Source organism: Arthrobacter sp. ISL-69, assembly GCF_018613775.1.
GTDB lineage: Bacteria > Actinomycetota > Actinomycetes > Actinomycetales > Micrococcaceae > Arthrobacter.
The window spans coordinates 1-55,971 of record NZ_JAGGPO010000001.1 but is presented as its reverse complement, the minus strand read 5'-3'; the positions used below and the strand labels follow the sequence as shown (position 1 = coordinate 55,971).

The window sequence follows — 55,971 nt, the reverse complement described above, 5'->3', positions numbered from 1 at the left end:
TTGAAGGTGACGTTGACCCCTCCGGCAACAGGGATCTGCTGGCCGGTGTGGCGCTCCGGGGCGCCGGAATAATAGGCGAGGACATCGCGGACATTTCCTGCCTCCCAGCGGGCGTTTCCGATGGTATGGCCGGCGTTGACCACTTCGAGCTGGGCGAGGTTCTCAAGGTCGGCATCCACTGCAGCGGCGAAGCGGCGCAGCAGCATCGCCCGGTCGGCGGGTGAGACGTGGCGCCACGTTTCAAAAGCCGCCGCGGCCTTTTCGATTGCCCGGTCCGTTTCCTCCAATGTGGCGAGCGGGACGGTTTCTATGATCTCTTCGGTGGCCGGGTTCAGGACATCAAACGTGCTGGTGGACATCGACTGCATTCTCCATTCGTTCTTTGCGGTACTTGCGGGCTGTTTCAACAAATCCCGTGAAAAGCCGCAGGTCGTCCGGGTTCTGTTCGGGGTGGAACTGCACTCCCAGCACCCATCCGCCTGTTGTCGTCTCGAGTGCCTGTACGGTTCCGTCCTGCGCTGCCGCCGTCACCCGCAGGCCGTCCGCGATCCTGTCCATGGCCTGGTGGTGGTAGCAGGGGGCGCTGGCGTTTGGCCCGAGCAGGCTCTCGCTGATGCTTCCGGGTGTTGTGGTGAAGTCGACGTTCCCGAACACACCCGGTGCCGGCTGGTACTGCGCCGCCTGCGGATTGACGTCCGGGACGTGTTGGACCAGCGTTCCTCCCAAAGCGACGTTGAGGATTTGGGCGCCGCGGCAGATGGAAAACAGCGGAAGTCCGGCGGCCAGCGCCGCCCTGGTCAGGGCGATGTCGTGGGCGTCCCGCGCGGGTTGGGCGCGGGTCAGTTCATGGGGCTCGGCGCCATACTGTTCCGGGTCCACGTCCGATCCGCCCGCGATGATGAGCCCGTCCAGGAGCTCGATCACTGTGGCGTCCGTGCCGACGGGTGGCAGGAGGACAGGTGTGCCGCCGGCGGCGACTACTGCCTGTAGGTACGTGCCCGGCAGGATGGCCGCGTCGGCCTGCCAGACGCCCCAGGCTGCCTGTTGGTAGTAGGTGGTGAGGCCGATGCGCGGCCGGTAGGAATCAGAGACGTTCAAAGCCACGCTTGTGCTCCCAATCCGTGACGGCACTGTCGAACGCTTTCAGTTCGACGTCGGCGGCGTGCACGTAGTGATCCACCACTTCGTCTCCGAAGGACTTGCGGGCGATTTCGCTGTTGACGAGCAGCGCCCGCGAGTCCCGAAGCGCCGTCGGGATCCGGTCGGCAGTGGACTGGTAGGCATTCCCGACCATGATGGGCTGGAGGGGCAACTCGTTCTCGATGCCGTGGATGGCTGCCGCAATAAGTGCTGCCGCGGCCAGGTAGGGGTTGACGTCGCCGCCGCCTACTCGGTTTTCCACCCGGAGGCCGGGTCCGCGCCCGACGATGCGCAGCGCGCAACTGCGGTTGTCCAGTCCCCATGCAATCGCCGTTGGTGCGAAGCTGCCCTCGACGAAGCGCTTGTACGAGTTGATGTTGGGCGCCAGGAAGTACGAGAGTTCCTTCATGGCGGCCAGCTGACCTGCGACGAAGTGTTCCATGACGGGGCTGAAGCCATGCTCGCCGTCACCGGCAAGCACCGGGTTGCCGTCCAGGTCCGTCAGGCTGAAGTGGATGTGGCAGGAACTGCCCTCGCGCTCGTTGTACTTGGCCATGAAGGTGATGCTTTTTCCGTGCTTTCCTGCGATCTCCTTGGCGCCGTTCTTGTAGAACGCGTGGCTGTCGCAGGCTTGGAGTGCGTCTGAATACCTGAAGGTGATTTCCTGTTGGCCGTGGTTGCATTCGCCCTTTGAGGATTCGACGACGAGCCCGGCGCTTTCCATGCTGTTTCGGATGTCGCGGATGACCGGTTCGAGACCGGCCGTGGCAAGCAGGGAGTAGTCGACGTTGTAGCGGGTTGAGGGCTTCAGCCCGACGTACTGCTTGTCCCATGCTTCGGCATAGCTGTCGTCGAACATGATGAACTCGAGTTCCGTGCCGATATGGGCACGGTATCCGAGCGTCTCGAGGCGTTCGATCTGGGCACGAAGTATCTGCCGCGGGGACTGGGTGACGGGGCGGCCGTCGAGCCAGAGGATGTCGCACTGGACCATCGCGGTGCCCTCCAGCCACGGCACAAGCCGGAGCGTGCTGACGTCGGGTCGCATGACCATGTCCCCGTAGCCGTTGGCCCAGGAAGACATGGCGTATCCATCAACCGTGTTCATTTCCACGTCGACGGATAGGAGGTAGTTGCAGCCTTCGGCGCCATGTCCGAGGACATCCTCGAGGAAGGACCTTGCGCCGCAGCGCTTGCCCTGCAGCCGGCCCAAGGAGTCGGTGATGGCGACGACGACGGTGTCGATTTCACCCGTGGCAACCTTCTGCTTCAGCTCCTCGACGGTCAGCTGTGCCTGGGAGTCTTTCCCTGCGATTTGATTGGTCATTTGATTTCCGTAACTTCGATCTGGGTGTTGGACGTGATAGGTGCTCTCCGCCGAACTGGGCCGGAGAGGGCGTTTCAGTTGCTGAGTTCGGCTTCGGCTGCCGCGAGCTGTGCAAATTCCTCTTCGGGCGCCCCTGCCACAATCCGATGGCGGCTGTAGAACCAGTAGTAAAGGAGGGCGGCGGCGAACACTGCGGCGGTGATGGATGCTGCCATGACGTCGACGACGAACGTGGCAACGACCGCAACAGCAGCGAGAAGCAGGGCCACGGATGTGGTGACGGCACCTCCAGGGGTCCGGTATCCCCGGGAAAGGCCGGGTTCCTTTACCCGCAGGACTATGTGCGAAAGGTTCAGCAGCACGTAGGAGACGGTCGCTCCGAACACCGCGATATTGATGAGCAGGGCACCGTTGCCGGTGGTGGCAGCAAGGAGGAATCCGAGGGCGCCGGGCACGATGAGCGCCCAGTACGGGGTCCGCCTCTTGCCCGTCAATGACAACCACTTGGGAAGGTACCCTGCGCGGGACAGGGCGAAGAGCTGCCGGGAGTAGGCGTAGATGATGGAGAAGAAGCTGGCCACCAGCCCGGCCAGCCCTGCATAGTTCACAAAGTCAGCAAGGACTGTGTTACCCCCGTAGGCCAGGCGGAGCGCTTCCGGAAGCGGGTTGTTCGAGGCACCCATCGCCTCTGACCCGGCTGCGCCGGGAACCAGGACGAGCATCAGTGCTCCGAAGACCACGAGAATCACAACGGCAACGATGATGCCCCGGGGCATGTCCTTCTTGGGGTTCGCTGTCTCTTCAGCAGCCAGCGGGACACCTTCGACTGCCAGGAAAAACCAGATGGCGTACACGAGGGCTCCGACTGCACCTCCGATGCCCATGGGAAGGAAGGCGCTGGAGGTCGGGGAACCGTCCGGCACGACATCGAAGAGGTTTGCCGCGTTGAAATGCGGTACCAGGCCGATGACCACGGCAGCCAAAGCGATGACGGCGATTGTGGTGATCGCAAAGATCAGTTTCAGCGCTTCGCCGACTCCGCGGAGATGGATTCCGACGAAGAGAGCGAAGGTGATGAGATAGACCGGCCAGGAGTTGGTGAGGCCGAACAGGCCCAGGGCTTCGACATAGCCGCCGATGAAGGTGGCGATGGCGGCGGGCGCGACAGCGTATTCGATCAGGACGGCCATCCCGGTGGCAAAGCCGCCCAGCGGGCCAAGAGCCCTACGCGCAAATCCGTAGCCTGCGCCGGTGGTCGGCAGTGCGGACGACAGTTCGGCCAATCCGAACACCATGCAGGTGTACATGATGCCCATCAGAATGAATGCGATGAGGAGACCGCCCCAGCCGCCCTGGGCCAGGCCCAGGTTCCAGCCGGCGAAATCTCCGGAGATGACATAGGCAACACCGAGGCCCGCCAGTAGGACCCACCCAGCCGCTCCACGTTTGAGTTGACGGTGATGGAGGTAGCCCTCGTCGTCGTTGACGGGCTGCTCCAAGGGACGTGATGACATGCGATTTCCCTTCTTCCAAGGGTCTCATTGGTCTGTAATTAGTCCAAAAGTCCCCTGTCAGTGTGGTGCAAGTCACCCGCAAGAGTCAAGGGGATCGCGATTTTCCTCGAAAAGCGAACCGGTTTCGGCTCAAGCAGCGGTGAGTAAAAGGCATTTTATTAGACCGCGCTAGGATGGTCTCATGGAAGAGGCATCGCTTGAGGTCCCCACTACGCTCTTACGGCCGGTCCGGCACGGAAACGCCTTTGAAGAAACCATCGAACGGCTGCTCCAGAACATCAAGCTGGGGCTCTTCGGCGTCGGTGATAAGTTGCCCGCCGAGCGGGAGTTGTCGGATTTGCTGGGCGTGTCACGGGCGACGCTGCGCGACGCCTTAGCGGAGCTTCAAAAGGCAGGCTATGTGGAAATCCGCCGCGGCAGGTCTGGCGGAACCTACGTATCGGCACGAAGGCTCGTGGAACTTAGAGGCGCCGCAGATCTGGACCCTGCGGAAGTCAACGACGTTCTGACCTACCGCGCCGTGCTGGAACCGGCCGCCGCGTCCCTCGCCGCCAAGGCCGTGCTGTCTCCAAGGCAGCGGCGTCATCTGCTGGATACGTTGGCCGATGTGGCAGCGGCTCCGGTAGAGCTGTACAGGCCGAAGGACGCGCGGTTTCACGTGGCCATCGCGGAATTGTGTGGATCGCCAAGCCTCGTTGCGGCCGTTGCAGACGCCCGTGCACGGGTTAGCGACCTTCTAGACCGCATCCCGTTCCTGGAGCCCAACCTTGAGCATTCCAACCGGCAGCACCAGGAAATTGTTGACGCTATTCTCCGCGGCGACGCGGATGGCGCCTACCAGGTTACCCTCGATCACCTGCAGGGAACGGCGTCGTTGCTCCATGGATTCCTGGTCTCGCCGGAGAACTCTTCAGTCGCGGCATCCGACGTTCCCTGACCTGCATCTTGGCACCAGCCGTACCTCCGCTGCGACGCGGCGCGGTGCTGAAAACTCTGGCCGGGTGAGCGCCACCCGGCCAACTGCATTTAGCTGACGTCAGCGGCCCGGACAACAGCCGGGAACGCGCGACGGCGGGACTCACCATCGGGTGAGTCCCGCCGTCGGGCGTTGGCGTGCGTATCCCAGAGGGAAATGGTCAGCAGCGCACCTTCGTGGCATGGCCCCTGGTGAGAACCAGCGCGAGGGCGATCATGCCGACGCCGAGCAGCAGGTGCAGTCCGTTGTCGAAGGCGTTCAGCGGGACGAAGTTCGCGGCCGATTCCTGGTCGAACACCAGGCCGTAGGCGAACAGGACCAGGTACACGATTCCGCCGTAGAGGAGGAAGGAGCGGGCGCCGGTGGCGCTGCGGGCCAGGAGCAGGCCTGCTGCGCCGAAGAGGAGCTGGACGATGTTGTGCGGCACTGAGACCTGGAAGAGGCCAAGCAGCATGGCTTCGGAGTGGTGGCCCGCAAACTGCAGCTCGTCGTAGGGCCGAGATGTTTTCCCGCAGGTGGGCGATGGCTTCACCGTCGCGGACCAGGACCGACTCCCAAAACCAGCAGCGCTTCGCGGACCACGGTGCGGCTGACCTTCATGTAGGTATGGCACACGGGCCTGCTGCCGGGATCGCCGCCCTCGCATACCCTGAAAGTTGAAGTACTCCGAGCGCTTCCTAAGTCGGACCTCGCGCTCTACGGTTACCTCATGGCTCGAATGACACCGCAGGAAGCGACGGCTGTGAACGTACTGCTGGGATACTTTGCAGGTAGGCCCGAGCTGCCGCCACGGGAAATTGTGCGGTCACTCGAAATACTGGCAAATCGGGCGCACAATCGGTTGCAGGCTGGCTGGGACGAAGTAGCGGTGCGACGCCAGTGGCCGTACGCATACGAGGATGAGGTCCGAGAACAAGAGAGCTCGGGCCAGCCCCCGGAAGACCAGGACTAGGGCTCGGGATCCTCGTCAGGAATTTCCCGCGCCGCGGTATTCTCGGCCATTGTGCGGTAGGCCTTGGCTGTTGTTGTTCTCAAGGTGGGTGACTGCTACACACGAAAGACCGCGGCCGCCTACCGGAATGCCGTCGAACCCAATGTAGTCCCGCCGTCGTAGTTCGAGTCGTTCCTGCTGGCCTGGCGAGGGAATCCTGGCGTTTTCGCGCCGGTACATCTGGCGCAGGCGGCGGCAAAATTCTGCAGGCTGGTGGACCCGCCTTGGACCATGGATAGAAATGGTCGCCGTGTTCTGCGGTCCGGGAACAACGTCGCCGGAACCCCTCCTCCCATCTCACACTGGCGGCATCCGCCCGAGCCAGACCCTGGCGGCGCTGTTGACGGGTGAACCGCCTCACCGGGCTGGTGCAGGGGCCGCTTCGCCTATCTGGAAATCGTCGTCGACCGAATTGGCGGAAGAAGCGCAGGGGGAATGCGCCGAGGAACGCTCGGGCCACAGGACTAGGGCGATGGCGGCGGACCCGAGGATCAAGCCGGCGAGGGTGGCGGGAGTGAACGGTTCCGCGAACAGGAAAGCCCCGGCCACGGCTGTGGTCGGGGCGACCAGGAAGAGGAGGGCATTGAGCGTGGTGATGCCGATCCGGCGGAGGAGGAACCAGTACAGGGAGTAGGCGATGAGGGTGGGGACGATCGCGGTCACCAGGGTGGAGATCCAGAAGTCAGGGGTGGCCGGTGGGGCCAGGGCTCCGGCGAGGGACGCGAGCAGGGCGACCGCGGCGAGGGTGACGGCGGAATGCATGGACAGGGTGGCAAAGACGCCGAGGCGTGCCGAGGTGCGGCGCTCCAGGAATGTGGCCGTGACGAGGCTCGCGAGGGCGACGAGCGGGAGCAGATAGGCGGGGCCTGGAGACGCGGCTACGAATGCGTCCGAAGCTACGATCAGGGCGACGCCACTGGCGCCGAACACCAGGCCGAGCCATTGGAGGGCACGCACGCGCAGCCCGAGGAGCGGGCCGACGAGGGTGGCGATGACAAGAGGTTGGATGGCATCGATGAGCGCGCACGTCCCCGCCGAGACGCCGGCAGCGATCGCCAGGTAGATAGGCACGACGTAGCCGAATTGGGCGAAGAAGCCGATGACGAGATGGGGGCGGATGTCGCGCCAGGCCGGCAGGTCCGCGCGGGGAAGGACTGAGCCGCGGGGAGGTCTCCCCGGACGGTTTTTCGAACCGATGCCGTCCGGCCGGCGATGGGTGATGTTGACTCGGAGGGCGCTTCCGGCCAGGGCGAGTGCCAGGATCACCACGACAATGAGGAACCGCCAAAAGACGACCGTGAGCGCCGGGACGCCGGTGGTGCCGATCTTGGCTACGAGAAAACCGGAACTCCAACTGAGAACGAACGCGACGGAAGCTCCGATCAAAACAATGCGCTGAGGTATACCGTTCTGTTTACTCATGCTAATTAGTATACAGAACGGTATAGTGGATGCATGATGACCGAAGATCGCCGTGAGGTGATGCCCCGAGACGCGAATGAGCTGCCCAAGTACACGAAGGGAGCGGAACGGGTTCTGCGCGCCGCGTCCGAACTGTTCTATCGGGAAGGAATCCACGCGGTGGGGGTGGACACGATCGCGGCGGCGGCTGGCGTAACCAAGAAAACCCTGTACGACCAGTTCGGTTCGAAAGAGGCGCTGGCGGTGGCTTACCTCCGACGGCGGGACGCCCGGTGGCGCGAGTACCTCGAATATGGACTCGCGCAGGTACCCGCAGGCGGCACCGAGCGGATCCTCGCGATCTTCGACATCTCCGGGCGGTGGGCAGTCGACAACAGCGACAAAGGGTGTTGCGCGATCAACGCGAGGGCCGAGACGGATGACCCGGAGAGCCCCATCGCGGCGGAAGCTATCCGCCAAAAGAAATGGTTGAGAGACCTACTCGAGCAACTGTGCAGGGAAGCATCCGTTGCTGATCCTGCCCAGACAGCCGACTCGTTGATGCTTCTGTACGAGGGCGGGCTCGTGACAATGGGAATGGGCACCTTCCCGCAGCCCTTCGCGGTGGGGCGAGACGCAGCAGCGCGATTGCTCGCCACCAGCTAGTCTCCTGGCGTCTCAGATCCCAGGTAACTGCGCGCGGAGACCGGCGTCGACTGCGGCGGCGAGGAGTGTAAACCAGGCGGCGCCGTGTCAGGCCGGACGCGTGTCGCTGAACTGACCGCAAAGTCAGGCGCCAGTTGATGCCTCACTCCTGCGTTCCGCCCGCTCCCAGTGCTTTCGGAGCAATTCGGCCAGTCGCTCAGGCTCGATCCGGTGTGGCGGGTCGAAGTGGTGGCGCTTGGCGAACACCTCCAGGTGGAAGTCCGGGAAGAAGACCCTTGCCAGCCGGCCGGCGATCTCGCCGTAGTCGTCCGGGTTGCTCAGGCCGCCGAGGGCGAAGAACACCGGCTGGGGAAACGCGGCCAAACGTGCCCTGTCCAGGTCATAGCTCTTGAAGTTCCGCAGGAACGCCCTGATACCCGCGGGCCGCTTTGCCATCCACGGCGGCGGGGGACCCGGAGGCGGTGACGGAAGCACGACGTCGGGCTTAACTCCCAGCCTCGTGAAGGCGGGCATGAACTGCTCCGGGGGAAGGGCTTCCAGCTGCTCGTACTTCTTCCAGAGCTCCGCGTGCGCAGGGCTCCAGTCCCAGTTCCCGGCCCAGGCAGGCTCCAGCAGCGCCAGGCTCAGCAGACGTCCGGGATGTTTGGCAGCGAACGCCAGCGCCGCCGCGCCGCCGCCCGAATAGCCCACAAGATGGAACCTCTCCCATCCCCGGGCGTCAGCTTCGCGGAGCACGCCGTCGATCTCTGTGTCCAGGCTCCAGCCCGGCGGCGGCTCATCGTCTGCGTAGAGCTCCAAGTCTTTGGCGACGGCCTCTACATCCAGGCCCAGGGCGCCAATCAGAGCTTCGTACGCAGGCTGGGCGGGGAGCACACTCCCGGGAAGAAGGATGGCCCGTATCCGATCCATAAACGAACCATACGCCCGAGGTGGCCTACCGGCTACCGGCCGCTACGTCGTGAGGGGAAGGCCAGCACCAGGGAGCTCCTCAGCCGACGGCCGCCACCACAACCGCAATCCCCGCCTCACGGAACTTCGCCATGTCGCCGACATTCGCGGTGGCCCCGGTGGGGACGGTCGGCGTCGACACCACCGACGGTCCCGGCCGCACCTGGTGGAGGTGCTGCTTTCGTTTGTCGGCGCGGAAAGTACGACGGCGGCAGCGGTCGTGGGCGCGGCGGTCGCCTAAACGGGCGTATTGGCCGGGCCGATCAGGATCGACTCCGAGGTCTGATGACCAGCCCGACGACGGCTGCCAGCGCGAGGGCGGACAGGATGGTCGCCGACCAGAACCCGGCCCGTCCGCCGGTCAGGAAGTCGCCGGGGACAGCGAACGCCGCGTAGGTCGACGCCACGATGGCCAGTCCAACGGCGCCGCCAAGTTGCTGCATTGTCTGGAAAAGCCCAGAGGCGGACCCCGCGTGCTCGGGTTCGACGTTGCGCAGCGCGAGCGTCGTGAGCGGCATGAACGTCATGCCGGCTGAGATTCCCGTCAAGAGCAGGGCAGCCATGACGATCACGAAGGGGGTGTCCGGACTCAGTTGCGTGAGCGGCAGGAACGCGACCACCCGAAGTGCGGTGCCGAGGATGACGAGGCGGACGGCCCCGAAGCGCTCGACCAGCCGCGGGACGATCCGCGACATCGCGAAGATGCTCAGGGGCATCGGCAGGAACGCCAGCCCCGTCAGCAGTGGCGTGAGGTGCAGATCATTTTCGAGGTACTGGACCATGAGGAAGAACATCGCCAGCATCCCGCCATAGGTGGCCGCCATCGCCGCCAGCGCCGCCACCCGGCTCGGGCTGCGGAGCAGCTGCGGGCGGAGCAGGGGGTGGGCCACTCTCCGCTCGGTGAAGGCGAGCACGGTGATCAGCGCCGCGCCGACCACCAGCCCGCCGATCGTGCGGGGACTGGACCAGCCGTCGTCGCCCGCCTGGATGAGGGCCCACACGATGGCGACTGCGCCGCCCGTTGCGGTCACCGCTCCGAGAATATCGAAGCGCCCGGGTCTCCGGGGGGTTTCGGCGACGAGGCGCGGCACGGCAAGCAGGACGACGACGCCGATCGGCACGTTGATGAAGAGGGTCCACCGCCAGTTGGCGATGTCGGTGAGCAGGCCGCCCAGAATGAGCCCGAGCGCGCCGCCCATCGAGGCGACGGCGGAGAACAATGCTAGGGCCCGGTTCCGCGCGCCGTCGTCCCGCGCGCTCGTGGTGATGAGCGCGAGCACGCTCGGTGCGGCGAACGCGGCACCGAGGCCTTGGAGTGCGCGTGCGATGACGAGGAGAAGGGGTGAGGTGGCCAGGCCGCCGAGCAGCGAGAAGACCGTGAAGACCGCCACGCCCACCAGGAACGTGCGGCGACGGCCGAAGACGTCTCCGATCCGTCCGCCGAGCAGCAGGAGGCCGCCGAAGGCAACGGCGTAGCCGTTCAAGACCCAGCTGAGCTGGGCGCGGGTGAAATCGAGGTCGGTGGCGATGTGGGGGAGTGCGACGTTGACCACTGTCGCATCGAGGACAAGCATGAGTTGGGCAAGCATGACCAGCCAGAGGCCAATGCTGCCGGCGCGGCGGCCGGATGGCGCGGTCCCGGCGGGCGCCCGTGTGGCGATTGTGGATGTCATGGGGTGGTGTCCTGTTCTAGCCGATGGGCTGACGTACACTAAGAGGAGAGATGCTCCGGTTAGAACTATACGGAGACACTCTCCGTTTGGCAATCATGTTTTGAAAGGTGTTTCTGTGCGCGCTGACGCCCAACGCAACCGCGATCGGATCGTGGAGGTTGCACGTGCGCTTTTCCGCGCCAAAGGCTTCGACGCCGTTTCGATGGACGAGGTCGCCAAAGGGGCCGAGGTGGGCCCCGGCACGCTGTACCGGCACTTCCCGACCAAAGAGTCCCTTTACGACGCGGTCCTTGAGGCCTGGGCGGGGAAGGTCAACGCGGCAGTCGACAGGGCGCTTTCGCTCGACGCCTCCGCGCGGGAGCGGCTGTTGACCTGGCTGACTGATTATGCGGCGATGCTGACAGAACACAAGGGTGCAGCCGCGCGGATCACTGCTGCGCTGGGCGATCCCGGGTCTCCATTCGCAGCAAAATGCACGACGTACGTCAATGCGAATCAGCGCCTGATTGACGGGTTGGACTCGGCCCTGCGCCCCGGCGTCGAGGCAATGCAAATCAGTCGGCTTGTTGGCGGCATGGCCGCAGTGGCAGATAACAGCGAGCTTCCCGCCGACTCAGTGGCATCGATGCTTGCGATTGTCGCTGACGGACTGCTCGCTCCCTGACACGCCCAGTGCCGACAGGCACTATCCAGCTTGAGCAGGTTCAAGCAAGATAGCCGCATGAAAAAACTTATGATGGCCAGCTTCGCAGCGGCAATGATGGCGTTTGGCGGAATCACCTTAGCGGCCCCGGGCAATGCGGCGGACCCCCAGTCCTCCCATGTTGCGGGGCAAATCATGGTTAAATTCCATGATGATCGCGCGGCATCCGCCGTACTACGCCAGCATGGGCTCAGCGAGGGCCCTGGCATCGGCGGCACCGGCGCCCAGCTCATCAAAGTTCCGGCTGGCAAGGAATTCCAGCTCATCGAAGCTTTAAGCCGGAACCCGGCGGTTGAGTACGCCGAGCCGGATGAGGTGGTTACTGCCGCGTCCGATGACCAGTATTTCCCGCAACAGTACGCCCTGCAGAACGTCGGCCAGTCTCTTACGAACACCGCCGGCACGCTGCTAGCGGCCAACGGCACAGAGGATGCCGATGTGGACGCCGTTGAAGCATGGGGCGTCACGACCGGCGGGGGCACCAAGGTGGCCATTCTCGATACGGGTGTGGCAAACGTCCACGACGACATCGCACCGCAGGTTGTTGGATACGCGAACTTCGTCAGTGCGGACACCAAAGAGGATCCCAAAGCAAACCCTGAAGATAAGTACGGTCACGGCACCCACGTCGCCGGCATCGTTGCCGCCAAGTTCAACAACAAGATTGGTGTTGCCGGTGTGTGCCCGGACTGCAGCATCCTGGATGTCAAAGTGCTCAATGACACCGGGTCCGGTTCCAGTTCAGTCATTGCCAACGGCATCAGCTGGGCCGCCGACAATGGCGCCAAGGTCATCAATATGAGCCTTGGACAGCGCGTCTCTTCACGCACTCTCGAAGCTGCCGTCAATTACGCCTGGAATAAGGGTGTAGTAATAGTTGCCGCGGCAGGCAACGCCGGTACCCAGGCCAAGATCTACCCGGGTGCCTATCCCAACGTCATTGCCGTGGCTGCAACGGACAACAAGGACAACAAAGCATCCTTCTCAACCTATGGAAAGTGGGTGGATGTCGCCGCACCGGGTGTCAACGTGTACTCGACCTTCCCGAACCACGAGTTCGTCCTGGGTACGCAGAACGGCCGGTCCATGGGTTATGACGTCGCCAGCGGCACCTCGATGGCCTCGCCTGTTGTCGCCGGCGTGGCCGCGCTTGTCTGGAGAACACCTGCCGGCACCGAAAACAAATTGGTCCGCGCAAGAATCGAATCAACCGCCGACCCGATTCTCGGCACCGGCACCGACTGGGCACATGGCCGCGTGAACGCATGCAAGGCCGTCGCTGGCACCTGCCCTTAGCTGTCGCGCGGTTGCGGTCAGGACTGGAGAGACTGCATCACGGACAGGTGCCCGGCGCGTGCAGCGATGAGGCATTTGGCCAGGTAGAAGGGCCGGTTCGCGTGCCTGACGTACTGTGTCAGCACGAGGACCGGATCCGGGGCCCGCAGGTCCAGCAGCTTGGCGCGGCTGGGGCCCACCTGGCTCAGGCTGATCTGGCATTCGCCGGGTCCGAGAACCCGGCCGAAGCGGTTGTTCAGGCCGGCAAGAAGGGTGCTGCCGCCGTCGTCGTCGATTTCCAACGGCGCCGCGGCAGCTTTGCCCAGCCTCACGGGCTGGGCTGAGACGTTCTCCTGCAGGTGGGCGACGGGCTCGCCGTCGCGGATCAGGACGGACTCCCAGAGCCAGACGTCGCTGCCGGGTTCGACGCCGACGCCGGGCGCGGCGAATTCGGAGGCCGGCTGGCGCACCACCTGGGTCCGCTTGATTTCCACCTGCTTGCCGGGGCCGCCGAGGACTTCTTCGAAGGGCCGGATGCGTTCGATGCCGATGCGGGGGAGCGTGTCGGAGACGAACCGGCCGACGCCGCGCCGGGCACGGATGAGGCCGTCCTCCTCGAGCAGCATGAGGGCCTCGCGGACCACTGTGCGGCTGACCTTCATGTCGGTGCCGAGCTCGGTCTCGCTGGGAAGCATCGACCCGGGCTGCAGCAGGTTGTTGCGGATGGCTTCGGCAATCCGTGAGTAGACGGCAACGCGGAGCGGCGAACCGGGCTGGGCCGTAATCGGCTGGGACAAGAACCGGGCGGCGTCGTCGTGCACGTTATGCCTCGCTTAGTGGGTCTGGGGATTCCCAGCCTACGACAAGTGTGACTTGTTTGTTGGACAAGTGCGGCTTCGGGAGGTTCCTGGGCTCCAATGCTGTGCCTCATGCGTTTTTGCTGGAACCGCGACGATTCCCGGTGTCCTTACTTGGTGACCAATGTGGCCGGTGATGAGACTTGCTGCGTTGTGCCCGGCAGGGGCTGCTTTTACGGCAGAAATCGCTCGCCGTGGGGTGCCGGATAGTGGGCGAAAGACCTGCCTCTTGCCTGGAGGGTCACGGAAACTGGCTCGCTGAATCCCGCCTCCGGCGAACACTCCATGAGGGCCTGCGGCAACGTAGCATCAGAGTAAGCGGCAGCCAGGAGTGTGGCGAAAATGTTTGAGCGATTTACGGACCGGGCCCGACGTGCCGTGGTCCTTGCCCAAGAAGAGGCACGCACGCTGAACCACAATTACATCGGTACCGAACACATCCTCTTGGGTCTGATCCAGGAGGGTGAGGGCGTTGCCGCCAAAGCTCTTGGGTCCTTGGGTATTTCGCTCGACGGCGTACGCGAGCAGGTGCAGGAGATTCTCGGCCCGGGCCAGCAGGCGCCGTCCGGCCACATCCCCTTCACTCCGCGGGCCAAGAAGGTGCTGGAGCTCTCGCTCCGCGAGGCCCTGCAGTTGGGCCATAACTACATCGGCACGGAGCACATCCTGCTGGGGCTCGTCCGCGAGGGTGAAGGCGTGGCCGCCCAGGTGTTGGTCAGGCTCGGCGTAGACCTGAAAGGTGTCCGCCAGCAGGTGATCCAGCTGCTGTCCGCCCACCAGGGTGAAACCACCGGCGCCGGCCCCGGCCAGGACCGGGCTGAAGCGGCTCCCGCCGGATCCGTTGTCCTGGACCAGTTCGGCCGCAACCTGACGCAGGCCGCGCGCGAGAACACACTGGATCCCGTTATCGGGCGCGAGCAGGAGATCGAACGCGTCATGCAGGTCCTGTCCCGGCGCACCAAGAACAACCCCGTGCTGGTCGGTGAACCCGGCGTCGGCAAGACCGCCGTCGTCGAGGGCCTTGCCCAGGCGATCGTCCGTGGCGATGTCCCGGAGACTCTCAGGGACAAGCAGATCTATACCCTGGATCTGGGCTCCGTGGTGGCCGGCTCAAAGTACCGCGGTGACTTCGAAGAGCGGCTGAAGAAGGTCCTCAAGGAGATCCGCACCCGCGGGGACATTCTTTTGTTCATTGACGAGATCCACACCCTGGTGGGCGCCGGTGCCGCCGAGGGTGCGATCGATGCGGCCTCGATCCTGAAGCCGTTGCTGGCGCGCGGTGAGCTCCAGACCATCGGTGCCACCACCCTTGACGACTACCGCAAGCACATCGAGAAGGACGCCGCGCTGGAGCGCCGCTTCCAGCCTATCCAGGTCAAGGAGCCTTCGGTTGCGCACGCGATCGAGATCCTCAAGGGCCTGCGTGACCGCTACGAGGCGCACCACCGCGTCACCATCACCGACGGCGCGCTGGTCGCCGCGGCGAACCTCTCGGAGCGTTACATCTCGGACCGCTTCCTGCCGGACAAGGCCATCGACCTCATCGACGAAGCCGGCGCACGCCTGCGCATCCGCCGCATGACCGCTCCGCCGGAGCTGAAGGCCATGGCTGAGATGATCGCCGACGTCAGGACGGCGAAGGAGTCCGCGATTGACGCGCAGGACTACGAAGGCGCCGCTTCGCTGCGCGACAAGGAGCAGAAGCTCATTGCCGAGCGGGCAGAGAAGGAACGCCACTGGAAGACCGGCGGCATGGACGACATCTCCGAGGTGGATGAGGATCTCATCGCCGAGGTGCTGGCGAACTCCACCGGCATCCCGGTGTTCAAGCTGACCGAGGAGGAATCCTCGCGCCTGCTGAAGATGGAAGACGAGCTGCACCAGCGCGTCGTGGGCCAGAATGAGGCGATTAGGTCGATTTCGCGGGCTATCCGCCGCACCCGTGCAGGCCTGAAGGACCCCAAGCGTCCGGGTGGCTCGTTCATCTTCGCCGGCCCCACCGGCGTCGGCAAGACCGAACTCGCCAAGGCCCTCGCGGAGTTCCTCTTCGCCGACGAAGAGGCCCTGATCACCCTGGACATGTCCGAGTACTCCGAGAAGCACACGGTATCGCGGCTCTTCGGTGCCCCTCCGGGCTACGTCGGTTACGACGAGGGCGGACAGCTGACCGAAAAAGTCCGGCGCCGTCCGTTCTCCGTGGTCCTGTTCGACGAAGTGGAGAAGGCCCATCCGGACCTCTTCAACTCGCTGCTGCAGATCCTGGAAGACGGCCGCCTGACCGATAGCCATGGCCGGGTGGTGGACTTCAAGAACACCGTGATCATCATGACCACCAACCTTGGAACGCGGGACATTTCCAAGAGCGTTGCCACGGGCTTCCAGTCCGGCACGGACACGCAGACCGGCTACAACCGGATGCGCGCCCGGGTCACAGAGGAGCTCAAGCAGCACTTCCGCCCCGAGTTCCTGAACCGTGTTGATGACGTTGTGGTGTTCCCGCAGCTGACCCAGGACGAGATCATCGAGATCGTGGACATGTTCGTGGCCCGCCTGGAGAAGCGCCTCAAGGACAAGGACATGGGCATCGAGCTCACCACCGCGGCCAAGGTGCTCCTCGCAACCCGCGGGTACGACCCCGCCATGGGTGCCCGGCCGCTGCGCCGCACCATCCAGCGCGAAATCGAAAACCAGCTCTCCGAGAAGATCCTCTTCGGCGAAATCCACGAGGGCGACATCGTTGTGGTGGACGTGGATGGCGAAGGCGACGACGCCAAGTTCACCTTCGCCGGAAACACCAAACCCCGGATCCCCGACGCACTGCCCGCCGCGAGCTAAACCAGAAAACCAAGGCTGACCACCGGAGTAACCAAGCAGAAAGAAGGCAGACGTCGGGTAATGTAACGGACTGGTAACGTAGAACCAATGCGGTATCAGTCTGGTCAAACACGAGTCACGCAGCTGGATGGCCTCAGAGGGGTTGCCGCCCTTGTGGTTGTTGCCTGCCATGTAGTATCCACACTCCCGGGAATCGGGGGTGTATTTAGCAACCGGTCCGTGGGACTCAACACTGCGGAGATGTGGGCGGTCTTCTCGCCGCTGCACGTCCTCTGGAATGGCACTCCGGCTGTCCACGTCTTTTTTATGCTCTCAGGCTTCGTCTTGGTCCTGCCATTCACCAGACCAGGGGCGGTCACCAGGTGGGCCCCTTACTACGCCAAGCGTTTGCTCCGCCTTTACCCTCCGGCCTGGGCATCCCTGGCCGTGGCCGTGGCGTTGATTACAATCGTTCCCCGGTCTGCGTCGCCGGAGCAGAGCCCCTGGGCGGACATGTACGTGGTCGACCCAAGCATGGGTCAGGTCTTGAAGGATGCCTTGCTCCTGCTGAACGCCAGCACCATCAACACTCCGCTTTGGTCCCTCAAATGGGAAGTCGCGTTCTCCCTCTTGCTCCCGGCCTACGTCGTCATCGCCCTCCGCTGGAGAAACTTCTGGCACGTGAAAATCGGCATCGCACTTCTGCTGGCCGTGCTTGGAGCTGTGCAGGACCTGGAGTGGATGTCATATCTCCCGATCTTCGCCATAGGGGCCGTATTCGGCGCTGAACGTGAGCGGATAACTGAGTTGACCCAATTCTGGCCCCGCTCCGTGTGGTTCCTCGTGGCCGCCGCTGGCCTGTTCCTGGCCAACGCGGAATGGATCAGCCCCGATCAGCCGATTGTCGGTGTCCGGGCCGTTGTCACAGTGGGTGCGGCACTGATTGTCTTGCTGTTCGTGCAGTGCAGGTCGGCCAAGCGGCTCGGGGATACGGCCGTCGCGCAATGGCTCGGACGTGTTTCCTTCAGCCTTTACCTGCTGCACCTTCCGATCATTCTTGCCGGCGTCACATTGCTGAGATCAGTCTCGCTTCCTCTGGCGCTCGCCGTATCGGTGGCCGTCTCGTTCGTGGCGGCCGAGCTGTTCCACCGTTACGTGGAACAACCGGCCCACCGGCTATCGATAGCCGCCGGGCGTGCTGTGGGGCGCCGGATCAGCCGGGACGCCTGCATGGACAGCCCGGATGGCCCACCCGTCCGGACCCTGGCAGAGGCGACTTCGGGGCACCGCCGGTTAGGAGCCCTGCAGGCTCAACCACTAGAGGTTTCGACAGGCTCAACCATCGGTCCGCCGGGCACCGCCGCCACCTCAACCGCAACCCCGGCCTCCCGGAACTTCGCCAGCTCACCCGCGTCGGCGCCGTCGTCAGTCACCAGCGTCCACGGCAGGGCGAGCCTTGCCCAGGCGTGGAAGGGGCGCACGCCGAGCTTGGACGAATCCGCCAGGACGTAGACGTTGTTGCCGCGCCGGGCCATGAGCTCCTTGAGCCGGGTCTGGGCGTGGTCGGCCTCGCAGATGCCGTCCTCGGCCGTCACCGCGTCGGCGCTGAGGAACACGCGGTCAAAGCTCATCCGCTCCAGGGCTGCTTCGGCCAGCGGGCCCACGAAGCTCTGGCTCAGGTTCCGCAGCCGCCCGCCCAGGCAGTCCACCTCGATGCCCTCGGAGTCTGCCAGCTCCTGCATGGTGTTGATGCCCGGGGTGGTTACGGATAGCCGGTCAAAGTTGCGCAGCTCGTGCGCCAGGGCGCCCACGGTCGATCCGGCGTCGAGCAGTATGTTCTCGCCGGTCCGGATAACCGCAGCCGCCCAGCGGGCAATGGCGTGCTTCTGCTCGAAGGCTTCGCCAGTGCGCTGCCGCAGCGATGCCTCAGGGTGCGCGCCCAGGGCCATGGCGCCGCCGTAGGTGCGGGCCAGCCGGCCCTGCCCGTTCAGCAGCGCCAGGTCGCGGCGGATTGTGGAGGCCGTGACCTCGAACCGGGCGGAGAGTTCCTCCACCGAAGCCAGACCGGTGGTGACCGCCAGGTGGTAGATCTCCTCGCGCCTGGCATTTGCGCTCAGCATTCCCGGTCTCCTTCCCGTGGGCGTGGTACCCATGCTAGTTCCGGCCCGGCGTAACTGCCCGCAGCATTGCCCTGTCCGCCTACACGGCCACACTGGGCCGGGTGGCCATCTCGGCCGCCTGGTGCAGCGCCTCCACCATGCTGCGCGAATCGGCGATCGCCTTGCCGGCAATATCAAAGGCGGTGCCATGGTCCACGGAGGTCCGGATCACCGGCAGGCCCACCGTGATGTTCACGCCGGCCTCGATGCCCAGCACTTTCACCGGGCCGTGCCCCTGGTCGTGGTACATCGCCACCACCAGGTCGTAGTCACCGCGGCCGGCCAGGAAGAACAGGGTGTCCGCAGGCAGCGGCCCGGTCACGTCGATGCCGGACTCGCGGGCCGCCCGGACGCCGGGCTCGATCTTCTCCGCTTCCTCACCCTGGCCGAACAGCCCGCCCTCGCCGGCGTGCGGGTTGATGGCGCACACGCCGATCTTCGGCTGCGGGATGCCGGCCCGGATCAGGGCCTCGTGGCCGCGGCGGATGGTGCGTTCCACCAGCGCCGGGTTGATCTTCCGCACGGCGTCCATCAGTCCGATGTGCGTGGTCACGTGGATGACCTTGATCTTGGGCGTGGAGAGCATCATGGACACTTCCTCCGTCCCGGTCAGCTCCGCCAGCAGTTCGGTGTGCCCGGGGAAGATGTGGCCGGCGGCATGCAGCGCCTCCTTGTTCAGCGGCGCCGTGCAGATGGCCTGCACCGTTCCGCCCATGGCCAGTTCGCTGGCCACCCGGATGTACTCATACGCGGCATGGCCCGCCACCGGGGAAAGTTCGCCCCAGGCGAGGTCCTCCGGCAGCAGCGCCAGGTCGATCACGTTCACCCGGCCCGGGCTGAACACCGCGTCCTGCACCGTGGCCACCGGCTGGATGTCCGCCTGGATCCCCAGGATGTCCGCGGCCTGCCGGAGGCGCAGTGCGTCCCCGATGACCACGGGCCGGCACTCGGCGTTTATCTGCGGGTCCAGGGCGGCGGCCACCACCACCTCGGGCCCAACACCGGCGCCGTCGCCCATGGTGACGGCGACATACGGGAGTTCCGCGGGATCAACGATGTTCATGGAAGGTCCTTTTCCGGGCAGGGACGGCTGGGACGCCGTCGGCAGAGGGGAGTTCATTGTGGGGGGATTCCCCGTCAGGGAAGCTGATGCGCGGTAGCCGGCCAGTGCGGCCAGGATGGTGCGGAGGCTGTTGGCGTCGCCGAAGCTGCCCGGCCGCGTGACCACGGGGCTTCCGCCCGGAGCCAGCGACAGGACGGCGCCGTGTTCGATCTCGCCCAGCACGCTCAGCCGCTGCACGCCCAGCGCATCAAGCACCGAACGGGCGGTTTCCCCGCCCGTGAGCATCAGCGGCCGGCCGGCGGCGAGGGGAGCCACCGCCCGGGCCAGTGCGGCGGCGATATTTGACGACACCGCGGGATCCACCGTGGAAGCATCCGCGGTCACCGCCGCGGGACCTGCTGCCAGCGCCTCCTGCAGCGGAGCGGGATCGGCCGTTCCGGCCAGGAGGTCCGCGGGGGAGAGGCTAATCACGGCCACGCCGTCGCCGGCCAGCGCCTGCAGCTGCTCCCGTGCCGGGCCGGACGCCGAGCCCACCACCAGCAGCGGAAATCTTCCGGAACCGGGCTGGCCGTTTGGGGAACGTACGACGGCGGCACCGCCCTGGGGTGCCCGGCCTGCGGTCCGCGCCAGCGCGGCTCCCAAAGCGGAAGCACCGGCGAACCGGATGCCGGGAAGGCTGAGGGCAGCGGCGACGATGGCATCCAGATCCGCGGGAGTCTCGGCGTCGCAGATCACCACCGGATAGGGGTGTCCGGCGGTGGCTGTATTCAGCGCGGTGTGGAGTCCTGTATTGCCGCTGCGGACGGCGGCCAGGTCCACCGCCGCCGTCGGCAGCGGGGCGAGGGCTGCGGCTATGGTGGCGGGCGGAGCCGAGGATTCAGCATGCCACAGCGTGGTCTGATGCAGCGGCACTCCGCGGTGGTGCACCGTCCCGTTGACGGTGCTGCGGCCCAAGGGAGGGAGGGCGGGCGCCAGGATGACGGGGCCGGCTGCAGCCAGAACCGCGAGCTGGGACGCCAGGGGACCGCGGAGCAGGGAGTCGATCTTGAGGAACACCGTGGGGGAGCCCTCTCCGGCGGGGAGTGAGTCCAGGATCTGACGCAGCCGCCCGGCTGCCTCGTCAGCAGGGAACCTGCGGTTGTCCGTATCCAGCACCAGGGGGCCGGCGCCCGGCCAGGGGTTCCGGAGCGCGAAACCCAGCTCCTCCGCAAGGTGCGGCAACAGGCGGACGAGCGGGGCGCCGTCGTCGGACGCTGTTTCGAGGTACGGGCCGGACTGCGCGCTCTGCGCAGAGTGAGTGAGCGGCCCGCCGGATTCAGCCAGAAAGGCCGCCGCCGTTTCGGCGGCACCGGAGAGGTCGTCAGCAATGGCGATGATGCGCTGCATTGCTGCCTCCTTTGGCATCGGCGGATCCGGGTTCGGTGCAGCCGTTTGACGGTGAAGCCGTTTGGAAGCGGCCTGCACAAAACACGCTAACGCACTTGCGTGGTTTGCGCAATCGTGGCATTGTGATGGGAGTAACACCCCTGGCGCTCGTATCAGCAGGATGCAACGCCTCGGCCGGCAGGAGCCGGCCCTCACATGGAGGTCAAAGATGACTCGATCGGACAGCGTTGCCGGCGGCAGCGGATTCCTCGGCGAAGTAGCCCAGCGTTCACTCTCCCGGCGTTCCCTCCTCCGGTGGAGCGCCCTCGCCGGAGCCGGTGCTGTACTGGCTCCCGCCGTCACTGCCTGCGTGGGTCCGTCCGCCCCCGGCGGCGGCGCCACCGGAACCGGCACCCTCACCCTTGGACTCAACCGCTCGCTGGTCAGCCTGGACAACAAGCTCAACCAGTTCGACGCCGCCGTCACCGTCCAGCGCGCCGTCCGCCAGGCCCTGACCGAGATCGGCGATGACCTCAAGCCGCGCAATGTCCTGGCCGAAAGCTTCGAACTGACCAGCCCCACGCAGTGGACCGTCAAGCTCCGCAACGACATCAAGTACTCGGACGGCACCAAGGTTGCCGTGGAGGACGTGGCCAAGGCCCTGGAGATGTACAGCCAGGTCAACGGCTCCTTCCTGGCACCCCAGTTCCCGGAATGGCCCACCGTGAACAAGAAGGACGAACTGACCTTCACCCTGGACACCAAGGCCCCGCTGCCCGTGCTCAGCACGCTGATGTCCAACATCCTCATCACCCCGGCCGCCGCCAACAAGCCCGAAGAGCTCCAGGAGGGTGTGGGCACTGGACCCTACAAAGTGGCCTCCGCGGACCGCGGCACCGGCACCTACAAGCTGGTGGTCAACGAGAACTACTGGGGTGAGAAGCCGAACATCACCGAGGTCAATGTCCGGTTCATGTCCGAGGAATCCAGCCGCGTGGTGGCCCTCCGCTCCGGCGAGGTGGACGTCATCGACTCCATTACCCCCGATTCCGTGGCCCAGCTGAAGACCGTTGACGGCATCAAGATTGAATCGGTCACCGGCACCCGCTACAACCAGCTCTTCTACAACTTCCGCAAGCCCGCGAACAGCCCCATGTCGGATCCGAAGGTCCGCGAGGCGCTCTCCTACGGCTTCGACCACCAGAGCGTGGTGGACGGCATCCTGGGCGGCACCGTCACCTCGGCCAAGGGCGTTGTCCCGCAGACCCTGGCTGGCTCGGTGGAAACCGGCGAGTACAAGTTCGATCCCGCCAAGGCCAAGTCCATGCTCGCGGACCTTGGCGTCTCCAACCTGGCCGTCAAGGTCATCTGGGAGACCGGGGAATTCGCCGGCGACGTGTCCATCATGGAAGCCCTCGTGGAAATGATGAAGGAGATCGGCGTCAAGGCCGAGCTGCAGCAGTTCCAGCCCGGCGGCGACATCTCCGCCTGGCGCCAGGGCAGGGCCGGCGACTGGGACATCCTGGGCAACGGCTACGGGAACCAGACCGGCCTGGCGCTGACCAACCTGCAGGGCATGTACGCCGGCACCGCGGAGAAGGAAGCCACCCGCGACACCTACCACGGCTTCGTTTTCCCGGAGATCAGCAGCAAGATCATCGCCGCGACCTCGGAGACGGATACCGCCAAGAGCACGCAGCTGCTCACCGACGTCCAGAAGGACATCTGGGCCAAGTGGCCCTGCATGTGGGCGTTCATCCCCAACGCCGTGCTGGCCCGCCGCACACGTGTGGAGGGCATCAAGCTCCGCCCCATCAACTCCTACCAGCTCTCCTCAGTCAAGGTGAACGGCTAGTCCCATGCTCAGATATGTCTCCAAGCGGTTGGGGCAGAGCCTGCTCACGATCTTCCTGACCGTGTCCACAGTCTTTGTCCTGATCCGGATGGCTCCGGGCGACCCGGCCTACGCCCTGGCCGGGCCGCTGGCCTCCACCGGAGACCTCGAAAAGATCCGGATTTCCATGGGGCTCAACGAACCCCTGCTGTCCCAGTACGGCATCTTCCTCCGGGAGCTTGCCGCCGGGAACATCGGCAAGTCCTACTCGTTCCAGGCACCCGCCCTGGAAGTGGTGATGGCCCGGCTGCCCAACACCGTCTTCCTGGCGGTGCTGGCCATCCTGCTGGCCATTGTGGTGGCCATCCCGCTGGGCGTGTGGATGGCCAAGCGTGCCGACACCAAGCGTGAGCTCGGCGTCAACGTGCTGACCATCGCCGGGCAGTCCATGCCGGACTTCTGGATCGGCATCATGCTGCTGACCCTGTTCGCCGTGGTGTTCCCCATCTTCCCGTCTTCCGGTTTTACCAGCTGGTCCGGGGTGGTCCTGCCGGTCACGACTGTGGCCATCCTGCAGATCGCGCTGGTGTCCCGGATGGTCCGCCGCGAGGTGGGCAGCAACCTGGCCGCCCCGTACCTCACCGTGGCCAGGGCCCGCGGCACCGGCGAGCAGAAGCTCACCTGGGCCTACGCCATGCGCAACTCCTCCATCCCCATCCTCACCACCCTGGGCACCCGGTTTGCCGGCATGCTCAACGGCGTTGTGGTGGTGGAAGTGGTGTTCAACTGGCCCGGCCTGGGATCGCTGGTGGTCCGGGCCCTCGAAACCCGCGACTACCCCCTCATCCAGGCCACGGTGCTGGTGACGTCTGTGCTGGCCGTCGGAGTCCAGCTCCTGATCGATCTGTGCTACCCGCTGCTGGACCCGCGGGTCCAGCTCGGAAAGGTGTCCGTCGCATGAGTGCCGTCAACGATATCCCGCTCGCCGCCGAGAGCATGAAACGGCCGACGGCGGTGACCAGGCGCCTGCTCCGCCGCTCCTCAGCTGCCAGGCGGGAGCGCTCGGCCAAGGTGAAGATGGTGCTGGGTGCCTTCCTCACCGCGCTGGTGGTCCTGCCCATCGTCCTGGCCCAGGTCCTCCCGCTGCCGGACGCCGATGCCCAGGCCATCACCTCCCGCTTCAAGCCCCCGTTCAGCCCGGACCACCTGTTCGGCACCGACCAGCTGGGCCGGGACATCCTCTCCCGGGTCCTGCACGGCGGCCAGGTCTCGTTGACCATCGGCGTGCTCGCCGTCGTGATTTCCGGCCTTGTGGGCGTGGTGCTCGGGGCGCTCGCCGGCTTCTTCGGCGGCTGGGTGGACGCAGTGGTGTCCCGCCTCATCGAGGCACAGCTCTCGCTGCCCCTGCTCATGATGCTCCTGCTGGTGGTGGCGCTCTTCGGCCCCTCCATTCCCGTGATCACCTTCGTGATCGCCATCGCCCAGTGGCCCGAGCCCGCCCGACTCACCCGCTCCCTGGTGCTGGTGGAACGCGAAAAGCCGTACGTCCAGGCCGCCAAGGTCCTGGGCCTGCACCAGATCACCACCCTGGTGAAGCACGTCATCCCGAACGTCATCAACCAGGTGATCGTGGTGGTGCTGCTCCTCCTGGCCACGGCCGTGCTGATGGAGAGCGCGCTGAGCTTCCTCGGCGCCGGCCCGCAGCGGCCCTTCGCAACCTGGGGCCGGATCATCTCCGACGGCCAGGACTTCCTCACCACCTCCTGGTGGATTGTCACCCTCCCGGGTGCCGTGATCGCCATCCTGGTGGTGGGCGTGAACCTGCTGGCCGACGGCCTGCGGGACCGCGTCCGCCGCCGGAAGGGGGCAACGTCATGAGCGTTCTGGAAGTCAGGGACCTTTCCGTCGAACTGATGACTACCGGCGGCGTGATCCGCGCCGTGGACGGCATCTCCTTCTCCATCGACGCCGGCCAGACCGTCACCATCATCGGTGAGTCCGGTTCCGGCAAAAGTACGACGGCGATGGGCCTCCTCCGGCTCCTGCCGGACGACCTCGCCGTCATCTCCGGCCACGCAGTGCTGGACGGCGTGGACGTGGTCACCGAACCGCGGAAGTTCGCCAGGCTCCGCGGCCGCTCCGTTGCCCTCATCCCGCAGGACGCCATGACCGCGCTGTCCCCGGTGCACACCATCGGCCGGCAGCTGGGCGAGGCGATCCTCCGCAAGGGCCCCGCGTCCAAGGCCGGGCTGAACCGGCGCTCCGTGGAGCTCCTGGAACAGGTCCGCATCCCCACGCCGGAGGCGCAGCTGAAGAAGTACCCGCACCAGCTCTCCGGCGGCATGCTGCAGCGCGTGCTGATCGCCATGGCGCTCGCCGTTGACCCCGTGCTGCTGGTGGCGGATGAACCCACCAGCGCGCTGGACGTCACCGTGCAGGCGGGCATCCTGGACCTTCTGATGGAACTACAGGAGCGCACCCACGTGGCCATCCTCATGATCACGCACGATCTTGGCGTGGCCCGGCTGGTCTCGGACCGGATCCATGTGATGAAGAACGGACAGTTTGTGGAAAGCGGCGAAGTGGAACAGATCGTGGCGCATCCGCAGACGGACTACACCAAGAAGCTCCTTGCCGCGGTGCCCAAGCTGGGCCGCTGGGACGGCGAACCCCATCCGGATGCGCTGGATTCCGGCCCGGCCGCCAGCCACTTAGCGTCCGGCAGCCAGGCAACCCTGAACGGAGCACACCCGTGAGTCCAGCATTGAACGCTTCCGCGAGCACGCCCGCGAGCACGCCCATCCGTCAGGACCTGGTGCTGTCCGTTAGGAACCTCACGGTGGACTACGCGGTGCACCGGACCAGCTTCCGGGCCGTGGACGATGTCAGCTTTGACGTCCCGCGCGGCAGCACAGTGGCCATTGTGGGGGAGTCCGGCTGCGGCAAGTCCACCATCGCCAAGGCGATTGTCCGGCTGCTGACACCAACATCCGGGGAGATCCTGCTCAACGGCCAGGACATTGCCCGGATGCCCGCCCGGCAGCTGCGTCCCCTCCGGTCAAAGGTGCAAATGGTGTTCCAGGATCCCTACGGTTCACTGGACCCGCACCTCACGGCCGAGGACATCGTGGCCGAACCCCTGACCCTGCGCGGCATCCGGTCCGGCAAGGAACGCCGGGCGGCAGCCGCCAAACTGATGGACCAGGTGGGCCTTCCCGTTTCGGCCCTGGGCCGCCGCCCGGCGGAATTCTCCGGCGGGCAGCGACAGCGCATCGGCATCGCCCGGGCACTCGCGTCCAAGCCTGAACTGTTGGTCTGCGACGAGGCAACCAGCGCGCTGGACGTTTCGGTCCAGGCGCAGGTCCTGGAACTCCTTGCGGACATCCAGCGGGACAGCGGGCTCACCTACCTGATGATCAGCCATAACCTGGGCGTGGTGCGCGAAAGCAGCAGCCACGTGGTGGTGATGTCCAAGGGAAGGATTGTGGAGCAGGGGCCCACCGAACAGGTCCTAACCAGGCCCAAGGACCCCTACACCCGGGCACTGCGTGCCGCCGCCCTGGATCCGCTGACCATGACAGGGCGCAAGCCGCGCGAACTGGTATCAAGACTGAACAAGGTAGCGCCGCAGGGCGAACCCGTACTGATGGAGGAAGCAAGCTGATGCAGGGAACCAACGTGGCGGGCCTGGAACTTCCCATTTCGCAGCTGGCACTGGGCACCATGACGTTCGGGGACACGGTGCCGGGAGAAGTTGCCGCCGGCATGCTTTCTGCCGCGCTCGACGCCGGGATCACGGTGGTAGACACCGCCAACGGGTATGCCGGCGGCGCCAGCGAGGAAATCCTGGCGAAGCTCCTGCCGGGTAAACGCGATGCCATCATCCTCGCCTCCAAGGCGGGAATGCCGCACCCGGATGCGGGCGATCACACACCGCTGTCGGCGGAAGGGCTCCGGCGCTCCGTCGACGGCAGCCTCCGGCGGCTTGCGACGGACCGGCTGGACCTTTTCTACCTCCACCAGCCGGACCGGAAAGCGCCGCTGGAAGAGACGCTCGCCGTCGTCGGGCGGCTGATCCGCGAAGGCAAGATCGGCGCCTGGGGTGTGTCCAACTTCGCCGCGTGGCAGATCAGCGAGCTGAATGCCGCTGCCGACGCCTCCGGCACACCCCGGCCAGTGGTGGCGCAGCAGCTGTACAACCTTCTGGCCACCCGGATCGAAGACGAATACCTGGAGTTCGCCCAGCACACCGGCCTGCTGACCATGGTCTACAACCCGCTGGGCGGCGGGCTCCTCACCGGCAAGCACACGTTCACCGAGTCACCCACGGAAGGCCGGTTCGGCAGCTCCCGGCTCGCCGAAATGTATAAGAAGCGGTACTGGGACCCAAGGCTCTTCGAAGCCGTACGCCAGCTGGGCGGCATAGCGGACGGCGCAGGCGTGCCCTTGCCGGAGCTGTCCTTCCGATGGCTGCTCAGCAAACCGGGGGTCGGGTCCATCCTGCTTGGCGGTTCCAAGGTCGCCCAGCTCCAAGCCAATATCGAAGCCGCCGCGAAGGGTCCGCTGCCGGAGGACGTGGTCAGTTCCTGTGATGACGTGGCTGCCGGCATCCGCGGGCCGATGCCTACATACAACCGCTGACCGTTCCCGTAGGGGACTGTCCGCGCATGAGTACACCACAAACTGAAGAGGAATCCGCCATGACCGCCGCATCATTTGCCGCAAAAGCCCGCGCCCACGAGACCGTCGTCGGCTATTGGATCGTCCTGGATTCACCCGTGTCCACAGAACGCATTGCCCGCGTGGGCTACGACTACGTCGCCCTGGACGCACAGCACGGGCTGATGGGGTATTCAGGGTGGCTCAACGGGCTGATGGCCATCGACGCCGCCGGTGCCGCGGGGATTGTGCGCGTTCCCGCAAACAACGCCGCCAACATCGGGCAGGCGCTCGACGCCGGCGCAGCGGGAGTCATCGTGCCGTTGGTGAACAACGCCGCCGAAGCAGCCGAGGCCGTCCGGGCAGTCCGGTACCCGCCCCACGGTATGAGGTCCTACGGCCCCATGCGGTCGGCGCTCCGCATCGGGCCCAAACCGGCAGATGCTGATGCAACCGTGCTTTGCCTGGCCATGATCGAGACGCCGGAAGGACTCGAGAACGTCAAGGAGATCTGCGCGGTTCCCGGGCTTGACGGCGTATACATTGGCCCCTCCGACCTCTGCCTCGCCGTCGGGGGAAAGTTCCCCAACGATCCGGACGTCGCCGACGAGTTCAACGCGGCGCTCACCACCATCCGTGAGGCGGCCGACGCCGCCGGTGTGATCGCCGCGATCCATACTGCCGGTGGCGACATTGCGCGGCAGCGGATCGACGAGGGGTTCACTTTCATCACCGTGGCCTCCGACCTGACGCATCTCGAGTTGGCGGCCGCGGACCACCTGAAGGTAGCAAGGGGCGAGTAGCGCCCGCCTCCAGCCGTTTGGGCAGTAAACCGGCTTACCGATTCCTGCCCCAAACCTGCACTAGAGCTGCGGATAACCGCCCGGATCCTTGATGCTACGAAGGCACTCTGAATTCAACATCACCGGATCAGGCTCCCGCCGAAGCCGGCGAAGGAAGCAACAGAGGCTGCAGGAAGCAGGAAGTGCCATGAGCCAAGCATTAACCCTGGACGAAGTCACCGCGACCGGGGGCGTCATCACCGATGACCGTCCCGTTCACTTCCACGCGTTGGGGCTCGCCGGATGCATCGACAGGCTGACCATCCCCCTTCGCCAGGGAGGAACCTCTGTCCGGTGGGAGACGCCCCATCACGGTATCGAAATACCGGCGGCCTGTGCCGCGCTGCTCTACCACGCCGCCCAGGAAACACTCACCAATGCGTTCAAATATGCCCATGCCACCGAGCTGACTGTTCGGCTGGCGGCCGTCTACCACGGAAGCAGGGTCCGGTCCTCGTTGTCTATGAGGCCGGGCCGACCGGGTTCGGGTTGGCCCGGCGCCTGACGTGTGCGGGGATCGAGTGTGTGGTCGCTGCACCGTCCAAGCTGCAAAGACCCTCCGGGGACCGGGTGAAGACCGATGCCCGCGACGCCGAGCATCTGGCCCGGTTGGCCTTGCTGGGACAAATAACACCCGTGCGGGTCCCTGGCTACGCGGATGAAGCGGCGCGTGATCTGGTGCGTGCCCGCGAAGACATCCGTGCGGACCTGATGCGGGCCAGGCACCGAATCTCCAAACTCCTCCTCCGCCACGGCCTGGTCTACTTCGGCGGACATGCCTGGACCGACGCCCACCACACCTGGCTGCACCGGCAACACTTTGAGCCGGGCTTACCCCTTAGCCACCAGCCCCGGCACTCCATCCCGGATCTCGAACGACGCCTTCGCGGACACGGGCGCACCCGGCGTCGTGACGTGATCCAGCACCCGGAAGTCCGCGGTCATCGCGTCGCGAGTGATCTTCGTGTTCACGTATCCGCGGTTGTCGTTGTAGAACTTCAGGTGCGAATTAAAGGCCATGGTCGGGTCGGTCGTGGAGCCCGATCCGTCGCCGGTCGACGTGATGGACGTGCACACGAGCTCGGAACCGACCACCGGTGATGCCGGGTCCTTGTAGTCGACCTTGATGTCGTTGGCCCAGTTCCGGTGCACGTCGCCGGTGAGGACAACGGCGTTGCGCACGTTCGCGTCCACCCAGCCCTGGGTGATGCGGCGCCGTGACGCGGCGTAGCCGTCCCACCCGTCCATGGACACGTCGTCGATGTCGGGCGCCTGGTTACGGTCGCGCTCGGCGAAGAACACCTGCTGGCCCAGGATGTCCCAGCGCTGCGTGGAGTTTTTGAAGCCGTCCAGCAGCCACTTCTCCTGCTCGGCGCCGGTGATGGTGCGGTCCTCGGACAGGCGTTCCGCCACGTTCTTCTTCCAGCCGTCCCCGGCCAGCTGGTCGTTCCTGTACTGCCGGGTGTCCATCATGTGGAAGTTGGCCAGCTGGCCCCACTCGATGGTGCGGTAGATCTTCATGTCGAACCCGGCCGGCACCGACGAGGCGCGCAGCGGCATGTTCTCGTAGTACGCCGTGAACGCGGCGGCCCGGCGCTGCCGGAACCGCTCGGTGGTGTCGTTCAGCTGGCTCGCATCGGTGTTCTCCGGGACCTCGTCCGCCCAGTTGTTGTCCACCTCGTGGTCGTCCCAGACCACCAGCCACGGTGCGACGGCGTGCGCGGCCTGCAGGTCGGCGTCGGACTTGTACTGCGCGTGACGCTTGCGGTACCCGGCGATGCTGGAGGTCTCCGGGCCTTCGTGGTCGCGCGGGTTCCCGCCGCCAATCACGTAGTTGCCCTTCTTGTACTCGTACATGTAGTCGCCCAGGTGCAGCACCAGGTCCGGGTGGTCCTCCGCCAGGCGCGTGTAGGCCGTGAAGTAGCCGTGCTCATACTGCGAGCAGCTGGCGAACGCCATGGCCAGTGCCTCCGGCGTCTCGTGCGGCGCGGGGCTGGTGAGGGTCCGGCCGACGGCGCTGATGTGGCGGCCGCTGCGGAACCGGTAGAAGTATTCGCGCCCAGGCTTCAGGCCACTCAGCTCCACGTGGACGGAGTGGGCGTTCTCAATCCGGGCCTGTTCGACGCCGCGTGCCACCACGCGGCGCATGCCGGCATCCTCGGCCACCTCCCAGGCGATCGGCACGGTGCGTTGCGGCATTCCGCCAAGCCCGTCCTCGGCGAGCGGGTCCACGGCCAGCCGCGTCCAGATGACAAAGCCGTCCGGCCACGGCTCGCCGGAGGCGATGCCCAGCATGAACGGATCGGTGCGGAGCCCGGCGTCGTCCGCTATGGAAGTGGCGACGGCGGCACCGGGCAGAGCGGCGACGAGCCCTGCCCCGAGGCCGACGGAAAGAAGTGATCTGCGCGAGATATTGGTGTCCATGGCGTCGACCGTACGGAGGCCGGTTGGACAGGTCCTGAGGTCGGTGTGAATGGTTGGTTAACTGCGTGTCAAAAGCTGTCGATTTTGAGCGGTGCATACCTGCGCTGCCGCCGACAAGACCTTCGCCTATCTTGCCTGAAACTTTAGCGGATCTTGCCTGAGCGGGATGAACATCAATTCATAACCGGAAGGAGTGAGCATCATGGTTAACGAACAAGAATTGCTGGATTGGGTTTCCCCGCGCAAACAGCGGGAAATCGACAACCAGGCGGCATTTCTTCGCTATCTGCTGGAGCGCGAAGAGGCACAAGTGGGTGGGAAATCATGAACGATTACGTTCGCCGTCCTCGTGAACCGTATGACGCGCATTTGGTCATCAAACGCGACCTCGCGAACATCATCGCCAAATACACGGACAGGGGCGACCATGAAATTGCCGCTGTCTACAAAGAAGCACTTGCCCGTTACAACCGCGGCTGAATCTGCAACCAGGGCAGGACGCCCCGGCCACTAGGGAGCTCGACTCTGGGAAGCGCCCCCGCGCGCGGAGCTACTTCTTTGCGGCCCTGGCCTTCGGCTCTTTCGGCGGCAGGCTGGCGACGTACTCGTAAGCCTTCTCAACCCAGGCCTGTGCCCGGGCGTCATCGCCGTCGCCCTCTGCGTTCCACACCTCCGGGAGCCCGGTGTAGCCGCCCATGGGCCGCTCCGGCGGGCCGAACGGGACGGTCCGCTCCGTGCCTTCAAGTTCCTGTTTGTCTGCCTCGGAGAGTTTGACCCCGATCGTGAGCCCGAACAGCCCGGCGAACATGTTCCCGTTGACGAATGCGCCCAGGTTGCCGAACATCGGCTTGACCACCACATCCGGATGGTCCGGCACCACTTTCCGGAAGTGCTCCTTGTCGGCGTCGGACGGTTTAGGCATTTCCATGTGAACGTCTCCCTTATCTGCCGGAACGTGCTGCCAGAGATGGTCTGCCTGCAGGATATGCCCGTTCCGGGGCGCGGTCGAGGCTTTGGGACAGGCATCGGCAGCCCGTGTTCGGGTTCCTTGTCAGCCCCTCCCGCCGGGAGGAGACTTGCTACAAGTCATGCGTCAGCGGCGGATGACGGTGTCTCCTGCGGGGGCCGGCGTGCCCTCTTGGCTGGTCGGGGTAAGTCATGGACGGACCTGGGATACGGAACGCGTTCGTCGTCGTCAACGGGGAGGCGGCGGGGACCCGGTTTGTCATCCCGCACGGGACAACGACCATCGGCAGCGACGAAGGATCACGGCTGCGCCTGCCCGATTCCGGCGTCAGCCGCCGGCACGCCCTCCTGACCTCACTGGACGGCCGGACCATCCTCGACGACCAGGACTCCCGCAACGGCACCTGGGTCAACGGCCACGCCATTACCGCGCCCACCGAACTCACCGACGGTGACGAGGTCCAGTTCGGGCAGGTCAGGCTCCGCTTTGTGGAAGGGACGTACGACGGCGGCAGCGCACCACCGGGGGCGGCCGGCGAACCGGAGGGACGCCGGCCCGCCCCGGCTTCTGCCCGGAAGAAGGGCTTGGGCGCGGCGCTGCTTTTCGCGGCCGCGATCAATGTGGTGGGACTGATCGGCAATAGCCTGACCGCGTTCCTGACCGAGCTGACGCCGACGTGGACGTGGTTCGTCACCCCGGCCATGGGCCTGGTTGTTGCCCTTGGCGGCGAGGCGCTGGATTACTTCAAAGACAAGGCACAGCCGGCGCCCAAGCGGCCTAAACCGCCGTATCGGCCGTCAATGCGAGTGCAGCCGGCACGGCCCGCACGCCCGCTAAGACCCGGCTACCCGGAGACCCATGCGGGATCCTATGACGCCGGGGCCGCGCATCCTTCCGCGCCGTCAGAGGCTCCGACGCGTAAGGGTTCCCGTCCGGTCGTCGCTACAGTGCTGGTGACCTTGCTCCTGCTCGGCGGCGGCGGGTGGCTGCTGGCCGCAGGGGCGAGTTACGCCGTCGGCTACTTCTCGGGCAATGAGGACGGTACTCAGCGGCTGGCACGTCAGGTGGTTACCGAAGCCGAAGGTGTTACCGTCACCGTACTTGGCATCCAGTCCACCGCACATTTCACCCGCGTGGAGATCCATGTGCGGAACGGGACCACCAGTTCCATGTCACTGCCGCTGTTCCACAACGCCATCCTCACGAGCCCGGACGGCACCACCTTTGACGCCGATTCCTTCCGCAGCACCTGGCAGCCGGACATACCGCCCGGAGGCCAGCGCAAGGGGACCATCAACTTCGAAAACCAGTTGCCAGAGTCCGGCGGCACGGTGTCGCTCAGCTTTGTCACGGTGTTCATGCAGGGGTTCGACGGACCGCGGTCCATCACCGTCCCGGACATCCCGCTGATGCCAGTGGTAATGCCGCTCTGAAAACCCGTGTACAGTAGAGACCGTTGTTGTGTTTGTATTTGGTAGTTCAGGCAGTACGCGAGGTCGAAAGTCCTCGTTCTTCTGAAGTAGCGGTTTTGAACACCCCACACCGGAGGACCCGAAAGTCGGGACAGTTCCTCTACCTTCACGAAGGACATAAAAAAATGGCTACTGGTACCGTCAAATGGTTTAACGCTGAAAAGGGCTTCGGCTTCATTTCCCCCGATGACTCCTCACAGGACGTTTTCGCACACTACTCTGCGATCAACTCCTCCGGTTTCCGCTCCCTCGAAGAGAACCAGAAGGTCTCCTTCGAAACCGAGCAGGGCCCCAAGGGTCCCCAGGCTGTAAACATCCAGGCTATCTAATTTCTTAGATACCCGGGACCGTTTAGGTTTCATAAAGCAGGGCCGGTCAATGACCGGCCCTGCTTTTGTTTAACCCGGGTGTGCTTCGACGGCGGTGCCGGCTGAACGCCTTCCCGCGCAGAGGAATCAGCTCAGCGCAGCACAGACGTCGATTACCTGGCCCGCGCCGCTGAAGACCCTATATTCCTTGAAACTCGTGGTGATGGCGTAGTTGAAGTTGCCGACCAGCACGTAGATGCCCTGCCGGTCCGAATCCGGATCGTTGACAACAATGTTTCTGCCGGTGACGACGGTCTCGATAATGTTCCCCGTCGTCACTTCGCGGCGCACACCGGTGATGACGTAACTGACTGACTTGTCCGTATCCAAATTGGTCAGCGTTATTTTCTGGCCCGGCGACGTAACCGTCTTCACACCCCCGTTCACAATGGTCTTGGTCTTGCCAGTGAGCGTGTACTCGACGTCGAAGGAGCAGAAGATGTCCTTGGGCAGGAGGCCACTTTCATCAGTGATCGTGGGCGGCGCCGCGTGCACCGTCCCTGAACCGGCAATGAGAGCGACCAGTAGCAGCGGTAAGGCAAGAATTTTCTTCATGAGGAATTCCCTCCAATGAGTTGGGAAGTGCGCATTTCATTCGGCTCAGTTGCTGCGCACATTTTGACGGTCAGACATTCAATTGATGCGTGTTCTCTATCGAGAACCACGCGAATGAGACACCCAGGCACATTCACCCACTCGACTTACCCGTAAGTAAGTGTCAACTCTCAGCATTAACGTCTTTGAATAATGCTTAGGTGCAGGATATTAGCGTCCTGGGGGCGAGCAGGGGAAGTTAATTCCGCGATTCTAAGATCTTACTTTTTTTGGCTCGCGACTAATTTGCTCACGATGAAATCAATGCTCATTTGTTCACTCGTTTAACAACACAATTGTGTGACCAAATGGCAAAATTGATATCCATGGTGCCCCCATCCCCAGCCGAAGCTAAGGCTGCCCACGCATCGCCAGGAACGCCGCCAACGATGGGTTCCCGACCTCCTTCGCCAGCCACGGAACAGTCTGCGCCGCCGCCTCGTCGCCCAGTACTGCCCGGTGCGACTGGGCCCGCACCGTGAACTCCCGCATTCCGCTGCGGCTCGCCAGCTCGGCAAGCCGCTCCACGAACTTCGGTGCACGCGGCGACCCCATTGCGATGGCGACTTCCGCAGCCGTATCCAGCAGCCGGGCCGAATACCAGAGGTACCACGGCTTGGGTTCCAGGCCGCGGTCTATCCAGTGCTCGGCCGCAGCCAGGTCGCCATGTGCCAGGAAGAGCCGTGCTTCGGCTCCTGCCGCCAGCGCCATGTAGCAGTGGTCGCCGGCCAGCTCGGCCATCACCCAGGACCGGTCGATGAACGCCGCCGCTTCCTCCAGCTGCCCGGCCGCAAGATAGGTCTCGCCCCGGACCCCGGCGACAAACGGTTCGAACGCCGTCCAGTGTTCCTCAGCAATCCAGATCAGTGCCCGGTCCAGGGACGCCGCCGCCAGCTCCAGCTCCCCGCGGAGCAGGTGCACCCGGCCAAGCAGCGCCTCGCTGAATGCCTGCTGCCGGCGGTTTCCAACCGCCTTGGCCACCCTCCCCGACTCGGTCAACGCAGTCACCGCATCCTCATACCTCGCGGTGTCCGAGGCCAGCATGCCCTGGATCGCCAGGATCCGGGCTTGTTCGTCGGGGAATCCCTCAGCAGCGACCATGGCCCGGTCCAGCCAGCCGGCCGCGCGATCAGGGACGCCGCGCTGCACGGACAGGTAGCCCAGCTCGCGGTACGCCGCAGCGGCAGTCCGGGAGGCGCCGTCGGGCCCCTCCGCCTGCAGCGCGCGGTGCAGGAAGTCCGCCACCTCGGCGCCGCGGCCGCCCGCTTGGTGGATCAGCGCCCCGGACAGCGTCACGAGCGACTCGGCGAGCAGGTGGCCGTCGCCGGTGCGCTGGGCCAGCACCACTGCGAGCCGCAACTGATCCAGTCCGCGGTCCACGGCACCGGCCCAGAGTGACGCGCCGCCGGCGTCGAGGTAGGACCGCACCGTCGCCGCGGTGGCCGGCATTCCGGGATCTGTTTCCGGCGCCGCATCGGACAGGGCACGACGGACTTCCGCGGGCAGCGGCAGCCCGAGCTCCTGTCGGTAGAGGTTTCCGCATTTAGTGACGTGCTCACGGGCCCGGCGGTGCTCGCCCAGCGCCACGAGCGACTTAACCAGGACGGCGTTGCAGTCCGCGTGGAAGGGGTCGCGGTGCAGCGCCAGCGTCGCCAGCTCCGCCGCCTCGCCGGGAGCGCCGGAAGCAAGGGCAGCCAGCGCGGCCTCATAGAGCAGGCACTGGACCACGTTGTCCAGGCGGTAACGCTGGTCCGCCAGCCACGAATCAAACACAGGGGAATCGGCGAAAGACAGCCCTTCCAGCAGCTGGCCGCTGAAGCGCCGCGGGTTGACGCCCGGGCTGCCGGCCGAGTCCACCACTTCCAACGCGTCGCAGCGCCACGGCGGCTGCAGGGTGAGCCGCAGGGGATCTCCGGCCACCGTCACGCCATCGAGCGTCCGCCGGAGTTCGGACAGGTTCCAGCGCAGGGCGCCGAGGGGATCCACGGCATCCGGAAAGAGCAGCGACGCGGTGCGGGAACGGCCGGTGCCGTCCGCCTGCAGCGCGAGGTAGGCGAGCACCGCCCAGGCCTTGCGGCCTCTGGGCTGCAGGGGAGTTGCGCCGGGGGTCTCGATCGCGGGCGGACCGAGGAGCCGAATCCAGTTCTCGGCCATACGGCTCATGGTACCGCTGGCCGCCGCCGGCGTCTGCGGGACTCACACGCTTGCTCACACGCCGCCGGCACACACTGAAAGCACCCAATCCGCACACACTCACCCGAGGTGGAAAAAATGGAACTGCTCGGCATCCTGCTACTGGGACTCTGGGTTCTCAGGGTCACCGTCCGCGCCATCCTGAGCGACGGCCGGGGCCACACGCCCGACATCCGCTCCACGGCGCCGTGGACGGCAGGCAACCTTCCCAGCGCGCCCTACGCATCGCCGCGGATCTAGCCGGTTTCGACGGGCTCAACCCCAAGTACGACGGCGGGAGGCCGGCAGCGCGCCGGCCCCGCCGTCAGCCGTCCGGCACCTCCTTCACCCTCAGGAGGTACGAGGCGCACTCCTGATAAGGAGAGCAGGCCGCCGATGCTCCGGCGAATCAGCCGGCCTTGTAATCAAAGAGAAGCTTCGCCGGGAGGGGACCTTCCAGCATCTCAGAAGTGATGCCGTGAACTTCCTGGAGTTTCTCCTTGAACCACACATCGTAGGGATCGTTTGAAGTGGCGAGCGCATGGAAGGCCTTGTCGAGATCTTCCGCTTCATGGAACATACAGACAAAGTCACCCTGCGGCGTCTGCATGTGGCTGACCACTTCCCGGGCAAGCCCAAGTCGCCCACGGGAGCGCCCGTATTCCTCCTTGCCCGGGCCGGTTACCTCCTCGATGAGCGACTTCCACTCGTCCATCTTTCCGGGCAGAATCGGCGCGAACCAGGTGATGCATTCCATGACATGTCCTTCCACGCAGTTGCTCCAGCATTGTTGCGGCGCGGCGTCCGACCTCAGCCGTGCATCTGCATCGTAGTCCTGCGGAAAGGCGCGGTAAAGAGCCATTAGCCGGCGTTCCGTTTGATGCCGTCCGGCAGCAAAATCAGCCCTCTAGCTCCAGGACCAGCTCCACGTCCACGTCATCACCGACGCGGATGCCTGCCGCGGTCCGGATGGCCTTCTTGACCGGAAGCACGTACGAGTGGCCCTTGCTCTCCGGGAAGATCGACGTGGACCAGCTGTTTCCCTCGATCGATGCCATGACCTTCACCGAGCCGAAGCCCTTGCGGAAGGGAGCGGCCTCGTCCCTGATCTCGTCCGCCAGGTCCGGCGGCAGCGTGATGAAGTGCCAGCCGGATGCATCGGGATAGAGCCACAGCTCGCCACGGAACGAGTACGTCGCAGTCACGCTTTGAGTATGGCATCTGCCGGGCTTTCGACAGGATAATCCACCGGCCCAGGCTCAACCACCGGCCACCGCCGAGGCCGTTCCCAGCTGAGGCTCGCCAGCGAAACGGCAAGAACAGACGCCAGGACCAGCGCCGAAGCCGGTGCGGCAACAGCCCACGGGGCCCGCTCCACGTAGTTGATGCCCTCGGCCAGCACCAGCCCCCACCCGGGAGCCGGCGGGCGCGGGCCCAGCCCCAGGAAACCCAGCGCCGCAAGGGCCAGGGCAATGCCGGGAACCTGCAGCATGGCATGCCGGAAGACCGGAGCCAGCACGCCGGGAAGGACATAACGCCACAGGACCCGGATCCTCCCGACCCCCAACACGGGGAGGATCCGGACGTACGGGCGCGCCCTGGCTTCCTGCGCCAGGGCCGCCGTGTGCGCAGCCAGTGGAGCCCAGCTGGCTACCGTCACGGCGATGGCTGCACCGTGGGCGGAAGGCCCGGTGATGACGGCGACGATGAGGCCGGCGAGGATCGGCGGCGCCGCATTCGCCACTTCAATCGGACCTGTTGCCGCCAGGGGAAACAGTCCGATCACCAGGCCGATGGCCAGGCAGGCGAGGGCCACCAGCAGCGCCGTTCCCAGCGTGGCCACGGCGCCGTGGCCGACACGGGCCAGCAGGTCACGGCCGCTGGCATCGGCGCCGAACGGCAAGGCCAGGCTCGGCGCGGCCAGCCGTGCATGTTCGGACACTAACGGATCGCGGACCAGGCCCGCCACCACTATGACCGCCAGCAATCCCGCCGCGACCAGCGGCACCGCAGCCTCCCGCCGTCGGAATATTTCACGACTGCCGGGAGCCGGGACGGTTCCCGAGCGGAGCGCCGGTCCAAGCAGCAAACGGCGGGCCGCGGCGCCGAGGGCGCCGACCAGCACCGCCAGGGCCAGGAGCGCCAGGACCCCGGCCTGAAGCGCCGGGATGTCCTGGGCGCTCGCCGCCCCGAGCACGGCCCTGCCCAGCCCCGGAATCGCAAACACCTTTTCCACTGCCACGGCTTCGCCCGTGAGCCCCACCAGCACCAGGGCAATCTGGCCCGTCACGGACGGCAGGGCACGCCGGAAAACGGCCGCGGTCACCTGCCTGCGGCCGGCGCCTGCCATGGTCCACGTCGCCACCCATTGCTCGGCGAAGGCTGCGCTGACCGCGTCGGCGAGCAGGCGTCCGATCAGGGCGCCCGCCGGCAGGCCCATCGCAAGCGCGGGCAGGACGGCCGATTGGATGCCGTCCCAGCCGTACGGCGGGAACCAGCCCAGCCACACCGCACCGATCACCAGCAGCATCGCCGCGAGCAGGAACTCCGGTACTGCGGTCAGGGCGGCCGCCGCCGCCCCGGAGCCGCGTGCAGGAATGCCGTTGAGGCCGCGGACCACGTCCCGAATGCAGAGGCACGCGGCCATCACCGCGGCGACTGCCACGGCGAAGCCCATCAGGGTGAGCGAAACCGCCAGGCTGGACAGCGTCCCCGGGCCCACCGGGGTGTTGGTGACCCACGAGTTGCCAAGGTCGCCCTGAAGCACACCGCCGGCCCACGCCAGCAGGGTGTGCAGAGGCCCGCGGTCGAGTCCGAGTTCGGCCCGGATCATCGCCAGGGTCTCTTCCGTTGCCTCCCGGTCCGCGTACCGTGCCCGGAGGATGGTGTATTCCGGGCTCTGCCCGGACAGCCACGGCAGGATGCCGATCAGCACCACGACGGCGCCGAGGGCCAGGGTGCGCGATGCCGCCGTTTTCCAGAACGCCGTGTTCCACGACCCAGGGGAGAGCATCAGCGGGAGATTCCCGTGCTGCCGGTGATCAGGGCGCGCTCGCGCGGATCCCGCTCCACTCCGTGAACCCGCGCCGATTCACCCTGGATGACCCGTTCGTGCAGCAGCGGGATGGCAACATCCCTGGCCAGGATCAGGGCCTCGGCAGCAGCGATCGCGGCCCTGCGTTCGGGTCCCGCCGGAATGGCGGCAGCTTTGGCCAGCGCCGCGTCCACCGTGGAATCGCAGAACTGCGGGATGTTGAAGGAGCCCTTGCAGGAGAAGTCGCTGAACATGTACGCCACGGGGTCACCCGAGTCCAGGACGGTGGCGCGGGACAGGATGAACGCGTCGAACTTTCCGGCGAGGGCGTCGGACTCGATGTGGCGGTATTCGCGGACGTCCTGTTCCACAATGAATCCCGCGGCTTCCAGCTGCTGCTCGAGCTGGACGGCGACCTCGGGCAGTTCGGCCCGGTCGGTGAAGGTGCCCAGCGATATCCGGACGCCGTTGACCGGGGCCGCCTTGCTGCGCCCCGCCAGGGTCTCGGCGTAGGACGGATCCTTGCGCTCGTCCGCCGCCCAGGGCAGTGCCGGGCCCAGCAGTCCCTCGGCCTCGTTGGCGCGGCCTTCGTACACGCGCTCAACGATCGCTGCCCGGTCGATCGCCTCCCGGGCGGCTGCGCGGACCGCCGGATCGGCGAACGGCCCCGTCTTGCTGTGGAGATACAGGGTGTTGGTCCGGGGCATGGGAACCTCATGCACCAGCTCCGGGTCGATCTGCGCCACCTGGCCCACGGGAATTGCTTCGACGATGTCCGCATCTCCTGTCCGGAGGGCGGCGGCGCGGGCCGTGCCGTCCGGGACGAACTGGACGTCGACGCCGCTGCTCGCCGCCTTTTCGCCCCAGTACCCGTCGAATCGGTTGAGGGTCGCGGAGCTTGTGCCGTCGACGGCGGTGAGGGCGTACGGTCCCGTACCGGCATTGACCGGATTGACCACGCCGCCCGGCTTGTACGCCGACGCGGCCAGGATGGACAGCTGCGGACTCGAGAGCCGCTGCGGAACCAGCGGATCCTCCGCCTCGGTGGAAACCACGACGGCATTCGCCCCGTCCGCGCGGGCCGTCAACTCAACGCCGTCGAGAATTCGCGGCTTCGGGCTGGCCTGTGCGGCCGCCGTCAGGGACGCCGCCGCCTGCTCAGCCGTCAAGGGAGTGCCGTCATGGAACGTCACTCCTTCGCGCAGCTCGAAACGCCAGTTCTTGCCGTCCAGTTGCTTCCACGCCGTTGACAGTGACGGCTGCGCATCGCCCAGGCCGTCCAAGACCACGAGGGTTTCCGCGGTTTTCCAGCGGGAGAGCTTGAAGGCGTCGTCGCTCAGCGGAGTCAGGCCCGAGCGGGGCGGCTGCAGCATGGCCACCCTGATGCGCTCGCCGGCACCGGTGGCCGCCGGGTCCGAGGCGTTGCTTGCCGAGAAGCAGCCGCTCAGGCTGGCGGCCAGCGCGGTGGCACAGAGTACGGACAGGAGTTTTTTGGAGCGGCGACGGGGCATGGGGTGTTTGTCTTTCTGGCTTGTCGTGGAGCTGATGAGGTGGGTTAGGCGCGTGCGGCGGCGTCCGCCGTCGGCCTGGCCGGTAGGAAGCGTCGGATCCCTGCCGCTGAAGCTGCGGCAAGGAGTGCGGTGAGCAGCCAGGGTGCGGCGGCCGCCGTCGACGGTTGGACAGCCCCTTCGTACAACGGCCCCAGGGCGATGTTGCCGATGAGCACCATCACCCCGCCGCCACTGGCAAGGAGCCCGTAGAAGGCGCCCGTCCGGCGGCCGCCGGCGAACTCCAGGACGAGCCCCATGGCGATCGGCGCCACAAACATGTTGCCAACGCAGAGGGCGGTGACAAGCACGACGGCGGGCAGCACCTTGAGTTCGCCGGCCTGCGGGTACATCGCCAGGGCAGCGACGGCTGCGAACCCTGCGCTCTGGACGGCAAAGCCCGTTGTGAGCGCAGTCCGGGGGGAGAGGCGGCGCGTGAGCTTTGCGACGGGCCACTGCAGGCAGACGGTGAGGACGGACGCGTAGGCGAAGAGGAGACCAAGAGGTGCCGACCCCAGGCCGCTGCGTTCCAGTTCCACCGGCAGGCCGAAATAGAGCTGGTTGTGGGCAAGCAGGTTGACGCTGTAGAAGGCTGCGAACCCGATGAAGCGCTTGTCCTTCAGGCAGTCCCAGAGCTGCGGACGGCCGGCCGTCGCCGGGCTTGGGCGCGATTCCTGCCCTGCGGCGCCGGGACGTGCGGTGACGGGGCGCGTGGCCGGCACCTGGCGCCAGAACACAAGAGCCATCACGGTGAAAATGCCCGCACCGAGGTAGAGGGCTGCGTCGAGGCCGATCCCGAGCAGGAGCACGCCCACCAGAGGGCCTACCACTGCGCCTATTTCGCCGAAGATCACCAGCAGGGCAAAGAGTGTGGGCCGGTTCGCGGCGGCTGGTTTCCGACGTCCTTCCGCCGACCCCATCAGGCTTTCCAATGCCGGGGAAAACAGCGCTCCGCCGATGCCCGTGACGATGGCGGCAAGGAGGAACAGCGGAAAATCAGCGGCAGCGGCAAGGAGCAGGTAACCGGTGACGCGCACCAGGCAGCCGGTGATCATCGCATAGCGCGGCCCCCACAGGTCCGCGATGGCGCCCCCGGCCAGGAACATCCCCTGCTGGGCGAAGGTGCGGGCACCCAGGACGATCCCCACCGCCGTGGCTCCCATGGCGAAGTCTTCGCGCAGGGACACGGCCAGGAACGGGATGACGGAGTAGAAGCCGATGTTGAAGATGAGCTGGCTGGAGAGCAGGAGCCGTGGACTGGCGGTCCGGACGGCCGTGGGTGCGATGGTGGTAGTCATGCGGTTTCGAGCGTCCTGACCGGTCGGGGGATGGATTCAATGAGTTCACGGGTGCGGGGATGCTGCGGAGCGGCGAACAGCTCCGTGGTGGGGCCTTGCTCCACGATCCGGCCGGCCGAGAGCACCATGGTGTGGGGGCACAGGCCGGCGACGGCTGTGAGGTCGTGGGAGACGAACAGGAGGCCCAGCCCGTCGCGGCGGACCAGTTCCTGGAGCAGCGACAGGACCGAGTTCCGCAGCGGGATGTCCAGGCCGCTGACGGGCTCATCGGCGAGCAGGATCTTCGGCTCGGGAACCAGGGCCCGGGCGATGGCGACGCGCTGGTTCTGGCCGCCGGAAAGTTCCGCGGGCTTGCGCCGCAGCATCGCCGCGTCCAGGCCGACTCTGTCCAGCGCTCGCCGGATCATGGCGGGGTGGTGCCCGTCGACACGAAGCTGCCTGAGCGGTTCGGTGAGCAGGTCCGCCACGTTCATTCGGGGATCCAGGCTTCCGGCAGGGTTTTGCGGTACGTACTGCACCAGCTTCCGGTACCAGCGCAGGCCCGACGCGGAGCCGGGAGCGACAGGACGGCCGTCCATTTCCACGTCGCCGGCAGTCGGCTTTTCCAGCGCGAGCAGGGTGCGCAGCAGCGTGGATTTTCCCGCCCCGGAACTGCCCACCAGCCCGATGCTGCTGCCGGACGGTATCGCCAGGGAGACGTCGTCCAGGGCAGGCAGGCCTCGCCGTCCTCGGTCTCTGCCGTGGCCGAGCAGGACGCTGCCGCCGCGCGTGCTGTGGCCGCGGTAACTGTGCGAGAGGTTGCGGGCGGTGAGGACCGGGCCGTTTGCAGCGCTCATGCGGTGAGCTCCATTCCGGCAGGGTGGACTGTACGGGCTGCCTCGACGAGGCGGGCAGTGTAGGGATGCGAGGGCTCCGAGAGCAGGGTGTCCATAGGGCCCTGTTCGACGATGCGGCCGGAAGACAAGACCAGCGCGCGGGTGCACAGGGCCTGCGCCACAGCTAGGTCGTGGGTGATGAGCAACGTGGCATGCCCTGCTGTGGAAGGCCTTGCTAGCACGTCCAGGACCTTGGCCTGGCTCACCATGTCGAGGGCCGTGGTGGGCTCGTCGGCAACCAGGACCTTGGGGTGGCAGGCCAAGGCCAGGGCAATGCAGACCCGTTGCAGCTCCCCTCCCGAAAGCTCCCCGCTGTAACTGGCGAGGACACGGGCAGGATCCCCGATGCCCACGGAGGCGAGCAGCCCGGCGGCGCGTTCGCGTGCCTCCGACGCCGAGTGGCCCTCCCGCCGCAGCGGAATCTCCAGCTGCTTGCCCAGCGGCACCAGCGGATTGAGGGCGGTGGTCGGATCCTGGTGGATCGCCGCGAGCCCTCCCGATCCGGACCCTCCGGACGAGGGCCTGCCGGATCCGCGTCCTGCCGATCTTGGCCGCCGCGGCGCAAGTGGCACATCCGTGCCGTCCAGCTGGAGCTGGCCGGAGACCTCCATCCCGGCGGGGAGCGCCCCGAGCAGGGCGGCGGCAGTCAGCGACTTGCCGGATCCCGAGGCGCCCAGCAATGCAACCTTCTCGCCCGGAGCAAGGGCAAAGTTGAGGCCGTCCACCAAGGGGCGGCGGTGCAGGGACACCGTCAGGCACTGGACCACGAGGGCAGCAGTCATTTCCCAACTTTCATGTGAACGGGCTCGGGCGGGTGAACCTAATCTTATCAAGAATCATTATCAATTAGATCCTTGCGTTATGAAGGTTTGCTGGCGGGCTCGACCGCAGGACCTGCGGCAAGCTCAACGGGTGGGTACCCGCCAGGCTTAACCACAGGGGTCCGGCTGCCTCAACCACCGTTCACACCCCCGCCACCCCCGGTTCATCCGGACCCTCAACGATGAACCCATGACTGCTTTCACCCGCCGAAATGTCCTCAAAGGTGCCCTGGCCGGTGCTGCCGCCGTCGTGCCCGCCGCAACCGCAACCGCGCACGCAACCAGCCCCGCCGGCGTCGCGCTGGTCCGCAGCCGCCTCACCCTCCCGTCCGGCATCGCCACCGGCGATGTCACCGCCGATTCCGGCGTCCTGTGGTCCCGCGCGTCGGGACCCGGCCGGCTGGTGGCCAACCTGCTCGCCGTCGACGAGGACGGTTCCCCGCTCCGCGGCGGCCGCGCCTTCCAGCGGGTCCTGCGGGGGAGCGCCGCCAGTGAAAACACCGACTTCACCTCCCGGATCAACGCCGGGCACCTCCCGGCGGGCACCCGGTTCGCGCTCACCCTGCACTTTGAGGACGCCGACGGCAACGCCGGTGAAACCGCGCAGGGCTCCTTCAGTACCGCCCCGGGCCAGGGCCCGCTCAGCAGCGGCCGCGCACCGCGCAAACAGAGCTTCGTCTGGACCGGCGACACCGCCGGCCAGGGCTGGGGCATCAACGAGGAGATCGGCGGCATGCGCGGCTACGCGGCCATGCACGCCACCAAGCCGGACTTCTTCATCCACTCCGGCGACACCATCTACGCCGACGGCCCCATCGCCGCGCAGGTCACCGAGCCCGGCGGGCAGATCTGGCGCAACCTGGTCACCGAGGAGGTGTCCAAGGTGGCCGAAACCCTCAACGAGTACCGCGGCCGGCACCGCTACAACCTCATGGACCGCAACATCCGCGCCCTGTACGCCGAGGTGCCGGTGATCGCCCAGTGGGACGACCACGAAACCACCAACAACTGGTACCCGGGGGAGATCCTCACCGACCCCCGCTACACCGAACGCCGCGTGGATGTGCTCGCTGCCCGCGGCCGCCAGGCCTGGCAGGAATACCAGCCCGTCGCCGGCCTCAGCACCCGGGCCGGCGACGCCAGCACCGGCTTCGAACCCGCCCGCATCTACCGCAAGATCTCCCGCGGCCCCCAGTTGGACGTCTTCTGCCTGGACATGCGCACCTTCAAGGACCCCAACACCGACGGCAGGGAAACGCACCCCACCCACATCCTCGGCGAGGAGCAGGCGCGCTGGCTCATCCAGGAGGTCAGCAGGTCCAAGGCCACCTGGAAGGTCATCTCCGCCGACCTCCCGCTGGGACTGATCGTCCCCGACGGCCCGGTGAACCAAGAATCCCTGGCCAACCGCGACGCCGGCGCCCCCTTGGGCAAGGAACTCGAGATCGCCGGGGTGCTCTCCGCGTTCAAGCGCAACCGGGTTAAAAACGTCGTCTGGCTGACGGCCGACGTCCACTACTGCGCAGCCCACCACTACTCGCCGGAGCGTGCCGGCTTCACGGACTTCGACCCCTTCTGGGAGTTCGTGGCCGGCCCCATCAACGCCGGCAGCTTCGGCCCCGGCGAGCTGGACGGCACGTTCGGCCCGGAGGTGGCCTTCCACAAGACGGGCGCCTACGCCAACCAGTCCCCGCGCAGCGGCGAGAACCAGTTCTTCGGCCACGTGGACCTGAACGAGGACGACGTCTTCACCGTCAGCCTCCGCAACGCCAACGGCACCGTCCTCTGGAGCAAGGCCCTCCACCCGGAGCGCTAGGCGGGCTCAACCACCGGACGTACGACGGCGGGAGGCCGGCCATCGCTGCCGGCCTCCCGCCGTCATGGTTCCTGCGGTTGTGGTTCTGCCCTCTTGGTTGCGAAACTGCGGTCAGCCCGCGATGTCCACGGCGCGCGACTCGGCGTCGCTGAGCCGGGCGGCGGCCAGGACCTCGAGCGTGTGGACGGCCTCGCTGCCGGGGACCGGCTGGGGTCCCTTGCCGGCAACCGCCAGCGCGAACTGCTCGTAGTAGGCGTGATACGCGCCCTGTTCGGACGGCACGCGGGCTTGGCCCGGCGCCGTCGTGAGCGTTCCCCAGCGGGCCTCATCCTCATAGCCCCACGCGGCCGGATCGTCCGCGGGGCGCCCGCCCGCCATGGCTGCATCGGCCTGTACGTCGGTCTGTTGCGAGACGTAGCTTCCGTCGGAGCCGAGCAGCCGCATTTCCCGTGCGACGACCCGGTTGCTCTTGGTGGCCGACACATGGGACCGCACGCCGTTCCGGTGCGTGATGGTCACGAAGAAGCCGGAGTCGGTGCGGCCGGCGTCCAGGTCCACCAAAATCGAGCGTGGCGTAAACGGTGCCCGCCGGGCCGAAGAGCCACAGCGCCTGGTCCACCAGGTGGCTGCCAAGGTCGCGCAGCAATCCGCCCGCGGGGCCAGCCTCGAGGGGTTCGGGCTGGTCGAAGTCGAAGCGGGACTCGAAGCGCGACACCTGCCCCACCTCGCCGGAGTCCAGCACCGAGCGGAGCGTGCGGATGTCCGTGTCCCAGCGGCGATTGTGGAAGACATTCAGGATGACGCCGGCCTCCGCTGCCGCCTGCACCAGTTCGCGCCCCACTTCGGCGTTCGGGGCGAAGGGCTTGTCCAAGTTTCACAAGAATCTCCTTTGTCCCCAGGGGCCTCTCCCCACGCCGGAGCAGTTTGTCTTTATGTTAGAACAAACTTCGGAGAAATGACATGGCGCAGTCGGGCGGGGGACGCGGGTCCGGCAAAGGAGCGTGTACACCGAGACCCTGTGCGCTGCCTATGCGCAATAAATGCGGTTGAGGTTGCGCACGCCGGCGGGACGCCCTCTCGGTGCGCACTGCGCAACCTGAGCGACACCAGGGTGGGCCCAGCTGGCGTTGCGTTCATCTTTATTCAATCTTGTGCGTTCCTTGCTCATTCTCTGCCGTTGCATTGCATTATTCGTGAAACGCTCAACCAAAGACCAGTTCAGAGAATTCCTGTGGGGACGAATTAGCTAATGTGTTGCGCATCGCAGTTTCATGAAATTATCCAGATTTGTGGCCTGAACTTCCAGGCTTCCGCTCTGTCCCTTTCCAATCAGGTAGTTTTGTGATTACCGTCCTAATACCGGCGCACAATGAGGCCGCAGGCATCGGAGAAACCTTGAGATCCCTGAAGTGTCAGGGACGCCGCCCGGATAGGGTGATTGTGGTGGCAGACAATTGCACCGATGCCACGGAGGACATTGCCCTTAGGGAGGGCGCAGAGGTTCTCTGCACCGAAGGAAATAAAGACAAGAAAGCCGGTGCGCTGAACTTTGCGCTTGGTGGCCTCCTGCCCTCGGCCCAGCCGGAAGACATGATCCTCATTCAGGACGCAGATTCGCAGCTTTCCGATGACTTCATCGAACGGGCCGTGGCCCATTTGCAGCGGGACTCCAGGCTGGGCGCGGTAGGCGGCGTTTTCCGTGGCGGTCACGGCGGCGGATTCGTGGGGCACCTGCAGCGCAATGAATACGCCCGGTACGCCCGTGACGTGAAGCGCCTCAAAGGCAAGTGCCTGGTGGTCACCGGCACGGCAGCCCTGTTCCGCACGCGTACGCTCCGCGATGTCATCGCGGCCAGGTTGGACGGGTCGCTGCCGCCGGGGAATGGCCGCGGCGGGGTGTACGACACCTCCGTCCTGACCGAGGACAACGAGCTCTCGTTTGCCCTGCTGACACTGCGGTACCGGATCAAATCGCCGGCGGACTGCACGCTGGTGACCGAGGTGATGCCGACCTGGCGCGAACTGTGGGCGCAGCGGCTCCGGTGGAAGCGCGGGGCCGTGGAGAACTGCGTGCAGTATGGCTGGACCCGGGTCACGCGCCCGTACTGGGGCCGTCAGGTCCTGGCCGTGGTCGGTGTGTTGGTGACGCTGGCCTACTTCGGCACGGTGGCGTTTGCACTGGGCACGGGGGCCGGGCTGAACATTCAGCCGTTCTGGCTGGCCGTGACCGGTGTCTTCGTGATCGAACGTGTGGTAACGGTGCGGCTGCGGGGATGGAAATACATGCTCGCCGCCGCCACCATGTACGAGCTGGTGATCGACCTGTTTCTGCAGGCGGTCCACGCGAAGGCGTACCTCGACGCAGCCCTCAATAAAAAGAAAGCCTGGTAACAACTATGTATGACAACCCAGCAGCTCCAGCCGCGGCCGGAGTGGGTTCCGGAACACTTGCCATGACCGGTGCGGGTGATATTTTCTGGTTTGCGCTTGCAGCTTTTGCCCTCGTGGCACTGGGACTTGCCATCAAGCGGATTGTTCCCGTTCGGGGCGACAAGTCCTAGGCTGTTCCGCCGCAAGAGCTGAGAAGAGCAACAAAGTGCAGGGCGCCCGGTGATCCGGACGCCCTGCACTTGTGTTAGAGCCCGCGGGCGTCAGGCGACCACGCTGAGGGCGCTGGAGCAGCCGGCGGTGTCGCACACCTTGTAGGTGGTGGTGCCGCGGCCCTTGAAGTTGTTGACGCAGCTGCCCGTGTTGGGCACGGTCTTTTGGATCCCGTTGATCCAGAGCGTCACGTTGGTGCCCGTGGCGCCGGTCCACTTCAGCGTGGTGGTGTTCACGCCCTTGGCTTTAGTGGTGGTTGAGGACAGTTTGATGGCCGACGCCGGCGGGCTCGGCGGTGCGGTGGCCGCGGGGACGAAGGAGAAGTCCCGGACCACCACCGACTCCGGCTTCACGTGGGCGGGATCCCCGCCTCCGCCGCCGGTGACCCACAGGTTGAAGTGGACCTGCTCCTTCGCCGGGACGGGAACGGTGGTTCCCTGCAGGATCGTGCGCTTCAGGAGGGTCCCGGTGAAGCCCTCGCCGGCGTAGGTCTCGAAGGTCAGCTTGCCCGGCTCCCACACCATCCGGTGGGTGGTGATGGGGCTTGCGGTGACATCAAAAACCACCGTGTTGTTGCCTTCACCCGGAGGCTTGGTGGCGTCGAACCAGTACCCGTGGCCCTGGCTGACCGGCCATGATTCGCCGTAGGCGGCACCGCCACCCCAGGCCGATGCCTCGCAGAGGTCGATTTCGTTGTATCCGGGTTCCGCCGTGGGATCGTAAGTGAACAGGCAGCCCCACACCACTTCCTTCTGCAGGAGGCTGAGGTTCTTTTCCACTGTGGTGCTGTAGGTTCCATAGCCGAAGCCCTGGCGGGTGGACTGGAATTCACCGCCAACGGGGGCTTGGCCGGTTGGATTGGCCAGTTTCAGGGTGACGTAGCCGTTGGAGTCGGGATTGCTGACGTTGGCTGCGTCAAAGAGCCTGTTGTACTGCGGGGCCCCGCCCCAGAAGCGCTTTTCCCAATTGAAGCCCTTCCAGGAAAAGCTGCCCGCGGGACCGGGGTCCGGCGGAGTGGTTTCCGCCGCCTGTGCAGAGGGCATGCATGCCAGCATAGCCAGGCCCGCGACCGCCAGCATGGCCAGGGGTCTCAGCGGGCGGGTGGAATGTGAGACTGGTAACCGAAAAGAAGCCATGCAACGCCCCTTAAGTGTTGCTCCCCAGTGAGCAGCTTTGCGCCCCCATTGAGCACACGATGATCATCAGCCACACCTGTAACAAAAGGCAATAGCCCTTCTATATCAATTTTTGAGCAAACCAAAACCTTAAAATGCTCAAGATTCTGCAAAGATCAAGAATTACGCAAATTTGGAGTGCAGCTCGAGATGAAAGGTAATTCCAGAGTGTAGGCTCATATTCAGGGCCTCCGTCGTGTCATTGATAAACCCATCGGGTTGCGTCACGTCAACGAATAGAAAAACGCGAAACACCTTGGATGGTGTGCCGGAGGCCAGGGCCGGAGTGTGTACACAAGCGTGCGTCTGTCTCGGACGTGAGCCCGCTCCACCGGGGGATTATCCACCGTTCAGCACAACAATCGGCAGTGAATAATCTCTTGGGGGGACGGATGGTGGACCGGGGCATAGCAGTTGTTGTCGAAGACGACGACGACATAAGGACGTCTCTCAAGGAGACTCTCCAGCAGTCCGGGTTTGCCGTGTTCGAAACGTCTTCGGGACTGGAAGGCGTGGAGGCCGTGCGGGAACATGACCCGGACATTGTCACCATGGATGTAGGCCTTCCGGACTTCGACGGAATCGAGGCCTCCCGCCGGATCCGGACTTTCAGTAACGCCTACCTAATCATGGTCACAGGCCGCATGGACGAAGCCGATGCGCTGATGGGCTTCGAGGCTGGCGCGGACGACTACCTCATCAAGCCATTCCGTCCGAGGGAATTGCGCGCCCGCATCGCCGCGATGCTGAGGCGTCCGCGGTTGCTGGGTTCCACCTTCGGAGAAAGGGTTGCGGGGCCCCCTTCCCGGCCCGGAAGACTCCCTACGGCTCCAGTAGTGTCCGCGGTCGACACTCCGCCCCAGAACGCCAGCGCTGTGGTGCTGTGCGATTTTGAGCACCGGGGCCTGACGATCCACGAAGCTTCGCGTGCAGCCGCCATCCACGGGTTGCCGGTAAACCTGACCCGTACGCAGTTCGACCTGCTTCTGGTCCTGATGGAGAACGGCCGCATGGTGCAGACGAAGGCGGACCTGGTCCGCCGGTTGCGGAACGAGCCTTACAACACCGGCTCGTTCGTCAGCGACGGCGAGGAGCGCGCCGTCCAAGTCCATCTGGGGAACCTGCGCAAGCGGCTGGGGGACAGTTCGCATTCGCCGCGCTGGATTGAAACGGTGCGCGGCGTGGGATATCGGCTCGCGCCGTAGCCAACGCTGCCGACGTTGGAAGGAGCACGCGGGCAGGGACAAGGCGGAGCCGAAAACTACGACGTTGCGGTGCGCGCCTTCTTGGCCGTGAGCAGCAGGTACTCCCACTCCATCTGCGCCGTGGTGTCGCCGTGGGCTTCGAGGAAGGTGTCGGCCAGCTCCGTGAGGGCCTTGTCCAGGGCGCTGGCCTTGTCCGCGTCTTCGCCAAGGAACTTGTACACGGAGATCGTCGGGCCGTAGTGGGACTTGAAGTAGTGCAGGAAGTCCTCCGGGTGGTGGAAGCTGGTGATTGCCACCGTTCTCTTTTCGGCTTTGACGTCCGTGACGTTGCTGCCGAGGAGCTCGCGGACGTGGTCCTCGCTGCCCCAGAGCGGCGGCGGCTGTGCGCCGGGCGGCGGCGGGGGAGCGAACGGCTTCATGGTGGCGAACATCTTTCCGATGAACCCTTCGGGCGTCCAGCTCAGCAGGCCGATGGTGCCGCCAGGCTTGCAGACCCGCACCAGCTCGTCCGCGCCGGCCTGATGGTGCGGCGCAAACATCACGCCCAGGCAGGACATCACCGCATCGAACTCGTTGTCCTCGAACGGGAGCGCCTCGGCGTCCCCTTCCTGCCAGTCCAGCTCAACACCGCGATCGGCTGCCTGCCGGCGGCCGGCGTCGAACATTTCCGGCGTGAGGTCGCTGGCGATGACGTCCGCGTTCATCATGGCGGCCGGGATTGCCGCGTTGCCTGCACCGGCGGCCACATCCAGCACGCGCTGGCGGGGCCTGATGCCGCACGCGTCAACGAGGATGGCGCCGAGGTCTGAAACCAGTTCGCTGGCGAGGGCCGGGTAGTCGCCCTGCGCCCACATGGCACGGTGCTTTTGCTTCAGTGCCCGGTCCGCCTCGGTTGCTTCGGTCTTGTCGTTCATGGTGGCACCCCTCTGCTGTGGCAGGTTCTGAGTGACAGCGCGCTGTGAGCCCAGTGGAGGCTGTGGTGTGAGTCATTTTGGCCGCGGACCGGACGGATGTAAAGGTGCCGGGGCTACCTGCGCCACCCCGCTAAGGAGAGGACGACGGCGGGGCGTTTCGATACCGGCCAGTAGATTTCCGTGCTAGCACGGAAGTGCGGGAGGGGTGCCCGGATCCACTATGGATACATCGGAACGCAGGGAGAATCCCGGCGGATCCGGAGCCCCGGAACTGCCGGGCAGAGCACCCCACCCACACCGCATCTTTCCCCCTCAGGAGCAATTCCATGCCCAACGCACCAACCACCAAGAAGTCCCGTCCATCCCGCCGCGGCAAGGCCGCCGTGGTCGCAGCCCTCGGGCTTGGCATGGTCGCGGCGCCTTTCGCCCTGGCCGCACCGGCCCAGGCGGCCGGCACCAATTGCTCGGTCACACCGCTCAAGCCCGTGTTCGCCGGCCACAACTCCTCCGGTGTGAAGTTGGTGGACTACCGGATCCAGGTCCATTGCAACACCGACCGCTACATCAACATCACCCAGGAGCGCTGGGAGGAAGACGACTGGCCCAACGGTGACGACCACCTGGGCACCTCGTACTTCAGCCGCCACCTGAACCAGTACAGCGGAACCGTGACCATCTCCAACGTCCGCACCCTGGTGAACGGCGAGATCGGCAACGAGGAGGTCTACCACAAGGTTCGCTTCCAGGAAGGCAGCAACGGCGTCTGGTCGCCGTACACCGGCTGGTACTACAGCGGCGTCACGTCAATGTCCGACTGACGCCCTCCGCAGGGAGCCGCTGAGCCCGGCTCCCGAAACGCCCAAGGCCCGGATCCCCCATTCGGGCCTTGGGTTTCCTAATGTGGGGCCCTTGGCAGGCCTCGGGACCTGCTGCGTCGAAAAGTGCGGGAGACTGGAAGTAACCACCCACGAAAGCGAACCACACTTTGATTAATCTCCAGCAGGATGCCGATGGCTATGTCCGGATGAACCGGCACTTCCCGGAAAGCGTCCTTATTAGTGTCACCTTTGCCGACGGCACCACGGAGGAACTCTCCGGCCGCAGGCTCAACAGGGCCTACGACGAGGCCCTGGCCGAATACCGGGCGCAGAACCACCTGGACGCGAAAGGATTCTCGCGGTCTCCGACGAAGAAGACCAGCCCGGGAAACAAGATCGACTTCGTGCCCGTCCACCCCGGCATGGGTGACTGACCGCTCCATCACGAGGAAGACTGACCGGAATGACCACTAGCGAAAACAGCAGCGTGCTCGATCCGCTGCTGTATCCGTGGGATCCGCCCGAAGCCTCAGGTGTGATGGACGGCGACGGTTTCCTGCCCCTCGAACTGGCAGCAGGCCTGGATCAGGCGCTCGCGGAAGCCGACGCGGCTCCGCTCGGGTCCCGCTCCCTGGTGGTCTCCATCGGCTCAAATTCCAGTGCCGACGTGATGCGGAGAAAGTTCGCCAACTACCACCGGCCGGTCAGCAATGTCCTGCCACTGGTCCGTGGCCAGCTCCACAACATCGCCGTCGGCCACTCCGCGCACGTGAGCCGGGCCGGCTACATCGCGGCCGCTCCGTACCCGCTGATGGGGGAGTGCACTCCGGTCTGGGTGTCGTGGCTCGACGAGCGCCAGCTGATGGCACTGGACGAAACGGAGCCCAACTACCGGCGGATCCAGCTCGACGGCGGAGCCTGCCCCCTCGCAGTGGGCCATGGCGAACCTGCCGAGGACTTTTCGCTGTTCACCTCCCGCTGGGGCGTTCTGAGCGACGGCGACGGCGGGAAGCTTCCGTTCCTGGACCAGCCGGCTCTCTTCGCGCTGCTTGCCGGCATTGCTGCAGGGGATTCCGTGGAGGACGGGGAATCCGTGTTCGACGGACCGCCGGAACAGGTCATAGAGCAGCTCGGACTGCCGTCGGTCCAGGCCTGGGCCAAGGACTGGTTCAGCGTTGCCGGGCTGGCCACTCCGGTGCACTTTGACGGGTTCTGCGCGGAGTAGTTTCCGCGGCTAACCGGCTTGACCCACTGTGCGCTTCAGCGTGCAGGTTCACCGTGCCGCTTCACCGTGCCGCGATGTGCTCCGCAATGTACTTGGCGTCGCGCCCCACCCCGGCCATAATCGATGAGCCGTGCCCGGTCAGCCACGGCAGCCCGACCGCGTAGAGTCCCGGGTGTTCGGTGACACCGCGCTGGTGCCGGGGGTAGTTCCACTCGTCCAGCACCGGGATGTCCAGAATGCTGAAGTCCAGCCTGTACCCGGTGGCCCAGAGGACTGACGTGATGTTCGCGGCGTCGAGGTTCAGCCGCGCCGGTTCCGACGGAAGCCAGTCGTCCTTGCGCGGCGGTTCCGCTTCCGGCGCTGACAGGCCCGCAGCGGCAATGTAGGCATCGAACATCGGCCGCATGCGCTGGTAGAACGTGCGCTCCACCACGCCCAAGCGCTCCCGAAGGTCGTCGCTGAAGACGAGTTCGCCGTCGTCGGCTGCTTCCAAATGGCCGTGCAGCCGGACGCCGCGGCGGCCGAGGTCCCGCAGGTGGATGTCGTGGCCGCCATCGGCGCCGGATACCAGCGGGTTGCACATGAACCGAGCCGCGGGGGAGGGCAGCTGCCCCGCGGTGAGGCCGTTGAGCCCGTACTCGGGGCCGAACTGGGCGACCTGCATCATCCAAAACAGGAGGTCCTGGCCGCGGTACCGGCGCGGCGCTTCCGGGCAGGTGGACACCGCCAGGTGGATTTCCCGCCCGACGGCGAGCAGCTCCTCCGCGATCTGGCCGCCGGACTGGCCGGTCCCCACAATCAGGACGGCCCCGTCGGGCAGCTGTTCGGGGTTGCGGTAGCCGTCGGTGTGCAGCTGCAGGATGTGGCCCGGCAGCTTTGCGGACAGCGCGGGGATTTTCGGTTTCTGGTAGCCGCCCGTGGCCAGCACCACGTTCCGTGCCTGCCAGCTGCCTTGGGTGGTGTCAACGTTGAAGCCGCCGTCCGTGGGCACGATGCGGCTGACATCCGTAGCTGTCCGGACCGGTGCCCCGATGGTCTCGGCATAATGCCGCATGTAATCCACGACGTCTGCGCGCGGCATAAAGGCCTCCGGAACCGGTCCGTCATAGGAACCGCCGGGCAGCGCGAGCGAGAAGTTCGGCGTGTTCAGGACGAACGCGTCCCAGCGGTCCTGCCACGCACCGCCCAGCGCCGGGCGCCGTTCCAGCAACAGATGTTCGACGCCGGTTTGGCTCAGCCAGTAGCTCGTGGCGAGGCCTGCCTGCCCGGCTCCGACCACAAGGGTGTCCATGGCACTCGAGTGGCCGGCGGGCGTTACCGGGAGCGGGTCAGCGGAGAGCCGCATGGTCCACGATTTCGGCGCGGTTCCAGTGCTCACGCAGCAGCGAGGCAAGGCGTTCGGGTTCGATCCGGTGCGGGGGATCGAAGTGGTGGCGCGCTTCGAAGACCTCGAGGCGGTAGTCGGGGAACACCACGGACAACCGGGAGCCAGTCTCCCCGAAATGGTCGGGATTGCTAAGACCGCCCAGGACGTAGAGCACCGGCCGGTCGAAGTTGGCCAACCGTGCACGGTCCAGATCGTAGCTCCTGAACGTCTTCAGGAACGCCAGGATTCCCGCGGGACGCCTGGCCATCCACTGCGGAGGATCACCTGCCGGCGGCGGAAGGACGACGTCGGGCTTGACTGCCAGCCGCATGAACGCCGGCATGAACTTCCCGGCCGGCAGGGCCTCCAGCGCGTCATGTTCCGCCCACATCCGGGCATGGGCAGGACTCCAATCCCAGGTCCCAGCCCAGGCCGGCTCAAACAGGGACAAGCTCAACAAGCGATCAGGACGTCTGGCGGCGAAGGCCAGCGCCGCTGCGCCCCCGCCGGAATACCCCGCAAGATGGAATGTTTCCCATCCCCGGGCGTCGGCTTCGCGCAGTACACCCTCTATCTCAGTGTCCAGACTCCAGCCCGGCGGGGGAACCTCGCCGGCGTAGAGCTCAAGGTCCTTGGCTGCGGCGTCCACGTCCGGTCCCAGGGCCTCAACCAACGCCCCGTACGCAAGCGGCGCCGAAAGAACTGCACCCGGAAGAAGCGTGGCCCGAATCGGTCCCATGGAAAAACCATACGCCCGGCCCTGCAGGATTCAAGGGGTGTCTCCCCAACCGGATGGGGGTGCGTGAACCAGGAGGGATGGCATGCCCAACTAGGTAGCAGCAGATGTCGTTCTGGGCCATCAAAACGACATCTGCTGCTACTTACATGGGGATCTGCACGGGCGGCCGCCGGGTGTGACGGGCTCCACAAGAAGCCATTTCGGCGGAATTCGGGGACGGAGACGGACTGGAGAGTCCGCAGCCCGCGCCGTTCCGGGGATTTTGGCGGCTGGGGGACACCCCGATCGGCCCGGTTTGCGCACGGTCTAAAGCCCGTGTAAAGTAATTCGAGT

At 65.7% G+C, this 55,971-nt stretch carries 51 protein-coding genes and 4 pseudogenes (1 of these 55 only partly in view); 27 read left to right on the top strand and 28 right to left on the bottom strand.

Annotated elements, in window-relative coordinates; genetic code table 11:
* The 4 genes from J7I79_RS00265 to eat form a co-directional block, all read right to left on the bottom strand.
* Nucleotides 1-359, bottom strand: partial view of an aldehyde dehydrogenase gene (locus tag J7I79_RS00265; protein WP_214948830.1) — the 5' end (the start) only. Its footprint begins 1,009 nt before the window's first position; the window shows 359 of its 1,368 coding nt (coding positions 1-359); its start codon is at nt 357-359; the stop codon falls past the left edge of the window.
* Complete coding sequence (locus J7I79_RS00260; RefSeq protein WP_311380480.1) at nt 340-1,104, bottom strand: gamma-glutamyl-gamma-aminobutyrate hydrolase family protein; 765 nt, start codon at nt 1,102-1,104, stop codon at nt 340-342. The genes J7I79_RS00265 and J7I79_RS00260 overlap by 20 nt, the downstream gene beginning before the upstream one ends.
* The gene (locus J7I79_RS00255) at nt 1,085-2,467 is read right to left on the bottom strand and encodes a glutamine synthetase family protein (protein ID WP_214948829.1); all 1,383 of its coding nucleotides are present in this window, start codon (nt 2,465-2,467) and stop codon (nt 1,085-1,087) included. The genes J7I79_RS00260 and J7I79_RS00255 overlap by 20 nt, the downstream gene beginning before the upstream one ends.
* Before the next feature lie 74 nt (nt 2,468-2,541).
* The gene (eat, locus tag J7I79_RS00250; RefSeq protein WP_214948828.1) at nt 2,542-3,981 is read right to left on the bottom strand and encodes an ethanolamine permease; all 1,440 of its coding nucleotides are present in this window, start codon (nt 3,979-3,981) and stop codon (nt 2,542-2,544) included.
* Between the two features lie 181 nt (nt 3,982-4,162).
* Here eat and J7I79_RS00245 point away from each other — a divergent pair, with 181 nt between their 5' ends.
* Nucleotides 4,163-4,918: a FadR/GntR family transcriptional regulator gene (locus J7I79_RS00245; protein WP_214948827.1), complete on the top strand. Its 756-nt coding sequence runs from the start codon at nt 4,163-4,165 to the stop codon at nt 4,916-4,918.
* A gap of 199 nt (nt 4,919-5,117) precedes the next feature.
* Here J7I79_RS00245 and J7I79_RS24855 read toward each other — a convergent pair whose 3' ends face one another.
* Entirely contained in the window at nt 5,118-5,411 is a 294-nt protein-coding gene (locus tag J7I79_RS24855) for a DUF4383 domain-containing protein (protein WP_396020134.1), read from the bottom strand.
* Between the two features lie 894 nt (nt 5,412-6,305).
* Nucleotides 6,306-7,370, bottom strand: a complete 1,065-nt coding sequence (locus tag J7I79_RS00235; protein WP_214948823.1) for a DMT family transporter — start codon at nt 7,368-7,370, stop codon at nt 6,306-6,308.
* Nucleotides 7,371-7,403: 33 nt separating this feature from the next.
* Here J7I79_RS00235 and J7I79_RS00230 point away from each other — a divergent pair, with 33 nt between their 5' ends.
* The gene (locus J7I79_RS00230; RefSeq protein ID WP_251042210.1) at nt 7,404-8,015 is read left to right on the top strand and encodes a TetR/AcrR family transcriptional regulator; all 612 of its coding nucleotides are present in this window, start codon (nt 7,404-7,406) and stop codon (nt 8,013-8,015) included.
* Nucleotides 8,016-8,138: 123 nt separating this feature from the next.
* Here J7I79_RS00230 and J7I79_RS00225 read toward each other — a convergent pair whose 3' ends face one another.
* Nucleotides 8,139-8,924 carry an alpha/beta fold hydrolase gene (locus tag J7I79_RS00225; protein WP_214948820.1) on the bottom strand — a complete coding sequence of 262 codons (786 nt, stop codon included), beginning with the start codon at nt 8,922-8,924 and terminating at the stop codon, nt 8,139-8,141.
* A gap of 302 nt (nt 8,925-9,226) precedes the next feature.
* A complete protein-coding gene (locus J7I79_RS00220; protein ID WP_214948818.1) occupies nt 9,227-10,636 on the bottom strand; it encodes an MFS transporter in 1,410 nt (469 codons plus the stop codon).
* Nucleotides 10,637-10,751: 115 nt separating this feature from the next.
* On the opposite strand from J7I79_RS00220, the gene J7I79_RS00215 reads away from it, so the two are divergent.
* Together J7I79_RS00215 and J7I79_RS00210 are read left to right on the top strand one after the other, a co-directional pair.
* Nucleotides 10,752-11,300, top strand: coding sequence for a TetR/AcrR family transcriptional regulator (locus J7I79_RS00215; protein WP_214948816.1), 549 nt, complete (start codon nt 10,752-10,754; stop codon nt 11,298-11,300).
* Nucleotides 11,301-11,357: 57 nt separating this feature from the next.
* Nucleotides 11,358-12,635 carry a S8 family peptidase gene (locus J7I79_RS00210; RefSeq protein ID WP_214948814.1) on the top strand — a complete coding sequence of 426 codons (1,278 nt, stop codon included), beginning with the start codon at nt 11,358-11,360 and terminating at the stop codon, nt 12,633-12,635.
* Nucleotides 12,636-12,652: 17 nt separating this feature from the next.
* On the opposite strand, the gene J7I79_RS00205 is transcribed toward J7I79_RS00210, so the two are convergent.
* Nucleotides 12,653-13,435 (bottom strand): GntR family transcriptional regulator, encoded by a 783-nt coding sequence (locus J7I79_RS00205; protein ID WP_214948813.1) that lies wholly within the window; start codon nt 13,433-13,435, stop codon nt 12,653-12,655.
* Nucleotides 13,436-13,813: 378 nt separating this feature from the next.
* Here J7I79_RS00205 and J7I79_RS00200 point away from each other — a divergent pair, with 378 nt between their 5' ends.
* Nucleotides 13,814-16,306 carry an ATP-dependent Clp protease ATP-binding subunit gene (locus J7I79_RS00200; RefSeq protein ID WP_214948812.1) on the top strand — a complete coding sequence of 831 codons (2,493 nt, stop codon included), beginning with the start codon at nt 13,814-13,816 and terminating at the stop codon, nt 16,304-16,306.
* A gap of 87 nt (nt 16,307-16,393) precedes the next feature.
* A pseudogene (locus tag J7I79_RS24850) lies at nt 16,394-17,359 on the top strand (acyltransferase family protein); the annotation flags it as partial.
* A 236-nt stretch (nt 17,360-17,595) separates the two neighbouring features.
* On the opposite strand, the gene J7I79_RS00190 reads toward J7I79_RS24850, so the two are convergent.
* Nucleotides 17,596-18,405: a DeoR/GlpR family DNA-binding transcription regulator gene (locus tag J7I79_RS00190; RefSeq protein ID WP_214948811.1), complete on the bottom strand. Its 810-nt coding sequence runs from the start codon at nt 18,403-18,405 to the stop codon at nt 17,596-17,598.
* A 79-nt stretch (nt 18,406-18,484) separates the two neighbouring features.
* Nucleotides 18,485-20,893, bottom strand: coding sequence for a 4-hydroxythreonine-4-phosphate dehydrogenase PdxA (pdxA, locus tag J7I79_RS00185; RefSeq protein WP_214948810.1), 2,409 nt, complete (start codon nt 20,891-20,893; stop codon nt 18,485-18,487).
* A gap of 208 nt (nt 20,894-21,101) precedes the next feature.
* Between pdxA and J7I79_RS00180 the strand changes: the two genes are divergently transcribed.
* From J7I79_RS00180 to J7I79_RS24060, 9 genes and pseudogenes are all read left to right on the top strand, one after another.
* Nucleotides 21,102-22,727, top strand: a complete 1,626-nt coding sequence (locus tag J7I79_RS00180) for an ABC transporter substrate-binding protein (protein WP_214948805.1) — start codon at nt 21,102-21,104, stop codon at nt 22,725-22,727.
* Between the two features lie 4 nt (nt 22,728-22,731).
* Entirely contained in the window at nt 22,732-23,667 is a 936-nt protein-coding gene (locus J7I79_RS00175) for an ABC transporter permease (RefSeq protein WP_214948803.1), read from the top strand.
* Nucleotides 23,664-24,584: an ABC transporter permease gene (locus tag J7I79_RS00170; protein ID WP_214948801.1), complete on the top strand. Its 921-nt coding sequence runs from the start codon at nt 23,664-23,666 to the stop codon at nt 24,582-24,584. Before J7I79_RS00175 ends, J7I79_RS00170 begins: the two co-directional genes overlap by 4 nt.
* Nucleotides 24,581-25,462: an ABC transporter ATP-binding protein gene (locus J7I79_RS00165; protein WP_214948798.1), complete on the top strand. Its 882-nt coding sequence runs from the start codon at nt 24,581-24,583 to the stop codon at nt 25,460-25,462. The genes J7I79_RS00170 and J7I79_RS00165 overlap by 4 nt, the downstream gene beginning before the upstream one ends.
* A gap of 44 nt (nt 25,463-25,506) precedes the next feature.
* Nucleotides 25,507-26,370 (top strand): ATP-binding cassette domain-containing protein, encoded by an 864-nt coding sequence (locus tag J7I79_RS00160; protein ID WP_214948906.1) that lies wholly within the window; start codon nt 25,507-25,509, stop codon nt 26,368-26,370.
* Complete coding sequence (locus J7I79_RS00155) at nt 26,370-27,347, top strand: aldo/keto reductase (protein ID WP_214948797.1); 978 nt, start codon at nt 26,370-26,372, stop codon at nt 27,345-27,347. Before J7I79_RS00160 ends, J7I79_RS00155 begins: the two co-directional genes overlap by 1 nt.
* 26 nt (nt 27,348-27,373) lie before the next feature.
* On the top strand, nt 27,374-28,168 hold the full coding sequence (locus J7I79_RS00150) for an HpcH/HpaI aldolase/citrate lyase family protein (protein WP_251042209.1): 795 nt from the start codon (nt 27,374-27,376) through the stop codon (nt 28,166-28,168).
* Nucleotides 28,169-28,355: 187 nt separating this feature from the next.
* Nucleotides 28,356-28,655, top strand: a pseudogene (locus J7I79_RS00145) (ATP-binding protein); the annotation flags it as partial.
* Nucleotides 28,656-28,696: 41 nt separating this feature from the next.
* A pseudogene (locus tag J7I79_RS24060) lies at nt 28,697-28,894 on the top strand (IS110 family transposase); the annotation flags it as partial.
* A gap of 144 nt (nt 28,895-29,038) precedes the next feature.
* Here the strand turns inward: J7I79_RS24060 and J7I79_RS00135 are convergent.
* Nucleotides 29,039-30,631 carry an alkaline phosphatase gene (locus tag J7I79_RS00135; protein WP_214948790.1) on the bottom strand — a complete coding sequence of 531 codons (1,593 nt, stop codon included), beginning with the start codon at nt 30,629-30,631 and terminating at the stop codon, nt 29,039-29,041.
* Nucleotides 30,632-30,833: 202 nt separating this feature from the next.
* On the opposite strand from J7I79_RS00135, the gene J7I79_RS24535 reads away from it, so the two are divergent.
* Nucleotides 30,834-30,959, top strand: coding sequence for a hypothetical protein (locus J7I79_RS24535; RefSeq protein WP_258074244.1), 126 nt, complete (start codon nt 30,834-30,836; stop codon nt 30,957-30,959).
* Complete coding sequence (locus J7I79_RS00130; RefSeq protein ID WP_181039024.1) at nt 30,956-31,111, top strand: hypothetical protein; 156 nt, start codon at nt 30,956-30,958, stop codon at nt 31,109-31,111. Before J7I79_RS24535 ends, J7I79_RS00130 begins: the two co-directional genes overlap by 4 nt.
* Nucleotides 31,112-31,181: 70 nt before the next feature.
* On the opposite strand, the gene J7I79_RS00125 is transcribed toward J7I79_RS00130, so the two are convergent.
* Complete coding sequence (locus J7I79_RS00125) at nt 31,182-31,559, bottom strand: TfoX/Sxy family protein (RefSeq protein WP_214948783.1); 378 nt, start codon at nt 31,557-31,559, stop codon at nt 31,182-31,184.
* A 230-nt stretch (nt 31,560-31,789) separates the two neighbouring features.
* On the opposite strand from J7I79_RS00125, the gene J7I79_RS00120 reads away from it, so the two are divergent.
* Both J7I79_RS00120 and J7I79_RS00115 read left to right on the top strand, forming a co-directional pair.
* Nucleotides 31,790-33,031, top strand: a complete 1,242-nt coding sequence (locus J7I79_RS00120) for an FHA domain-containing protein (protein WP_214948781.1) — start codon at nt 31,790-31,792, stop codon at nt 33,029-33,031.
* A 164-nt stretch (nt 33,032-33,195) separates the two neighbouring features.
* The gene (locus J7I79_RS00115; protein ID WP_003806113.1) at nt 33,196-33,399 is read left to right on the top strand and encodes a cold-shock protein; all 204 of its coding nucleotides are present in this window, start codon (nt 33,196-33,198) and stop codon (nt 33,397-33,399) included.
* 126 nt (nt 33,400-33,525) lie between these two features.
* On the opposite strand, the gene J7I79_RS00110 is transcribed toward J7I79_RS00115, so the two are convergent.
* Entirely contained in the window at nt 33,526-33,993 is a 468-nt protein-coding gene (locus J7I79_RS00110) for a hypothetical protein (RefSeq protein ID WP_214948779.1), read from the bottom strand.
* A gap of 390 nt (nt 33,994-34,383) precedes the next feature.
* Complete coding sequence (locus J7I79_RS00105) at nt 34,384-36,186, bottom strand: SARP family transcriptional regulator (RefSeq protein WP_251042208.1); 1,803 nt, start codon at nt 36,184-36,186, stop codon at nt 34,384-34,386.
* A 117-nt stretch (nt 36,187-36,303) separates the two neighbouring features.
* Here J7I79_RS00105 and J7I79_RS00100 point away from each other — a divergent pair, with 117 nt between their 5' ends.
* Nucleotides 36,304-36,465, top strand: coding sequence for a hypothetical protein (locus J7I79_RS00100; RefSeq protein WP_214948775.1), 162 nt, complete (start codon nt 36,304-36,306; stop codon nt 36,463-36,465).
* 148 nt (nt 36,466-36,613) lie between these two features.
* Here the strand turns inward: J7I79_RS00100 and J7I79_RS00095 are convergent, their stop codons facing one another.
* From J7I79_RS00095 to J7I79_RS00065, 7 genes are read right to left on the bottom strand one after another with little or no spacing between them, the layout of a single operon-like run.
* On the bottom strand, nt 36,614-37,066 hold the full coding sequence (locus tag J7I79_RS00095; protein WP_251042207.1) for a hypothetical protein: 453 nt from the start codon (nt 37,064-37,066) through the stop codon (nt 36,614-36,616).
* A 37-nt stretch (nt 37,067-37,103) separates the two neighbouring features.
* Nucleotides 37,104-37,409, bottom strand: a complete 306-nt coding sequence (locus J7I79_RS00090; protein WP_214948773.1) for a DUF1905 domain-containing protein — start codon at nt 37,407-37,409, stop codon at nt 37,104-37,106.
* Nucleotides 37,406-39,217 carry an ABC transporter permease subunit gene (locus tag J7I79_RS00085; protein ID WP_214948771.1) on the bottom strand — a complete coding sequence of 604 codons (1,812 nt, stop codon included), beginning with the start codon at nt 39,215-39,217 and terminating at the stop codon, nt 37,406-37,408. The genes J7I79_RS00090 and J7I79_RS00085 overlap by 4 nt, the downstream gene beginning before the upstream one ends.
* Nucleotides 39,217-40,749, bottom strand: coding sequence for an ABC transporter substrate-binding protein (locus J7I79_RS00080; protein ID WP_214948769.1), 1,533 nt, complete (start codon nt 40,747-40,749; stop codon nt 39,217-39,219). Before J7I79_RS00080 ends, J7I79_RS00085 begins: the two co-directional genes overlap by 1 nt.
* 44 nt (nt 40,750-40,793) lie before the next feature.
* Nucleotides 40,794-42,083 (bottom strand): MFS transporter, encoded by a 1,290-nt coding sequence (locus J7I79_RS00075; RefSeq protein ID WP_214948768.1) that lies wholly within the window; start codon nt 42,081-42,083, stop codon nt 40,794-40,796.
* Nucleotides 42,080-42,919, bottom strand: coding sequence for an ABC transporter ATP-binding protein (locus tag J7I79_RS00070; RefSeq protein ID WP_214948766.1), 840 nt, complete (start codon nt 42,917-42,919; stop codon nt 42,080-42,082). Before J7I79_RS00070 ends, J7I79_RS00075 begins: the two co-directional genes overlap by 4 nt.
* Nucleotides 42,916-43,740, bottom strand: coding sequence for an ATP-binding cassette domain-containing protein (locus tag J7I79_RS00065; RefSeq protein ID WP_214948764.1), 825 nt, complete (start codon nt 43,738-43,740; stop codon nt 42,916-42,918). Before J7I79_RS00065 ends, J7I79_RS00070 begins: the two co-directional genes overlap by 4 nt.
* A gap of 229 nt (nt 43,741-43,969) precedes the next feature.
* Between J7I79_RS00065 and J7I79_RS00060 the strand changes: the two genes are divergently transcribed.
* Complete coding sequence (locus J7I79_RS00060; RefSeq protein ID WP_214948757.1) at nt 43,970-45,595, top strand: alkaline phosphatase; 1,626 nt, start codon at nt 43,970-43,972, stop codon at nt 45,593-45,595.
* 111 nt (nt 45,596-45,706) lie between these two features.
* Here J7I79_RS00060 and J7I79_RS24055 read toward each other — a convergent pair whose 3' ends face one another.
* A complete protein-coding gene (locus J7I79_RS24055; RefSeq protein WP_311380479.1) occupies nt 45,707-46,153 on the bottom strand; it encodes a Gfo/Idh/MocA family oxidoreductase in 447 nt (148 codons plus the stop codon).
* A 61-nt stretch (nt 46,154-46,214) separates the two neighbouring features.
* Nucleotides 46,215-46,310: pseudogene (locus J7I79_RS24845) on the bottom strand (hypothetical protein); the annotation flags it as partial.
* A gap of 626 nt (nt 46,311-46,936) precedes the next feature.
* Between J7I79_RS24845 and J7I79_RS00050 the strand changes: the two are divergent.
* Entirely contained in the window at nt 46,937-47,986 is a 1,050-nt protein-coding gene (locus tag J7I79_RS00050) for a glycosyltransferase family 2 protein (RefSeq protein ID WP_214948755.1), read from the top strand.
* A 5-nt stretch (nt 47,987-47,991) separates the two neighbouring features.
* A complete protein-coding gene (locus J7I79_RS00045) occupies nt 47,992-48,156 on the top strand; it encodes a hypothetical protein (RefSeq protein ID WP_214948754.1) in 165 nt (54 codons plus the stop codon).
* A 90-nt stretch (nt 48,157-48,246) separates the two neighbouring features.
* Here J7I79_RS00045 and J7I79_RS00040 read toward each other — a convergent pair whose 3' ends face one another.
* Nucleotides 48,247-49,239, bottom strand: coding sequence for a hypothetical protein (locus J7I79_RS00040; protein WP_251042205.1), 993 nt, complete (start codon nt 49,237-49,239; stop codon nt 48,247-48,249).
* 524 nt (nt 49,240-49,763) lie between these two features.
* On the opposite strand from J7I79_RS00040, the gene J7I79_RS00035 reads away from it, so the two are divergent.
* A complete protein-coding gene (locus J7I79_RS00035) occupies nt 49,764-50,576 on the top strand; it encodes a response regulator transcription factor (RefSeq protein WP_214948887.1) in 813 nt (270 codons plus the stop codon).
* 56 nt (nt 50,577-50,632) lie between these two features.
* On the opposite strand, the gene J7I79_RS00030 is transcribed toward J7I79_RS00035, so the two are convergent.
* Nucleotides 50,633-51,490 (bottom strand): class I SAM-dependent methyltransferase, encoded by an 858-nt coding sequence (locus J7I79_RS00030; RefSeq protein WP_214948752.1) that lies wholly within the window; start codon nt 51,488-51,490, stop codon nt 50,633-50,635.
* A gap of 326 nt (nt 51,491-51,816) precedes the next feature.
* Here J7I79_RS00030 and J7I79_RS00025 point away from each other — a divergent pair, with 326 nt between their 5' ends.
* The 3 genes from J7I79_RS00025 (at nt 51,817) to J7I79_RS00015 (ending at nt 53,533) form a co-directional block, all read left to right on the top strand.
* A complete protein-coding gene (locus J7I79_RS00025) occupies nt 51,817-52,308 on the top strand; it encodes a hypothetical protein (protein ID WP_214948750.1) in 492 nt (163 codons plus the stop codon).
* Between the two features lie 167 nt (nt 52,309-52,475).
* Complete coding sequence (locus J7I79_RS00020) at nt 52,476-52,742, top strand: hypothetical protein (RefSeq protein ID WP_214948748.1); 267 nt, start codon at nt 52,476-52,478, stop codon at nt 52,740-52,742.
* A 29-nt stretch (nt 52,743-52,771) separates the two neighbouring features.
* The gene (locus J7I79_RS00015) at nt 52,772-53,533 is read left to right on the top strand and encodes a hypothetical protein (RefSeq protein WP_214948745.1); all 762 of its coding nucleotides are present in this window, start codon (nt 52,772-52,774) and stop codon (nt 53,531-53,533) included.
* Nucleotides 53,534-53,594: 61 nt separating this feature from the next.
* Here the strand turns inward: J7I79_RS00015 and J7I79_RS00010 are convergent, their stop codons facing one another.
* Both J7I79_RS00010 and J7I79_RS00005 read right to left on the bottom strand, forming a co-directional pair.
* Nucleotides 53,595-54,824, bottom strand: coding sequence for an NAD(P)/FAD-dependent oxidoreductase (locus J7I79_RS00010; protein WP_214948880.1), 1,230 nt, complete (start codon nt 54,822-54,824; stop codon nt 53,595-53,597).
* A 37-nt stretch (nt 54,825-54,861) separates the two neighbouring features.
* Nucleotides 54,862-55,638 (bottom strand): alpha/beta hydrolase, encoded by a 777-nt coding sequence (locus J7I79_RS00005; RefSeq protein ID WP_214948743.1) that lies wholly within the window; start codon nt 55,636-55,638, stop codon nt 54,862-54,864.
* Nucleotides 55,639-55,971: the final 333 nt, after the last annotated feature.

What these genes read in the sequence shown, in the direction of transcription:
- J7I79_RS00225 (WP_214948820.1), bottom strand. Translation starts at nt 8,924, where the DNA reads ATGGATCGGATACGGGCCATCCTTCTTCCCGGGAGTGTGCTCCCCGCC.
- J7I79_RS00060 (WP_214948757.1), top strand. Translation starts at nt 43,970, where the DNA reads ATGACTGCTTTCACCCGCCGAAATGTCCTCAAAGGTGCCCTGGCCGGT.
- J7I79_RS00155 (WP_214948797.1), top strand. Translation starts at nt 26,370, where the DNA reads ATGCAGGGAACCAACGTGGCGGGCCTGGAACTTCCCATTTCGCAGCTG.
- J7I79_RS00200 (WP_214948812.1), top strand. Translation starts at nt 13,814, where the DNA reads ATGTTTGAGCGATTTACGGACCGGGCCCGACGTGCCGTGGTCCTTGCC.
- J7I79_RS00175 (WP_214948803.1), top strand. Translation starts at nt 22,732, where the DNA reads ATGCTCAGATATGTCTCCAAGCGGTTGGGGCAGAGCCTGCTCACGATC.
- J7I79_RS00095 (WP_251042207.1), bottom strand. Translation starts at nt 37,066, where the DNA reads ATGGCTCTTTACCGCGCCTTTCCGCAGGACTACGATGCAGATGCACGG.
- J7I79_RS00170 (WP_214948801.1), top strand. Translation starts at nt 23,664, where the DNA reads ATGAGTGCCGTCAACGATATCCCGCTCGCCGCCGAGAGCATGAAACGG.
- J7I79_RS00065 (WP_214948764.1), bottom strand. Translation starts at nt 43,740, where the DNA reads ATGACTGCTGCCCTCGTGGTCCAGTGCCTGACGGTGTCCCTGCACCGC.
- J7I79_RS00210 (WP_214948814.1), top strand. Translation starts at nt 11,358, where the DNA reads ATGAAAAAACTTATGATGGCCAGCTTCGCAGCGGCAATGATGGCGTTT.
- J7I79_RS00230 (WP_251042210.1), top strand. Translation starts at nt 7,404, where the DNA reads ATGATGACCGAAGATCGCCGTGAGGTGATGCCCCGAGACGCGAATGAG.
- J7I79_RS00150 (WP_251042209.1), top strand. Translation starts at nt 27,374, where the DNA reads ATGAGTACACCACAAACTGAAGAGGAATCCGCCATGACCGCCGCATCA.
- J7I79_RS00180 (WP_214948805.1), top strand. Translation starts at nt 21,102, where the DNA reads ATGACTCGATCGGACAGCGTTGCCGGCGGCAGCGGATTCCTCGGCGAA.
- J7I79_RS00190 (WP_214948811.1), bottom strand. Translation starts at nt 18,405, where the DNA reads ATGCTGAGCGCAAATGCCAGGCGCGAGGAGATCTACCACCTGGCGGTC.
- J7I79_RS24855 (WP_396020134.1), bottom strand. Translation starts at nt 5,411, where the DNA reads ATGCTGCTTGGCCTCTTCCAGGTCTCAGTGCCGCACAACATCGTCCAG.
- J7I79_RS00105 (WP_251042208.1), bottom strand. Translation starts at nt 36,186, where the DNA reads ATGGCCGAGAACTGGATTCGGCTCCTCGGTCCGCCCGCGATCGAGACC.
- J7I79_RS00110 (WP_214948779.1), bottom strand. Translation starts at nt 33,993, where the DNA reads ATGAAGAAAATTCTTGCCTTACCGCTGCTACTGGTCGCTCTCATTGCC.
- J7I79_RS00235 (WP_214948823.1), bottom strand. Translation starts at nt 7,370, where the DNA reads ATGAGTAAACAGAACGGTATACCTCAGCGCATTGTTTTGATCGGAGCT.
- J7I79_RS00015 (WP_214948745.1), top strand. Translation starts at nt 52,772, where the DNA reads ATGACCACTAGCGAAAACAGCAGCGTGCTCGATCCGCTGCTGTATCCG.
- J7I79_RS00080 (WP_214948769.1), bottom strand. Translation starts at nt 40,749, where the DNA reads ATGCCCCGTCGCCGCTCCAAAAAACTCCTGTCCGTACTCTGTGCCACC.
- J7I79_RS00115 (WP_003806113.1), top strand. Translation starts at nt 33,196, where the DNA reads ATGGCTACTGGTACCGTCAAATGGTTTAACGCTGAAAAGGGCTTCGGC.
- J7I79_RS00135 (WP_214948790.1), bottom strand. Translation starts at nt 30,631, where the DNA reads ATGGACACCAATATCTCGCGCAGATCACTTCTTTCCGTCGGCCTCGGG.
- J7I79_RS00125 (WP_214948783.1), bottom strand. Translation starts at nt 31,559, where the DNA reads ATGGAAATGCCTAAACCGTCCGACGCCGACAAGGAGCACTTCCGGAAA.
- J7I79_RS00005 (WP_214948743.1), bottom strand. Translation starts at nt 55,638, where the DNA reads ATGGGACCGATTCGGGCCACGCTTCTTCCGGGTGCAGTTCTTTCGGCG.
- J7I79_RS00120 (WP_214948781.1), top strand. Translation starts at nt 31,790, where the DNA reads ATGGACGGACCTGGGATACGGAACGCGTTCGTCGTCGTCAACGGGGAG.
- J7I79_RS00030 (WP_214948752.1), bottom strand. Translation starts at nt 51,490, where the DNA reads ATGAACGACAAGACCGAAGCAACCGAGGCGGACCGGGCACTGAAGCAA.
- pdxA (WP_214948810.1), bottom strand. Translation starts at nt 20,893, where the DNA reads ATGCAGCGCATCATCGCCATTGCTGACGACCTCTCCGGTGCCGCCGAA.
- J7I79_RS24535 (WP_258074244.1), top strand. Translation starts at nt 30,834, where the DNA reads ATGGTTAACGAACAAGAATTGCTGGATTGGGTTTCCCCGCGCAAACAG.
- J7I79_RS00165 (WP_214948798.1), top strand. Translation starts at nt 24,581, where the DNA reads ATGAGCGTTCTGGAAGTCAGGGACCTTTCCGTCGAACTGATGACTACC.
- J7I79_RS00255 (WP_214948829.1), bottom strand. Translation starts at nt 2,467, where the DNA reads ATGACCAATCAAATCGCAGGGAAAGACTCCCAGGCACAGCTGACCGTC.
- J7I79_RS00100 (WP_214948775.1), top strand. Translation starts at nt 36,304, where the DNA reads ATGGAACTGCTCGGCATCCTGCTACTGGGACTCTGGGTTCTCAGGGTC.
- J7I79_RS00075 (WP_214948768.1), bottom strand. Translation starts at nt 42,083, where the DNA reads ATGACTACCACCATCGCACCCACGGCCGTCCGGACCGCCAGTCCACGG.
- J7I79_RS00220 (WP_214948818.1), bottom strand. Translation starts at nt 10,636, where the DNA reads ATGACATCCACAATCGCCACACGGGCGCCCGCCGGGACCGCGCCATCC.
- J7I79_RS00025 (WP_214948750.1), top strand. Translation starts at nt 51,817, where the DNA reads ATGCCCAACGCACCAACCACCAAGAAGTCCCGTCCATCCCGCCGCGGC.
- J7I79_RS00035 (WP_214948887.1), top strand. Translation starts at nt 49,764, where the DNA reads ATGGTGGACCGGGGCATAGCAGTTGTTGTCGAAGACGACGACGACATA.
- J7I79_RS00045 (WP_214948754.1), top strand. Translation starts at nt 47,992, where the DNA reads ATGTATGACAACCCAGCAGCTCCAGCCGCGGCCGGAGTGGGTTCCGGA.
- J7I79_RS00010 (WP_214948880.1), bottom strand. Translation starts at nt 54,824, where the DNA reads ATGGACACCCTTGTGGTCGGAGCCGGGCAGGCAGGCCTCGCCACGAGC.
- eat (WP_214948828.1), bottom strand. Translation starts at nt 3,981, where the DNA reads ATGTCATCACGTCCCTTGGAGCAGCCCGTCAACGACGACGAGGGCTAC.
- J7I79_RS00130 (WP_181039024.1), top strand. Translation starts at nt 30,956, where the DNA reads ATGAACGATTACGTTCGCCGTCCTCGTGAACCGTATGACGCGCATTTG.
- J7I79_RS00245 (WP_214948827.1), top strand. Translation starts at nt 4,163, where the DNA reads ATGGAAGAGGCATCGCTTGAGGTCCCCACTACGCTCTTACGGCCGGTC.
- J7I79_RS00070 (WP_214948766.1), bottom strand. Translation starts at nt 42,919, where the DNA reads ATGAGCGCTGCAAACGGCCCGGTCCTCACCGCCCGCAACCTCTCGCAC.
- J7I79_RS00085 (WP_214948771.1), bottom strand. Translation starts at nt 39,217, where the DNA reads ATGCTCTCCCCTGGGTCGTGGAACACGGCGTTCTGGAAAACGGCGGCA.
- J7I79_RS00040 (WP_251042205.1), bottom strand. Translation starts at nt 49,239, where the DNA reads ATGCCCTCTGCACAGGCGGCGGAAACCACTCCGCCGGACCCCGGTCCC.